We start from the raw sequence: 54,724 nt of genomic DNA, 5'->3' as shown, positions 1-54,724 counted from the left end.
GGAGGAGCCCGTGCCCACCCGCGTCGACCACGAGCAGCGCCGTCGGCAGATCGCCGAGGCGCTGCTGCGGATCGCTGCCACCCGCGGCCTGCAGGCGGCCAGCATGCGGGAGGTGGCGGCCGAGGCCGGAGTCTCGCTGCGCCTGGTCCAGTACTACTTCTCCACCAAGGACGAACTGCTCCTCGGCTCGCTCCCCTACCTCGGCGAACGGCTGACGGCACGCGTGCAAGCGCGACTCGAGGGGCTGGGGAAGCCGCCGTCCCCGCGTCAGGTGATCGAGGCAGTCCTGTTCGGAGTGCTGCCGACCGACGAGGAGAGCCGGGCGATCCGGACGACCTACGACGCGTTCTACGCCCTCGTGCTCACCGATCCCGGCCTCGCCGCGCGGCACGAGGCGCACGACCCGGCTGCGCTGGAACGCCTGCTCGCCCGGCAGGTCGAGTTGTCGCAGCAGGCCGGGGAGATCGCCGCCGGCGAGGACGCCGGGTACGTGGCCGCTGTCCTGCTCGCGCTCACCAATGGTCTGGGCGCCAGCGTCATCGGCGGTCAGCGGGGTGGGGACGCCGCATCCGCCGTCCTCCGCCACCACCTCGACCAGCTCTTCGACGGCCGATGACCGACACCGGGACCCCCGTCGACACCTCGCTGCGGGCGGTCTTCGCCGGCCGCCGCGGGCGGCTGCTGTTCGCCCTGCTGCTGGCCGAGTTCGCCGCCGCCGTGCAGGGGATCGCCTACGCCACCGTCCTCCCGCTCGCGGCGCGGGAACTGGACGGCAGCCGGCTCTACGGCGCGACCCTCGCGGCCGGCACGCTGGTCTCCGTGCTGGTGCTCGCCACCGGCTCCGGGCTGACCGCCCGGCTCAGTCCACGGACCACGCTGCTGGTGGCGACCCTGCTCTACGTCGTCGGCGTCATCATGTCGGCCACCGCACCGGCGATGGGCTGGCTGCTGGCCGGCAGCGCCGTCCGCGGGCTGGCCGCCGGACTGCTGGCCGCGTTCGGGCTCAGCGCCCTCGGCGGCCTGTTCGACGACGCGCTGCGACCCCGGGTCATGGGGCTGTTCTCGCTGGTCTGGCTGCTGCCCTCGCTGGTGGGCCCACCGCTGAACGCGGCGATCGCCGTCTGGACCGACTGGCGCTGGGCGATGGCCTGGCCGGCGGCGGTCGTCATCGTCGCCCGCGCGCTGATGGGCCGGGACGTCGACCTCATCCCGTGGCGCACCGGACGCCGCACGGTCGCGGTCGGCGTCGGGCTGCTCGTCGTCGCCGGCCTGGTGCTGGCCACCCTGGCCAGTGGGAGCGGCCGCTGGGGCATCCCACTGCTGGCCGGTGGCCTCCTGCTGGCCGCCGCCGGGAGCATCCGGGTGTTCGACCAGGCGACCGCTGGTGAGCGCCCACGCACCTGGGTGCTGATCTGCTTCACCGGCCTGGTGGTCGCCTTCTTCACCGCCGACGGGCTGGTACCGCTCGCCGTCGTCGAGGGGCTGGACCGGAGTGTGGTCGCGGGAGCCGTGGCGATCGCGGCCGGGCTGGTCACCTGGTCCGTGGCCGGTGCACGACCACCGCGCCCGGGACGCCGTCCGGACCCGGCCACCCTCGGGATCGCCGTCCTCTGCCCAGCACTGGCCGCCGTCGGCCTCACCCAGAGCGGACTGCTCTCCCCCGCCGCTGCGCTGGCCCTGCTCATCGCTGCCTGGGCAGTGGGGGGCCTCGGCATGGGGCTGGCCTACCCGCGGTTGACCGCGCAGGCCTTCGACGACCTGGCGCCCGACCGGGTGGCCGCGGTCGCCACCGCAGTCGCCTTCGCCGAGACCACCGCCGTGGTGATGGGTTCGCTGCTCGGTGCGGGCACCTACTCGCTGGGCACCAGCCTGGGTGCTGGGGTGCGGCCGTCGATCGGGGCGGCGCTGGCGCTGGCGGTCGTCGTCGCGGTGCTCACCCTGGCCGCGTCCCGGCGGCGCTCCGCCCGGACCTGAGCCGCAGCGGGGCGCGTCCCCCGATCGGGAGAACGCGGGCACGGGCGAGCAGGACGCGCCGCCGTGTCGTGGCCCGCCACGGCCGGTTCACTCGGTCCTCGCCTGCCGGTCGCCGACCCGTGGTCCGGCCGCCTCCTCGACGGCCCACGGTTCCACCACCAGCGCGGAACCCAGGGGGCCACCGATGTCCGATCAGCCACGCACCTCGCCCGGTCCACCTCCGGCACGACCGCTCTCCCGACGGCAGCTGATGCAGGCCGCCGCCGTCGTCGGCGGTGCTGCCGGCGCCGGCGCCCTGCTCGGTCCGGCACCGCGGGCGTTCGCCGCGCCGGCTCAGCGGTTCGACCGGCCCGCCACGTCGTGGGGTGTGCAGAGCGGCGACGTCACCGCGACGTCCGGGATCATCTGGTCGAAGACCGACCGGCCGGCCCGGATGCTGGTCGAGGTCGCCGGGACCGAGGACTTCCGCGGCCGGCGCGGCCGCTGGCGGGTCGACGTCGGCCCGGACACCGACTTCACCGGCAAGGTGGCGCTCAGTGGCCTGCCGGCCGGCACCGAGCTGTTCTACCGCGTCCGGTTCGTCGGGGAGCACGGCCCGGCCTGCGAGCCGCTGCTGGGCACGCTGCGCACCGCCCCGGCCGACCGCCGGGACGTCAGCTTCTCGTGGTCCGGCGACGTCGCCGGGCAGGGCTGGGGCATCAACCCCGACCTCGGGGGCATGACCGGCTTCGAGTCCGTCCGCCTCCTCGACCCGGACTTCTTCATCCACTCCGGCGACAGCGTCTACGCCGACGGGCCGCTGGAGGAGCGGGTCGAGCTCCCCGACGGCACGGTGTGGCGCAACGTGGTCACCCCGGCGAAGAGCAAGGTCGCCGAGACCCTGGACGAGTACCGCGGTCAGTACCGCTACAACCTGATCGACGACAACGTGCGCCGGTTCGCCGCCCAGGTGCCGCAGTTCGTCCAGTGGGACGACCACGAGGTGACCAACAACTGGTACCCCGGCGAGGTCCTCGGGACGACGGGCCCCGACGCGAGGTACACGGTCAAGGACGTCGACACCCTCGCCGCCCGCGCCCGCCAGGCGTTCGGCGAGTACATGCCGCTCTCCGGCAGCCGGATCGACCGGGTCCTCCCCTACGGCCCGCTGGTCGACGTCTTCGCGCTCGACCTGCGTTCGTTCCGCGGACCCAACTCCGCCAACCTGGCGACGGAGGGGCCGGAGACCCGGATCTTCGGCGCCGACCAGCTCACCCGGCTCGCCGACCAGCTGGCCGCCTCCTGCGCGTTGTGGAAGGTGGTGGCCTCCGACATGCCGCTGGGCGTGGTGGTGCCCGACGGCGAGGTCGCGCAGGAGGCCATCGCCAACCACGCTCCCGGCGGGCCCGCCGGACGGGAGCTCGAGGTGGCGTGGTTGCTGTCGGAGCTCAAGCGCCGCGGGGTCCGCAACGTGGTGTGGCTGACCGCCGACGTCCACTACACCGCAGCCCACTTCTACGACCCGGAGAAGGCCTCGTTCTCCGACTTCGACCCGTTCTGGGAGTTCGTCAGCGGCCCACTGCACGCCGGCACGTTCGGACCCAACGACCTCGACGGCACCTTCGGCCCCCAGGTGGTCTGGTCCCGCGCCGCGGACACCCCGAACCAGCCGCCGAGCGCCGGCCTCCAGTTCCTCGGCCACGTACGGATCGACGGGCACAGCGGGGTCATGACGGTCCAGTTGCGTGACGTCGCCGGAGCGGTGCTGCACTCGACCGACCTGACGCCGGCCTGACGGAGGACCCCCGTCCCGAGGCTCACCCCGCGCGAGCTGGGGGCGAGCCTCGGGACGGGGCCGTCAGGCGGCGCCGAGCGCGTCGGCGACCCGGTGGTGGACGGCGGCGTCGGCACCGCGGCTCTGCCGCTCCAGGGTCCGGGCCAGCGCGCGGCGGGCCCACCCGTTGGCCGGGGCCAGCTCCACGAGCCGGGCCAGCGCCTCCTCCGCGCGGCCCAACTGGGCCGAACCGAACAGGCTCCGAGCCAGCAGCTCCAGGGCGGCCTGGTTGTCCGGCTCGGCGGCGAGCACCCCGTCCAGGACGCGGGCGGCCTCCGCGGGCTGGCCCATCGCGAAGAAGAGGTCCGCGCGCAGGTACTCCGAGTGCAGGTCGATCTCGTACGGCTGGGTCATGACGCTCCTTCCACCGGCCCGTAACAGCGCCGTCCCCACGGCTCTTCCCGGCGTGTCGTGCACAGGGCGCATCCGTCCGAGCCGTCACCGACGAAGCCCCGGTGTCTGGTCATCCACACGACGGAGGCAACCCATGGGCGTGCGCGAGAACCTGCGAGACCGTCGGCCGAACCGGTCGGACGATGCGAACCAGACCGACGAGGGCGGCGGGTCGGTGGTCTACACGGTGCAGCGCGTCGGCGCGGTGGTCGTGGCCCTGGTCCTGCTCGCCTTCGGCATCCTCGGCTTCGCCGACGGGCTGGCCTACTTCTCCACCGACGGCGGCGAGGTGGCCGGCCTCTCCTCCAACGGCCTGCTCTCCACGATCTCTGTGGTCACCGCGCTGGTGCTGGTGGTCACCGCGTTCCTCGGGCCCCGCCCGGCCTCGAACACGATGCTGGTGATCGGCACGCTCTTCCTCGTCTCGGCGCTGGCCAACCTGGCCGTCCTGGAGAGCGACCTCAACCTGCTGGCGTTCTCGATGGCCAACGTCATCTTCTCCATCGGCGCCGGGCTGGTGCTGCTGATCCTGGGCGCCTACGGCCGGGTGAGCGGCAACCTGCCGGCCGACAGCCCCTACCGGGAGGACACCGGCCCAGAGGTGTCCTCCGAGGACACCGACCCGCAGCTGCCGCAGACCCCGGCGGAGGAGGCGGCCGAGCGGGACATGCGACAGGCCGAGCTCGCCGTCGTCGAGCACCGCGCCACCGCCGAGCAGCAGCAGCGGGTCGACGCCATGGCGAAGGTGCGCACCCGGGCCGACCGGCGGCGGGTCTGGATGTCCTTCGACCGGACGTCGCTGACCTGATCCAGCAGGACCGGTCCGATGGCCCCGGTGCACCGGGGCCATCGGGAAGTAGCCTCGCGAGCGCCATGTCCTCATCCGGTGCCTCCGTCTCCCCTCCGCGCGACCGCGCCGACGCCTGCCCCGGCGCCCTGCAGACCCACGCCGCCGCCGACGGCGGGTTGGCCCGGGTCCGGGTGCCGGGCGGGGCGATCAGCGCGGCGCAGCTGCAGGCGCTGGCGGCGGCTGCCCGGGAGCTCGGCGACGGGCACCTGGAGCTGACCAGCCGGGGCAACCTGCAGCTGCGCGGCCTCCCGTCCGGCGCGGAGGTCGAGCTGGGCGACCGGCTGGCCGCCGTGGGGCTGCTGCCCAGCGCCACGCACGAGCGGGTGCGCAACGTGCTGGCCAGCACGCTCTCCGGGCGCACCGAGGACGGGCACGTCGACGTCCGGCCGTGGATCGCCGCCTTCGACGCCGGCCTCTGCGCCGACCCGGCCCTCGCCGAACTGCCCGGCCGCTTCCTGCTCACCCTGGACGACGGCCGGGGCGACGTCGTCGGCCTCGGTGGGGACGTCGGCCTGCTGGCCCTCTCCGCCGACTCGGTGGCCCTGCTCCTCGGCGGCGTCGACTCCGGCCTGCGCTGCTCCCCGGCCGACGCGGTGCCGCTCGCCCTCGACGCCGCCCGCGCCTTCCTCGCCGAGCGCACGGCCCAGGGCTCGACCGCCTGGCGCCTGACCGAGCTCGCCGACGGCCCCACCCGCGTCGCCACCCGCCTCGACCATCCCGACCACCCCGACCACCAAAATGGCCATTTTGGTGGTCCGGTGGAGGTGCCGGGGGCGGCGGTGGTGGGGCCGGTCGGGGCCGCGACGCAGGTCGACGGCCGGACGGCGCTGATCGGCGTCGTCCCGCTGGGCCGGCTCACCGCCGACCAGGCCGACCTGCTCGCCCGGCTGGCCGACGAGGTGCAGCTGACCCCCTGGCGCAGCGTCGTCGTGCCCGACCTGGCCGAGGACGCCGTGGACGACGCCGCCGTCGACCTGTTCCGCACCGGCATGGTGTTCGACGAGGCGAGCCCCTGGCTGCAGGTGACCACCTGCGCCGGCCGCCCGGGCTGCGCCAAGTCGCTGGCCGACGTCCGCGCCGACGCGGTCACCGCCGTCTCCACCCGGACGCTGCCCGCCGGCGGCGCCCGACAGCACTGGGCCGGCTGCGAGCGCCGCTGCGGCCGACCGCAGGGTGGGGTCGTCGACGTCGTCGCGACGCCGTCCGGCTACGAACTCCGGATCGATGAGGACTGATGTACTCCTACGAGCACGACGGCGCCGAGATCTACCGGCAGTCCTTCGCCACCATCCGCGCCGAGGCCGACCTGTCGGGCCTGCCCGAGGACGTCGCCCAGGTCGCCGTCCGGATGATCCACGCCTGCGGGCAGGTCGACCTGGTGGCCGACGTGGCCTTCTCCCCCGACGTCGTCCTGGCCGGCCGCAAGGCGCTGGAGTCCGGCGCCCCGGTGCTGTGCGACGCCCAGATGGTCGCCTCCGGCGTGACCCGCAAGCGGCTGCCGGCGTTCAACGAGGTCGTCTGCACCCTCAACGACCCGCGCACCCCCGACCTGGCCCGGGAGATGGGCACCACCCGCACCGCGGCGGCGATGCACCTGTGGGGCGACCGGCTGGACGGCGCCGTCGTCGCGATCGGCAACGCCCCCACCGCGCTGTTCCACCTGCTGGAGATGGTCCGCGACGGGGCCCCGCGCCCGGCCGCGGTCATCGGCATCCCGGTGGGCTTCATCGGTGCGGTCGAGTCCAAGGAGGCGCTGGCCGCCTCGGACCTGGAGTTCCTTGCCGTCCGCGGCCGGCGCGGCGGCAGCGCCATCACCGCCGCCGCCGTCAACGCGATCGCGAGCACCGCCGAATGACCACCAAAATGGCCATTGTGGTGGACGGGGGGCACCGGTGACCGGGCGGCTGTACGGGGTCGGGCTGGGGCCGGGCGACCCGGAGCTGGTGACCGTCAAGGCCGCCCGGCTGATCGGCGCGGCGGACGTCGTCGCCTTCCACGCCGCCCAGCACGGCCGCTCGGTCGCCCGGGCCCTGGCCGCGCCGTACCTGCGCGAGGGGCAGGTCGAGGAGCTACTGGTCTACCCGGTGACCACCGAGACCACCGCGCACCCCGGCGGCTACCAGGGCGCGATCGACGAGTTCTACGAGGCCGCCGCCGCCCGGCTGGCCGCGCACCTGGACGCCGGCCGGGACGTCGTCGTCCTCGCCGAGGGCGACCCGTTCTTCTACGGCTCGTACATGCACATGCACAAGCGGCTGGCGCACCGCTACCCGACCGAGGTGGTCCCGGGGGTCACCAGCGTCAGCGGCGCGGCCGCGGTGCTCGGCCGGCCACTGGTGGAGCGGGACGAGGTGCTCACCGTGCTGCCCGGCACGCTGCCGTCCGACGAGCTCGCCGAGTGGCTGTCGACCACCGACTCCGCCGCGGTGATGAAGCTCGGCCGCACGTTCCGCAACGTCCGCGACGCCTTCGAGGCCGCCGGGGTGCTCGACCGCGCCTACTACGTGGAGCGGGCGACGACCGCCCAGCAACGCACCATGCCGCTGGCCGAGGTGGACCCCGACACCGTCCCCTACTTCTCGCTCGCGCTGCTGCCCAGCGAGCTGACCGGGCCGGTCCCGGGCCCGGAACAGGCCAGTGAGGCCGAGGTGCGCACCGGCGAGGTGGTGGTGGTCGGCCTCGGCCCCGGGCAGCGCAGCTGGACGACGCCCGAGGCCGCCGAGGCGCTGGCCCGCGCCGACGACCTGGTCGGCTACGGCCCCTACCTGGACCGGGTGCCGGCCAACCCGCGGCAGACCCGGCACCCCAGCGACAACCGGGTGGAGGCCGAGCGCGCGGCGCACGCCCTGGAGCTGGCCCGGTCCGGACGGCGCGTGGCCGTCGTCTCCAGCGGCGACCCCGGTGTGTTCGCGATGGCCGCCGCCGTGCTCGAGGTGGCGGCGGAGGACTTCCCCGACGTGGAGGTCCGGGTGCTGCCCGGGCTCACCGCGGCGCAGGCGGTCGCGTCGCGGGTGGGGGCGCCGCTCGGCCACGACTTCGCGATCATCTCGCTGTCCGACGTCCTCAAGCCCTGGGACGTCGTGCTCGACCGGCTGCGCCACGCGGCCGCCGCCGACCTGGTGATCGCGCTGTACAACCCGCGCTCCAAGGCCCGGCCGCACCAGCTGGGCGAGGCACACCAGGCGCTGCTGGAGGTCCGGAAGCCGGAGACCGTGGTCGTCATCGGCCGGGACGTCGGCGGCGCGGCGGAGTCGGTCACCGTGACCACCCTCGGTGAGTTCGACCCCGAGTCCGTCGACATGCGCTGCCTGGTGATGATCGGCTCCACCCAGACCCGGGTGACGCCGTCCGGCCAGGTCTTCACCAGCCGCCACTACCCCGGCTGACGGAGGACCGACGAGTTCCGCCCGCTGGGGAGGTCCTCACGGCATGGACGATCAACGCGACGTGCACGAGGTCCGGGACGACTCGATCCGGCTGAGCTCGGTCACCCTCGACTGCCCGGACGCCGGCGCACTGGCCGCGTTCTACGCCGAGATCACCGGCGGTGCGGTGGTCGTGCGGCACGAGGGGTGGGCGCGGGTCGACGGTCCGGGCGGACGGATCGACTTCCAGACCGTGCCCGCGCACACCCCGCCGACCTGGCCGACCGGTCCGGTGCCGATGCAGTCGCACCTGGACCTCCTGGTCACGGACCGGGACGCGGCCGAGGTCCGGGTGCTGGCGGCCGGTGCGACGAAGTACGAGTTCCAGCCCAACGACGACCACTGCTCCGTGTACGCCGACCCGGCCGGTCACCCGTTCTGCCTGACCACCTGGGACAGCCCGACGTGACGGGTCGGCCCGCCACCCCGGACGGCGAGCGTGTCGCGTGACGATGGAGGGGCCGAAGTCGCGACTCCGGCCCCTCCGTGGAACAGCAGGGCTTCGTTGGTGCTTGCATCGGTTCGTGCCCCGTCGTGAGCTCAGCCGGCCCGCCGCCTTCTGGTCGGTGGCCGTGCTGCTGACCCTGATGCTCGCCGCCTCCGGGGTGCCCTCGCCGCTGTACCGGGTCTACGCGGAGGAGTTCGGCTTCGGCTCCGGCCTGATCACCGTCGTCTTCGGCGTCTACGCCTTCGCGCTGCTGCTGTCGCTGCTGGTGGTCGGGGCGCTCTCGGACCACGTGGGCCGCCGCCCGGTGCTCGCCGTCGCGCTGCTGCTCGAGGCCGTCTCGATGGTGCTGTTCCTGACCGCCGACGGGGTGGAGTGGCTGCTGCTGGCCCGCATCGTCCAGGGGCTGGCCACCGGGGCCCTGACCGGCGCGTTCGGTGCCGCGCTGCTGGACCTGCAGCGCCCGGACCGCCCGCTGGGCGCGCTGGTCAACTCGGCGTCCCCCGCGGTGGGGCTCTCGGTCGGTGCGGTGAGCGCCGGGCTGGCGGTCGAGTTCCTGCCCGCGCCGACAAGCTGGGTGTTCGGCGCCCTCACCGTGCTCTGCCTGGCCGCCGCCGCCGGGGTGTGGGTCTTCCTGCCCGAGTCCTCCCCCCGCCTGCCCGGCGCCGTACGGTCGCTGCGGCCGAGCGTGCAGGTGCCCGCCTCGCAGCGCCGGGCGTTCGTCGTCGTCCTGCCCTGCCTGGTCGCCACCTGGGCGCTGGGCGGGCTGTACGCCTCGCTCGGCCCGTCGCTGGTGGCCGGCGTCTTCGAGGTGCAGGACCACGTCGTGGGCAGCCTGGTCATCCTCGCGCTCAACGGCACCGGCCTGATCGGCTCGCTCTCCATGCGCACCGTGGCGCCGGCCCGGTCGATGGTCGTCGGTGCCCTGGTCTTCGCCGTCGGGGTGGCCGGCACCGTGGCCGCGCTGACCACCGGCTCGCTCCCGCTGTTCTTCGTCGCCGCGGTGGTCTCCGGCTTCGGCTTCGGGGCGGCGTTCCTCGGCGCGATGGCGACCGTCACCCAGGGCGTCGCCCCGGGGCAGCGGGCCGCCCTGCTGTCCGCGGTCTTCACCGCCAGCTACCTGGCCTTCAGCGTGCCGGCGATCGCCGCGGGGGTGGCGGCCGGGCGCATCGGCCTGGAGCGGACGGCGCAGGTGTACGGCGTCGTCGTCATCGTGCTGGCCCTGCTGGCCGTGGGCGGCCTGGCCCTGCACGCCCGGCGGCCGGCCACCCCGGTCGTGGAGCCCGCGCACCGGGCTCCCGCCGCCGCCCTCGACTAGCTGCCGGCGCGGGTCACCGCCGCGCAGAACCGGGTGTGGTCCTCGCGGGCCTCGGTGAGCGGCTCGACCACCTCCGTGTCGGCCACCTCACCGACCCGGTCCAGCAACCGCCGCCGCACCTGTCTGGCCCGTCTCCGGGCGCCGACGTGCACCAGTGGCCGGGTCAGCAGCGCCAGCAGCAACCCGGCGAGCAGCCCCCCGGCCAGCAGCAACGTCGGCAATGGGATGCCCTCGACCCGGGGCAACGGGACGACGTCGTCCAGCTGGAGCAACCCCAGGCCCACCAGGCCGAGCAGCCACAGCGCGCCGACCAGCGCGGTCAGCACGAGCAGCCACTGCAGCCCGCCGACGGCCCGCTGCCACAGCGGCGTCCGGTCCGGGCCGAGGTCGGTGCCGGCGACGGCGCGGTCCAGCCGGTCGGCGAGGCGGTCCTCGGAGAACTCGGCGGTGCGGCGCAGCTCGTCCCGCCAGGCCTGCGGCAGCCCGTGGCCGGCGGAGTCCCGCGCCCGGCGCAGCGCCGCCCCCACCCCGGCCTGCTGCACGGCCCCGGCCTGGGGCAGTGAGCTGCGGGCCGCCTCGTTGCCCAGGTGCAGCCGGCCCAGCGGGTCGGCCCGGAGCTTGCCCGTCCAGCGCAGCACCGGCCACCCGGTGTGCGCGGCGCCGCGACGGCGGGCCGAGCGCTCCACCGCGGTGACCACGGCCGGCACCCCGGCGGCGTCGGCGAGCGCCTCGGTCAGCCCTGCCCACTCGTCGGAGTCACGGCTGCGGTCCGGGCCGGCGTCGGGTGCGCAGTGCTCGGCGAGCGCACCGGCAGCGGCCCGGGCGTCGGCGGCCAGCCGGTCGGTGGCCGCCCGGCGGGCGGCGACCCGGCGGGCCAGCTCGGTGCGCAGCTCCGGCAGCCCCGCGCCGGTGCGGGCCGCGGTGGGCAGCACCGGGGTCGCCCCGAGACCCTCCCGGTCCAGCAGCCCGCGCAGGTCGGCCAGGCAGGCGCGGGCGGCCGGCTCGTCCAGCCGGTCGACCTGGTTGAGGACGACGACCAGCACCCCTGCGTGCCCGGCCAGCGGCGCTAGGTACTGCGAGTGCACCGCGGCGTCGGCGTACTTCTGCGGGTCGAGCACCCACACCAGCACGTCCACCAGCTCCACCAGCCGGTCGACCTCCAGCCGGTTCTCCAGCCGGACGCTGTCGTGGTCGGGCAGGTCGAGCAGCACCAGCCCGTCCAGCGCCGGGTCACCCGACTCGACCCGGTGCCGACGGGGCACCTGGAGCCAGTCCAGCAGCCGGTCGGACCCGTGCTCCCCCCACACGCTGGCGTGGGCGACGCCGGTGGTCGGCCGGCGCACGCCCGGCGTGCTCACCTCGCTGCCGCTGAGCGCGTTGAACAGGGTGGACTTCCCGCTCCCGGTCGCCCCGGCCAGCGCGACCACGGTGGCGTCGCCGAGCGCCTCCCGCGCACCGGCCTTGGCCAGCAGGGCACGGGCGCTGGCGACCTCCGGCACCTCCAGCCGCCCCTCGGCGACCTCCACCGCCTCGCGCAGGGCGGCCAGCCGGTCGGTCAGGGACAGCTCGCCGCGCCGTCCGAGCCTCACGCGCGGGCCCCGTGGGCAGCAGCCAGCGCCTGCGCCGCCGACCGCAGCTCGACGTCCGCGCCCGGCGCCGGGGCGACGTCCTCCAGCAGCACGTCGAAGCGGTGCTGCTCGGCGCGCAGCAGCCGCGCGGCGCGGGCGTCCAGGTCGGCCCGCGCCCGGGTGGCCAGCTCGCGCACCGCGGCGTCCCCGAACACCGCCTCCAGCACCCGCTGACCCACCGCGGTGGTGCCGCCGGCGATGGCCACCTCGGCGCCGGACAGCCCGGCGGTGGAGGCGAAGACGGCGACCATCACCACCGCACCCGCGCCGTTGACCCCCCAGGACATCAGCCGGGCCCGCGACCGCTTGCCCGCGCCCTCGCTGCGCACCAGCTCCAGCACCGTGCCCTGCCAGTCCCGCACCTCGTCGGCGGAGGCGCCGGCGAACGACGGCGAGACGCCGTCCAGCTCGGTCTCCCGGCCGTCGAGCAGGGAGATCCCGCCGGGGAGGGTCCGCCAGCTGGTGACGGTCTTCTCCGCGGCCCGGTCGGCCTCGGCCCGCAGCAGCAGCTCGACCCCGGACTCCAGGGCACCGGCCAGGTCGTCGGCAGGGTTGCTGCGGCCGGTGAACGCGGCGGTGACCCGATCCCGCAACCGGCCGACATGGCCCTGCAGGCTGCGCATCCACTCGCCGGTGCCGACGAACTCCTGCCAGCGGGCGAGCACCTCCCCGCGCAGCAGGCTGCCGTTGCCGACGCCCTCGTCGATCGCCGCCCGTGCCCGGGCGTACGCGGCGTCCGCGGCGGTCTGCAGCGCCTCGGCGGCGGCCGCCTGCTCGGCGACGCCGGCGACGACGACGTCGACCCGGTCGTGCAGGCTGCCCAGCGCCCCGGCCAGGGTCTGCCGGACGACGGCGGCACGCTGCTCCTGGTCGGCGGCCAGCGCGTGCAGCCAGCCCCGCAGCGGGGCGACCTGCTCGTCGGGCAGGAAGCCGTCGACCAGCGGCCGCTCCTCGATCACGAACAGCCGGGCGCTGTCCAGCTGTGCTCGGCGCAGCATCCCGGCCAGGTCGTCGGCCACCTCCGCCACCGCCTCGGGCGGCACCCGGTCCAGCACGACGGCCAGCGCGGTCCCCCGTTCCTGGGCCGTGCGCAGCAGGTCCCACGGGACGGCGTCGGCGTAGCGGGCCGCCGTCGTCACGAACACCCACAGATCGGCGGCGGCCAGCAGCTGACCGGCCAGGTCGCGGTTGGCCTCGACCACCGAGTCGACGTCCGGGGCGTCGATGAGCGCGAGCCCGGGCGGCAACGCATCGGTGGCCACGAGCTTGATGCCGCTGGTGGCGTCTCCCTCGCCGGTGGTGCGGGCGAGCCCGGGCAGCACCCGTTCGCCGGCGAACGCGGCCCGGTCGGCGGGAGCGCAGACCAGCACCGGGGCGCGGGTCGTCGGGCGGAGCACGCCCGGAGTGGTGACCCGGGCGCCGAGCACGCTGTTGACCAACGTGGACTTGCCGGCGCCGGTCGAGCCGCCGACCACGGTGAGCAGGGGTGCGTCCAGGTCGCGCAGCCGGGGCAGCAGGTAGTCGTCGACCTGGTCGACGACCGAGCGGGCGGTGCGGGCGGCGGTGTCCCGGCCGGGGGTGGCCAGGCCGAGCGGTGCCGAGGCGACCCGATCGCGCAGTTGCTGCAGGGCGTCGGGCAGCCCGGACGGGGTGGTCATGCCCGGATCTTGCCCGGGACGCCGACCGCGAACCCCTCGCCTGCCCCCGGACCCCCGCTCAGGCGGTGCGCAGCTCCCCCGGGTCGGCGCTGCGGTGCAGGATCGGCAGGGCGATCAGCGTGAGGGCGGCGGTGGCCAGCGTCGTCCCGCCGACGATGACCGCCAGCGCCGTCCAGGGCACGGGCACGGCGGTCTCCACCACCTGGAGCACCCGCCCGGTGGCGGAGTACGTGCTCTCCTGCACGGTGGTGCCCATCACCCCACGGGCGGCGAGGATGCCGGCGGCGGTGGCCAGCAACGTGGCCGGCACGACCGGCACCAGCACCTCCAGCAGCAGCGCCCGCCCGAGCACGGCCCGCGGCACCCCGGCGGCGACGAGCGCGGCCGCCGCCCGCCGGCGGCTCAGCACGCCCTCGATGGTGCCGACCAGCAGGCCGGCCACGGCGATGGCGCCGGCGACGACCAGGGCCAGGTCCACCGTGTCCAGGGCCCGGGCGTAGAACTCGTTGCCGCTCTGCCGCTGGGACAGCAGGGTGTGCGACCGGAAGCCCTGGATGGCCGCGGCGAGCAGGACGACGACCAGCAGGGCCGCGTGGCTCCGGCTGGCGGCGAAGGGCGCGGCGACCAACCGCCGCCCGGCGATGAGCAGTGCGGGTCGCCCGGTACGCCGGGCCAGGAACTCCCCCACCCGCGCCGAGACGGCCGCCGTCCCGAGCACGATGCCGATCGCGGTGCAGAGGAACAGCAGCAGGAACACCACGGCAGGTACCCGGCCCACACCCCCGTCGATGCCGGCCACCCGGACCAGCCCTGCGAACAGCGCCATGCCCCCGGCCCCGAGGACGAACAGGGCCGCCGGGACCACCTGGACCGGCCGCACCCGCTGGCTGCGCACCACCCCGAACGGCGTCGTGGTCACCCGGCGCAGCGCGGCAAGCGCGAAGACCGTGGCCGCGACCGGCACGGCGAGGACCAGGAGGGCGATCAGCCAGACCGGCGGGAGGACGTCGGTCGGCAGCCGCAGTGCCGGGCCGGTGACGTCCTCGATGAGGTAGCCGTTCGACGAGATCTCGGTGCTGCGCTCGTAGGTGGCCGTCACCGGGTTCCCCAGCAGCACCCGTCCGACCAGGTACACCCCCAGGCCGATCAGTGACCCCAGGGCCGCCGCCAACCCGGTCTCGACGGCGGCCACCCGGGCGACGTCCGAGGGGGTCGCGCCGGTGAGCCGGAGGGCGGCCAGCCGCCGGTCGCGCGCCGGCGCACCGATCCGGGCGCACTGGCCGGTGAACGCCAGCACCGGCACGCAGAGCAGCACCAGGGCGATCACGATGCCGATGTGCAGCCCGGTCTCGTTGAGCAGTTGGCTGGTGTAGGGCCCGTCGCCCTCGCCGGTGGCCGCGACCGTGGCGGCGGCGAGCAGCGCCAGCACCCCCGCGGCGGCGCCGACCGCGGTCAGCGCGATCCGGGTGCGGTCGGCCCGGCCACCGGCGGTGGCCAGCCACAGCAGGGTCGACCAGCGCATCGCCCCGGCGTCCGCCGAGCTGCTCATCGGGCGCCTGCCCGGCCCAGCGCGCCCCGCAGGGCCGAGGTCGGGGCGCCCTCGTCGGCCATGCCGTCCCGGATGACGATCTCCCGGTCGGCGTACGCGGCGACCTTCGCGTCATGAGTGACCATCAGCACGGTCGTGCCGGCCTGCCGGGTGACCCGGACCAGCTCGGTGAGCACCTGCTCCCCGGCCAGGGTGTCCAGCGCGCCGGTCGGCTCGTCGGCGAACAGCACCTCGGGCTCGGTCACCAGCGCACGGGCCATCGCCACCCGCTGGGCCTGGCCGCCGGACATCTCGGTCGGCCGGTGCGTCGCCAGGTCGGCCACCCCGAAGCGCTCGAGCCAGGTGCCGGCGGCGGTCAGGGTGGGACGTCGCTTGACGCCGCCCAGCAGCAGCGGCATCGCCACGTTCTCCGCCGCCGTCAGCTCGGGCACCAGCTGGCCGAACTGGAAGAGCACGCCGAACCGGGTGCGCCGCAGCCGGGACCGCTCGGCCTCGCTGTCGGTGTCGATCCGGCGCCCGTCGAACCAGACCTCGCCGGCGTCCGGGCGCAGGATGCCCGCCAGGCACAGCAGCAGCGTCGACTTGCCCGACCCGGACGGGCCGGTGATCGCCAGGATCTCCCCGCGTGCGGTGCCCACGCTGATCCCGCGCAGCGCCGGGGAGTGGCCGTAGGAGCGCACCAGCGCACGGCCGGCGAGCAGCAGGCCCTCGTCGGTGCTGGTGTCCTCGGGTGTGGAGGTCATGGTCGGAGCTCCTCGGAGAGGGAGGCGACGCGGGCCAGGGCGGTGTCGATCCACCGCAGGTCGGCATCGAGGTGGTTGAGGGCGTAGTCGGCCGCGAGCACACCGGCCAGGGAGGTGTCGGGGTCGGTCTTGACGCGGGTGTACTCGCGCATCCGCTCCCGGTGGGCAGCGCGCTGCCGTTGCAGGTAGTCGGCCGCGGCGTCGTCCCCGGCGACCAGCAGCGCGAGGGTCACCTTCACCGCCAGCGGGTTGCTGACGAAGGGGGTCGGCGCCTCGACCTCGGCCAGCCAGGCGTCGAGCTCCTGCCGCCCGGCCGGGGTCATCTCGTACGACGTGCGGTCGGGCCCGCCGCCCCGGTCGGTGCTCCCGGGGGCGACCAGTCCGTCCCGCAGCAGCCGCTCCAACGTGGCGTACACCTGCGCGGGAGCGATCGGCTTGGCCATCGGGAACCGTGCGTCGTACTGCCGCTTGAGGTCGTATCCGTGCCGTCCACCCCGCGCGAGGAGGCCGAGGAGGACGTGCCCGAGCGCCATGGGCAGACTATGCACTCAGTTACTAGTCGCTGTCCAGACGTCGTGACGCGCGTGTCTGCCTCAGTCGCGCCGCGGCCAGGCCACGACCGGGCCGCCCGACGCCCCGGCGCCGTCGTCGTGCTCGTGACTGCCGGCCGCATGGGCCACCGCGGCCAGCAGCAGGACCAGCTCGTCGCGGTCCAGCCCCGCGGTCAGGTCGGCCAGGTCGACCGGCTGCCCCTCGGCCAGGCTCGCTGCCGCCCGCAACAGCCGCAGCTGCCCGCCGCTGCCGCCGATCACCCCGGTGCGGAGCGCGCCGTCCAGGTCGGCCCACTGGACCGCGGCCCACGGCCCGCCGTCGATCGCGTCGGCGTCGAGTGCGATGGCGATCAGCCCGGCGGCCTGCAGCCGGGGCAGCCAGTGGCCGGACTCGGCCAGCAGCAGCACCGCCGCCTCGGCCGCGTAGTCACCGACCGCCGCCCGCAGCAGGGCGCTCTCCAGGCTCAGTGGGTCGAGATCGACCGCCTGCGGTTCTCCCAGCACTGCGCACCACCTCCATCGCTCCCACTGTGCACCGCGGGTACGACAGTCCGCGGCGGGCGACGCCCGGAGCGCACCACCCGTCAGCCCGGGGCGCCGCCGTGGCCACGGGCCGGGGCCACCAGCCGGAGGGCCACCGCCTGCACGACCAGGGCGAGCACGGCGACCCCCACCACGACGACGTAGAAGACCCACCTCGGCTGCCCGTGCCCGAGCACCAGGGTGCCGGAGACCAGCGCTGCCGCGATGGCGACGCTGGACCACCGGCGGTACCCCTCCGGCAGTGCCGCCGAGGCCTCGCCCAGCCGGAGCGGCCGCCCCGCCGCGCTCGTCGCCCGGTGCGCCTGGTGCACCGCGACCGCCATGCCGACCAGCACGAGCACACACCCGAGGAGGACCGCCATGCGCGGACCGTAGCCCCGCCACCGGGGCTCCGGTACCCCACCGGAAACGGGGTCGATCGCCCTTCGTGCTCACCCCGGGGACGAGCCGGCTCCTGGCGTTCCTTCGACCCTCGGTCACTGGTGCAGGTCCGCCAGCCAGGCCAGCGTCCTCGACCGTCGGCACCAGCACGACGCCGTCCGGAGGCCGGGGACGACGACGGCCGGCGCCCCGCGAGGGGACGCCGGCCGCCGGACGGTGGTGCGGGATCGGTCAGGGGATGAGCAGCCGGACCTCCTGGGTGGTGCCGGCGGTGGCCAGCGACCACGTGCCGTCGTCGCCCGGGACGAGCGTCCAGGTGCTGCACTCGCCCGCCTTGCCCGCCTTGCCCGCCGGGAGCAGGCGCAGCCGGGCCGGGGCACTGCCGGTGGTGCAGGACGTCGAGGCCAGCACCGAGCCGGTGGCGGCGTTGGTGACCGTGTAGCCGGCGCCGCCGGTGGAGGTCACCGTCCAGGTCTGGCAGGAGCCGGCGACCCGGGTCTCCATCCGCACCTTGTTGCCGTTGCCCTTGGCCGCCGTGCACCCGGCCACACCCAGGGTCCGGGTCTGGTCGGTGGCGCTCCCCAGCAGGACCTCACCGACCGGCTGGAACCGGAACTGCTGGTCCGCCGCACCTGTCGGCGTCGCCACGCCGAGGTTGGCGCCCGGCGTCCGCCCCTCAGCGGTCCACACGAGGTTGCGCCCCGCGATGGAGGAGATCGTCGTGTAGCCGTCGGGCGCCGGCGAGAACAGCCAGCGCTGGCAGACGTTGTAGAAGAAGTTGCCCAGCCAGTCGAACTGGCCGACGTTGCCGCTGCTCTGCGCCTCCGCGCAGCCGGGGAAGTCGGCGGCCATGTTGCTCTTCCGGTTCTGGAACCGCGAACCCGTCTCGCTGCCGTCGGTGACCTGCGCGGCGTCCCGGGCGTCGATCTGCCACTGCTGGCAGGGGTGGGTCGGCGAGGCGGCGGCCAGGGCCAGGTTGGCCCCGGCGTAGCCGCAGGTCGCGTTGGACACGACCGCGGCACCGTCGCGCGGGACGACCTGCACGTAGGCCGAGCCGTGACCGGCCGAGCGGCTGGGGTTGGCCGGGTCACTGACCGTCGGCCAGCCGTCGGACCAGGACAGGGTGCGGACGTTGAGCCGCGGCGTGCCGTCGGACAGCGCGTCGTAGTAGTGGTTGACGAAGTAGTCGACCCCGCCGGCGGAGTACACGTCCGGGTGGCCGGTGCCCTGGAACTCGTTGTAGCCGCGCAGCACCTCGGTGCCGCCGCCCTCCAGCAGGGAGACGCCGTCCCGGTCCAGGTACGGACCGGCGATGGACGTCGACCGGCCGACGACCACCCGGTAGTCGCTCTCCTCGCCACGGCAGCAGTAGTCGAAGGACGCGAACAGGTAGTAGTGGTCGCCGTTGCGGATGATCGAGGGCCCCTCGACGGGGTTGTACTGGATCTGCCGGTCGACGAGCGGGAGCACCGGGGCGCCGTCGGCGAGCTTCCCGGTCGCCGGGTCGAGCGCGACGATCTTCAGGCCGCCGAAGAAGGAGCCGAAGGTCAGCCACTCGCCGCCCTCGGCGTCGGTGACGTGGTTGGCGTCGATCGCGTTGTAGTCGGTGCTGCCGGCCTCGCTCTCCAGCACCGGGCCGCGGTCGACCCAGCCGTATTCCGGGCTGGCCGGGTCCAGCGACCCCGTCGTCGCCAGCGCCGTCACGGAGTTGGTCGTGCCGAAGCGGGAGGCCGAGTAGTAGAGCCGCCACTCGCTGCCGGTCCAGCTGAGGTCCGGGGCCCAGGCGTCCTGCGGGGCGTCGGCCGGGGTCGCGCCGATGGCGGCCAGGACACCGGCGGGCAGTTCGGTGAAGACCGGCGGCAGCTCCTCCCAGGTGCGGAGGTCCTTCGACCGCTTCATCGGGATGTAGTCGCTGCCGGTGGCGGCGTCGCCGGTGATGGCGAGGTAGAACCAGTCCCCCTCCTGGACCAGCGTCGGGTCGTGCGCGACCGGGTCTGCGGGCCGGTCGGCTCCGGCGACGAGTGGTGGGGCGGCGGGTGCCGGTGCGGCGGCGGCCGGGGCGGTGAGCGCTGCTGAGCCGACCAGCAGGGCCGCCGTGAGCGCGGGCACCCACGCCCGGCGGAGGAGGGAACGGGTCATGGGGCGACTCTCTTCAGGCGGGCGTCCACCCCGTCGGGGACGCTGGGGCACCGGGGCTGCGCGGTGCGAGAGTGAGTCTGGTCACTCTTTTACAACGATGCAAGTCGCTGTCCGTGCCACGCCGATCGCCCTTCGTGCCCTGGGACGAGGCGACTCCTGGCGTTCCCTCGACCCTCGGTCACCGGCGCAGGTCCGCCAGCCAGGCCAGCGCGTCCTCGACCGTCGGCACCAGCACGACGCCGTCCGGCAGCGGCGGCCGGCGGACGAGCACGACCGGCACCCCCAGTTCCCGGGCGGCGATCAGCTTCGCCTCGGTCATGTGCCCGCCGGAGTCCTTGGTGACCACGACGTCCACCGCGTGCTCACGGAGCAACGCCAGCTCGTCGGCGAGGCTGAACGGCCCGCGGTCCAGCAGCAGGGTCGCCCCGGCCGGCAGCGGCTCGTCGGGCGGGTCGACCGAACGCACCAGCACCCGCCCCGGCACCGACGCGAAGGCACCGACGCCCTGCCGGCCGGTGGTGAGGAAGACGCTGCGGTACCCGGCCACCACCTCGGCCGCCGCGGCCAGCGAGTCGACATGTCGCCAGGTGTCCCCCGGCTGCGGCGTCCAGCCGGGGCGCTGCAACCGCAGCAGCGGCGTGCCCTGCGCGGCCGCGGCGGTGGCCGCCGCGGCGGTGATCTGCGCGGCGAAGGGATGGGTGGCGTCGACGACCGCCTGCGGCCGGTGCTCGGCCAGCCACGCGGCCAGCCCGTCGGCGCCGCCGAAGCCGCCGATCCGCACCTCCCCCGCGGGCAGCACCGGGTCGGCCACCCGCCCGGCCAGCGAGGAGAGGACGTCGACGCCCGCGGCGACCAGCTCGGCAGCCAGCCGCCGGGCCTCCCCGGTGCCGCCGAGCACCAGCACCTGACCGGTCATCCCGCGCCTCCCGGGTCCTCGAGTGCCGGGTCGTCCACGTCTCCCGGCCGGTGAGGCGTCGACAGCCCGCCACTCGATGTGATCGAGGTCCGCACCGGCGTTCGGCCCGGGCCAGGCACGATGGTCCCGTGAGCAGGGACGGCAGCGGCGGGCTGCGACACGGCTGGACGACGGGCGCCTGCGCGACCGCGGCCACCACCGCCGCCTACACCGCGCTGCTGACCGGCGAGTTCCCCGACCCGGTCTCGATCGACCTGCCCAGCGACAAGCACCCGTCCTTCGCCCTGGCGCGTGAGTCCCTGGACCGGGACGGCGCCTCGGCGGGCATCGTCAAGGACGCCGGCGACGACCCCGACGTCACCCACGGCGCGCTGGTCTCCGCCCGCGTGACCCGCGGCGACCCGGGCAGCGGTGTGGTCTTCCGCGCCGGCGAGGGCGTGGGCACGGTGACCAAGCCCGGCCTGCCGCTCGCGGTGGGCGAGCCGGCGATCAACCCGGTGCCGCGCCGGCTGATGACCGAGCACGTGACCGCCGTCGCCCAGCGGCACGGCGGCAGCGGGGACGTCGTCGTCGAGGTGTCCGTGGCCGGTGGCGCGGAGCTGGCCCGGAAGACCTGGAACCCGCGGCTGGGCATCCTCGGCGGCCTGTCGATCCTCGGGACGACGGGCGTCGTCGTCCCCTACTCGTGCTCCTCCTGGATCGACTCGATCCGCCGCGGCATCGACGTGGCCCGCGCCGCCGGGCGGGAGCACGTCGCCGGGTGCACCGGCTCGACCAGCGAGCGGGTGGCCCAGGAGCTGTACGGCCTGCCCGAGGACGCGCTGCTGGACATGGGCGACTTCGCCGGCGCGGTGCTCAAGTACCTGCGCCGGCACCCGGTGCCGCGACTGACGGTGGCCGGCGGCATCGGCAAGCTGGCCAAGCTCGCCGAGGGGCACCTGGACCTGCACTCGGCCCGCTCGCAGGTGTCGTTCGCCGCGCTCGCCCAGCTCGTGGCCGAGGCCGGCGGCGCCCCGGCACTGGTCGAGGGCGTGCGGCAGGCGAACACCGCGCTGGACGCCCTGCAGCAGTGCGCCGCCGCCGGCCTCCCGCTGGGCGACCTGGTCGCCGCCGGCGCCCGCCGCACCGCCGAGGGGGTGCTGCTCGGCGCCCCGGTCGAGGTCGACGTCGTGGTGATCGACCGCGCCGGCACCATCGTCGGCCGCGCCTAGCGGCATCAGCGTCGGCGCGTCGTCGAGTAGAGGTGGCTGTCCAGGAACTGCTCGGCGGCCAGCACCCGGCCGACGACCACCACCGCCGTCCGGCGCACCCCGGCGTCGGCCACCTGCGCGGCGATGTCGGCGAGCGTGCCGCGCAGCACCAGCTCGTCGTCCCGGCTGGCCTTGGCGACCACCGCCACCGGGCAGTCGGCGCCGTAGTGCGCGGCCAGCTCCGGGGCGAGGGCGTCCATCCGCTGCACGGCCAGGTGCAGCACCAGCGTCGCGCCGGTCGCCGCGTAGGCGGCGAGCGTCTCCCCCGGCGGCATCGGCGTCGACCGCGCCGACGTGCGGGTCAGGACGACGGTCTGCGCCACCCCCGGCACGGTCAGCTCGCGCTTCAGCGACGCGGCCGCCGCGGCGAACGCGGGCACCCCGGGGACGACGTCGTAGGGCACGCCCGCCGCGTCCAGCCGGCGCATCTGCTCGGCCATCGCGCTGTAGACCGACGGGTCACCGGAGTGCAGCCGGGCGACGTCCAGCCCGGCCTCGTGCGCGGCGACCAGCTCCGCGGTGATCTGGTCCAGATCGAGGTCGGCGGTGTCCACCAGCCGGGCGCCCGCCGGCGCGGTGTCCAGCAGCTCGCGGGGCACCAGCGCACCGGCGTAGAGGCAGACCGGGGACGACGCGATCAGCCGCGCGGCCCGCACGGTGACCAGGTCGGCGGCCCCCGGCCCTGCCCCGATGAAGTGGACGGTCATCGGGTCACGCTCCAGATCGTCACGGGCATGGCGGGCTTCCAGCCGGTGAAGCCGCCGACCGGCTGGGCCTGCGCGACCGACAGCCGGGTCAGCGAGCCGCCGCAGCGGCCGTGCCACTCGGCGAGCACCGCCTCGCTCTCCACCGTCACCGCGTTGACCACCAGCCGGCCGCCCGGGGCGAGCACCTCCCAGACGGTGTCCAGCAGCAGCGGCGTCGTCGCGCCGCCCCCGACGAAGACGGCGTCCGGCTGGGGCAGCCCGAGCAGCGCGGCTGGCGCCTCTCCCTCGACCACCTGCAGGTCGGGGACGCCGAGCCGCTCGGCGTTCCGGCCGATCCGCTGGGCGCGGACCGGGTCGGACTCCACCGCGACCGCCCGGCACGAGGGGTGCACCCGCATCCACTCGATGCCGATCGAGCCGGCCCCCGCCCCGACGTCCCAGAGCAGCTGGCCGGGCAGCGGGGCGAGCCGGGAGAGCGTCACCGCCCGGACGTCGCGCTTGGTCAGCTGCCCGTCGGAGGAGTAGGCGTCGTCCGGCAGGCCCGGGACGGTCGGCAGCGGCACGGCGCCCGGGTCGGCGACCACCTCGACGGCGGTGAGCACCAGCGGGTCGGTCTCCGGGTGCGGCCACCCGGCGGCGGTGCCGGTGAACCGGCGCTGGGCGGGGCCGCCGAGCTGGGCCAGCGCGGTGAGCCGGCTGGCGCCGGAGCCCGACCCGGCGAGCAGGGCGGCGAGCTCCGCCGGCGTCCGGGTGTCCGAACCCAGCACCAGCAGCCGCCGGCCAGGAGTGGCGTGCGGCAGGACCAGCGAGACCGGCCGGCCGACGACGGAGACCACCGTCGTCTCCTCCACCGCCCAGCCCAGCCGGGCGCAGGCCAGCGTCACCGACGACGGGTGCGGCACCACCTCGACGGCGTCGGCGCCGAACAGCCGGACCAGCGAGGTGCCGACACCGGAGAGCATCGGGTCACCGCTGGCGAGCACGACGACGCGGCGCTCCGGGTGGGCCGCGGGCAGGTCGGCCAGGGCGGGACCCATCGGCGAGGGCCAGGGCACCCGCTCGGCGACGACGTCCGGAGGCACCAGCCCCAGCTGCCGGGCGCTCCCCCGCAGCACCGCCGCCCCCGAGATCGCCTGTCGGGCGGCCGGGGAGAGCCCGTCCCAGCCGTCTGCCCCCACGCCGACGACGGTGACGGAGAAACCGCTCATGCGGGCAGGTCACCCTCGGGACCGGCGGCCTCGGCCAGCAGCCGCTCGCGCAGGTCGGCGGGCAGCCGGTCGACGTAGACGGTGCCGTCGAGGTGGTCGACCTCGTGCTGGAGGCAGCGCGCGGCCATGCCGGTCGCCTCGATCGCGGTCGGCTGACCGTGCACGTCGACACCGTCGACCCGGGCGCGGAAGGCACGCTCCAGTTCGGCGTACGGGCCCGGCACCGAGAGGCAGCCCTCCTCGGTCAGCTCGACCGGCGGCTCGTCCCCGACCGGGTCGAGCACGGTGAGCACCGGGTTGACGACGTAGCCGATGACGTCCTCGCCGTCGGCGTCCGGGCAGTCGATGACGAACACCCGCGCGTCGACGCCGATCTGGTTGGCCGCCAGCCCGACCCCGTCGGCGGCGGTCATGCTGGCGAACATGTCCAGGACCAGGTGCCGCAGCCCCCGGTCGAACTCGGTCACCGGGGCACACGGCCGGTGCAGCACCGGGTTGCTGCCGTAGGTGACGATCGGCCGGGCGACGCCGTCGTAACGGCCGGGCAGGCGCATGACCGTCGATCCTAGGGAGTGCCCCCGCTGCCTACAGTGACCGCGATGCGCACCCGGCCCGCTCCGATCGCCGCCGGGCTCGCCCTCGGCGCCCTCGCCGACCTGCTGCTCGCCGACCCGCGCCGCGGGCACCCGGTGGCCGGTTTCGGCCGGGCGGCCGCCGCGCTGGAGCGCCGGGTCTGGCGCGACTCGCGCGCCGCAGGGGCCGGCTACACCACCGTCTGCGTCGGGACGGCGACCGCGCTGGGCGCCGTGCTGCACCGGGCGACCGCCGACCGGCCGGTCGCCCGGACCCTGGTGACCGCCGGAGCCACCTGGGCCGTGCTCGGCGGCACCTCGCTGGGCCGGGCGGCGGACACCATGGCGGGGCACCTGGCCACCGGGGACCTGCCGGCCGCCCGGGCGCACCTGTCCACCCTGGCCGGCCGCGACCCCCGCGGTCTCGGCGAGGCGGAGCTGGTGCGGGCCACCGTGGAGTCGGTCGCGGAGAACACCTCGGACGCCGCCGTCGCCCCGCTCTTCTGGGGTGCGGTCGCCGGCCTGCCCGGGCTGCTCGGCTACCGCGCGGCCAACACCCTGGACGCGATGGTCGGGTACCGGTCGGCGCGGTACGCCCGCTTCGGCTGGGCCGCGGCGCGCTTCGACGACGTCCTGAACTGGCTGCCGGCCCGGCTGACCGCCCTGCTGACCGTGGCCGTCGCGCCGCTGGTCGGGGGGTCGCCCGCCGGCGCCTGGCGGGCCTGGCACCGGGACGGCGCCGCCCACCCGAGCCCGAACGCCGGCCGGTGCGAGGCCGCGCTGGCCGGCGCCCTGGGGCTGCGACTGGGCGGCCGCAACGTCTACGGCACCCGGGTGGAGGAGCGGCCCACGCTGGGCGACGGTCAGCCCCCCGTGCGCGGGGACATCCGCCGGGCCGTCCGGCTCTCTCGAGCGGTGTGGACGGCGGCTGCCATCCTCGCGGGGCTGAGCCGAGCGCGCCGTCGGGGCCGCTCCGCCTGACGGGGCACCCCCGGGCGGCGATGCAGCGCACCCCGGGGCTCGGAGGGCGTGGGGAAGCCAGCCGGGTCGGTGCGCGCGTGACTGGCCGGCGGGTCGGCCGGGCCCAGGCCGCCGCGCAGGGTCACCAGCAGCGTGGCGCCGGCCAGGACACCCAGCGCCACGAGCAGGCCGATCAGGACGACGAGACCAGTTCCGGGGTTCATGCCGCGACACTGGCATCGGTCAAGGTCCCGTAAAGCGGGCCAATCCGGCACAGTGGTCCCATGCCAGTCGACGCCCAGCAGGCCAGTTCGACGCACGAGGTCGCGGCGCTCATCGGGCCGGTCGCGGCCCTGCCGGGTCCCCGGTACGCCGGGCTGGCCCGGCGGGTCCGCGAGCTGGTGCTGACCGGCCAGCTGCCCGCGGGCACCCGGCTGCCTGCCGAGCGCGACCTCGCCGCGGCCCTGGACACCAGCCGGGTCACCATCGCCTCGGCCTACCGGGTGCTGCGGGAGGACGGCTGGGCGCGCACCCGGCAGGGCTCGGGCACGGTCGTCGAGGTGCCCAGCGGCGCCTCCCCCTCGGCAGGCTGGCTGCCCCGGGACGTCCCCGGACTGGTCGACCTGGCGCACGCTGCACCATCGGCCGCACCCCAGCTGGAGCCGGCCTACCAGCAGGCGTTGCGCCGGCTCCCGGCCTTCACCGCCGGCCACGGGTACGCCCCCGGTGGCCTGCCGGAGCTGCGCGCCGCGATCGCCGACCGGTTCACCGCGCGCGGCCTGCCGACCGACCCCGACCAGGTCGTCGTCACCTCCGGCGTCGGCGACGCCTCCGCGGTGGTCGCCGAGGCCCTGCTCGAGCCGGGCGACCGGGTGCTGGTGGAACACCCCAGCTACCCCGGCGCCCTGCGTCTGGTGGAGAGCGTGGGCGCGCGGCTGGTGCCGGTGCCGGTCGACGAGCGCCGTCCCGACGACCTCGTGGAGGCGGCGCACCTCGCCGCCCGGCAGAGCGGCCCACGGATGGCCGTGCTCATCCCCGACTTCACCAACCCGACCGGCGCCCGGCTGACCGCCGCCGGGCGCCGCCGGCTGGCCGCGACCCTCTGGCAGCAGGGCGTGCTGACGCTGGTGGACGAGTCGTGCGCCGAGCTGTACCTGGACGAGGGCCCGGACGGCGGCCCGCTGCCGCCGTACGCCGCCGGGCTGCCCGACACCGCGACGGTGACCGTCGGCGGGCTGGCCAAGCCGGTCTGGGGCGGGTTGCGGATCGGCTGGCTGCGCGCCGACGCCGCGCTGGCCGCTCGGCTGAGCGCGGTGCTGGGGCGGCGTCAGCTCTCCGTCGGCCTGCTGGACCAGCTCGCGGCGACGACCCTCGTGCAGGACCTGGACGCCGTGCTGACCTGGCGGCGCGACCAGCTGCGCACCCAGCGGGACGCCCTGCTGGCCGCGCTGGCCGCCCGGCTGCCCCAGTGGCGGGTGCACCCGCCGTCGGGCGGGCTCTCCCTGTGGTGCGCCCTGCCGCCGGGGCTGAGCTCGGCCGCGCTCACCGCGGGAGCGGCCCCGCGGGGCGTCCTGCTGGCCGAGGGGCGGGTCTTCGGCACCGGGCACGCCTTCGACGACCACCTACGGCTCCCGTTCACCCGGCCGGCCGACGAGCTGTGCGCCGCGGTCGACGTGCTCGCGTCCCTCGCCGGGACCCTGAGCCTGGCAGGCCGTCACCCGACGACTCCGGCGCCCACCGTCATCTGAGTGATCGGGCCGTCACCCCAGGTCAGACCCGCCCGTGGCTCTTTCGATGGGCTGGGGCAGGAGTGCGCGGCGTGCACACGAGCGGTAACTTCTCGGGCACTGGAGCGGTCGGGCCTGCGGGCTCGATGGGTCGCCCGGGTCAAGCCAACGGCTCGACGACCTCCACCGGAGCAACCGGTGCGCCAGCAGAGAAACCGGCTGATGCCATGTCGCCCTCCGCCCTCCACCGCCACCCCGCAGCCCCGACCCCGAGCGGGGCGACCGGCCCGGTCCACCGCGCGCTCCACGCGGTCGACTCCGACGTCGCCCGACTGACCGGCCGCTTCCATGGTGACCTGGCCACCGAGCAGTGGTGGTGGTCCCCGGAGCTGCACGCCCTCTACGGCATGCCGGACGGCTCGACCCTGCCCGGTGCCCAGCTCCTCCTCGCCCACGTGCACCCGGCCGACCGCCCCGGCGTCCAGGAGGCCCTCGCCGTCGCCTGCACCACCGGCGCCGCCGTCACCCGCGAGCACCGCGTGGTGCGCGCCGACGGCGAGCAGCGGACGGTCGTGCTCGCCTGCGAGCCGGAGACCGACGCGTCCGGCGCGGTGGTCGCCCTGGCCGGCCTCGTCGTCGACATCACCGAGGGCCGCCCGCCCCAGCCCGCCGACGAGCACGTGCACCAACTGGAGACCGAGGTCGAGCAGCTGCGCAGCGCGATGGCCAGCCGAGCGGCCATCGAGCAGGCCAAGGGCGTCCTGATGCTGCTCATGAGCTGCGGTGACCAGGTCGCGTTCGACCTGCTGGCGCACATCTCCAGCCACACCCACCGCAAGGTGCGCGACGTGGCCGTCGCGATCGTCGACTCGGCCAGCGGCCGCCACCCGCTGCCCGACGACGTCCGCGAGATCCTGCACGACGCGTCCCCGCCCGGCCGCTCCGTCTGAGCGCACCCGCTCGTCCCCGGCCGGCGGTCGTCGGAGAAGATGCCGGGACCCGCGTCACGCAGGCCGGGACGAGGAAGGGGGACTGCGGCGTGTTCTACCTGCTCGTCCGGTTCGTGCTCCGGCCGCTGTTCGTCCTCGCCTTCCGGCCCAAGGTCACCGGCCGGGCCAACGTCCCCCTCACCGGCCCGGTCATCCTGGCCAGCAACCACCTCTCCTTCATCGACAGCTTCGCCATCCCGTTGATGGCGCCGCGCAAGGTCGGCTACCTGGCCAAGTCCGAGTACTGGCACGGCCCGGGCATCGGTGGCTGGCTCACGCGCACGCTGTTCACCGCACTGGGCGCGCTGCCGGTCGAGCGACAGGAGGCCCGGGCCGCCCAGGCGACGCTGGACACCGCGCTCGGGGTGCTGCAGGCCGGGGAGGGGTTCGGCGTCTACCCCGAGGGCACCCGGTCCCGCGACGGCCGGCTCGGCCGCGGCAAGACCGGCGTGGCCTGGCTGGCGCTGACCGCCGACTGCCCCGTGGTGCCGGTGGCGGTGCACGGCACCGACAAGGTCCAGCCGATCGGCGCGAAGTGGCCGCGCCCGCACCGGGTGCGGGTCACCTTCGGGGAGCCGCTGACCTTCCCCGAGCACCGGGGCCTGGCGGGCAAGGGCAAGGCGCGGCGCGAGGTCACCGACCGCGTGATGGAGGCGATCGCGGACCTCTCCGGCCAGGAGAAGGCCGGCTGGTGAGCCCCCACCGCACCACCCCCGTGATGATCATCGGCATCCGGCGCCCCACCGGCGTGTCGGCGACCGTTCGCCGATGATCGACGCGAGCCATCCGTGACGGTCGGCCGGGACGGCTGGTCGCGGAGCGACCCCATGGGTGGTGCGCTGCTCGTCGCGGGCACGACCTCCGACGCCGGCAAGTCCGTGGTCACCGCCGGCATCTGCCGCTGGCTGGTGCGCCAGGGCGTGTCGGTCGCGCCGTTCAAGGCGCAGAACATGAGCAACAACTCGATGGTCACCGCCGACGGCTCCGAGATCGGCCGCGCCCAGGTGATGCAGGCCGCCGCCGCCCGGGTGGAACCCGAGGCCGCGATGAACCCGGTGCTGCTCAAGCCGGGCGGGGAGAACGCCAGCCAGGTCGTCGTCCTCGGCAAGCCCGTCGCCGACGTGACCGCGCTGTCCTACCGGCCGATGAAGGCAGCGTTGCTGGAGCAGGCGCTGGCCTGCCTGGCCGACCTGCGCTCCCGGTTCGACGTGGTGGTCTGCGAGGGCGCCGGCTCCCCCACCGAGATCAACCTGCGCGCCGACGACATCGCCAACATGGGCCTGGCCACCGCCGCCGGGCTGCCCGTGGTGGTGGTCGGCGACATCGACCGGGGCGGGGTGTTCGCCGCCCTCTACGGCACCGTGGCGCTGATGCCCCCGGCCGACCAGGCGCTGGTCGCCGGGTTCCTGGTCAACAAGTTCCGCGGCGACGTCCGGCTGCTGGCCCCGGGTCTGGACCAGCTCGCCGCGCTCACCGGCCGGCCGACGCTGGGGGTGCTCCCCTGGCGCAGCGGCCTGGAGATGGACGTCGAGGACTCCCTGGGCGTCGACGCCGTCCGCGCCCCCGCCGGCCCGCCGCACGGGGAGGACGTGCTGCGGGTGTCGGTCGCCCGGCTGCCCCGGCTGTCCAACTTCACCGACCTGGATGCGCTGGCCACCGAGCCCGGCGTGCTGCTGCGCTACGCCACCCGCCCCGAGGAGCTCGCCGACGCCGACCTGGTGGTGCTGCCCGGGACCCGGTCCACCGTCGCCGACCTGCAGTGGCTGCGGGAGACCGGGCTGGCCGACGCCGTCGCCCGGCGGGCCGCCGAGGGCCGCCCGGTGCTCGGCATCTGCGGCGGCCACCAGATGCTGGCCCGCACGATCAGCGACGACGTCGAGTCCCGGGCCGGCGTCGTCCCCGGGCTCGGGCTGCTGCCGGCCGACGTGACCTTCGCCCGGGAGAAGACCCTGGGCCGGCCGACCGGTTCCGCCCTGGGTGAGCCGGTCCGCGGGTACGAGATCCACCACGGCGTGGTGCGCCTGGACGACGGCGCCGAGCCGTTCCTGGACGGCGCCCGCGCCGGCTCGGTCTTCGGGACGACGTGGCACGGGGCCCTGGAGTCCGACGGCTTCCGCCGAGCCTTCCTCACCGAGGTCGCCCGGATCGCCGGCCGGCGGTTCACCGTGGCCCCCGACACGGACTTCGCGCACCAACGCGAGGCCCGGCTCGACGCACTCGGCGACCTGATCGCCGAGCACGCGGACACCGACGCGCTGTGGCGGTTGGTCGAGTCCGGGCCACCGGCGGGGCTCCCGGTGCTGGCCAGCGGGCTCAGCCCGCGCTGACCCGGGCCCGCACCTCGTCGGGCCACGGCACCGGCCGACCGTCGGTGGTCGCCACGTACGTGGTCTGCACGGTGCAGCAGACCCGCTCGCCCACCCGCACGGTGAGCAGGAGCGTCAGGCTGGTGCGGCCCAGCTTCGTCAGCTCGGCGTCGACCGCGACCGTGTCGCCGTACCGGGCCGAGGAGCTCCAATCCAGCGCGGTGGCCTTGACGAGGTACTCGACGCCCGAGGCGTCCAGCGCCCCGTGCGGGACCCCGACCGTTCCCCACCAGGCGGTGACCGCCTCGTCGGCCCAGGTCAGGTAGTGGGCGTTGAAGACGACGCCCTGCTGGTCGCACTCGACGAACCGGACCGGAGCACTCCACACCGCAGGCACGAGGGGGCAGGTTACCGACCACCTCCGGCGGCCCGGCCGTTACCGTCGGGGCCGTGACTGCCGCCCCCGACACCACCGCTGCCGACCTCGAGGTGCTGGCCGGCTACCGGACCCCGTCCCAGCTGGTGCTCGACAAGGTCATCGACCGGGTCGACGAGCACTGCCGGGCCTTCATCAGCCGGTCGCCGTTCGCCACGCTGGCGACCGCCGACGCCGAGGGGTGGCCGGACGTCTCCCCGCGCGGCGGTGAGCCTGGCTTCGTGCACGTGCTCGACGAGCACCGCCTGGCGCTGCCCGACCGGCAGGGCAACAACCGGGTCGACGGCCTGCGCAACCTGGCCGCCAACCCGCGGGCGGCGCTGCTGTTCTTCGTGCCCGGCTGCGAGGAGACGCTGAAGGTCTACGGGACGACGTCGCTGGCCGGCGCCGGCGACCTGGGCATCGACTTCACCGAGTTCGGCCGCGAGCCCCGCTCCGTGCTGGTCGTGCAGGTGGAGCGGGCCTACTTCCAGTGCGGCAAGGCCGTGATGCGCTCGCGGCTGTGGGACCCCTCGGCCCAGGTCGACCGCTCGACGATGACGCCGTTCGGCCAGGTGCTGAAGGACCACTGCGCGCTGGAGACCCCGCTGCCCGACGACGCGACGATCCGCGCGGACCTCGCCCGGGAGCTCTAGCTCCTGTCGGTGGCCGGGTGCAGCATGCCCGGCATGGCACACACCTTCCAGGTCACCGTCGACTCGGTCGCGCCCCACCCGCTCGCCGACTGGTGGGCCGAGGCCCTGGGCTGGGATCGAGAACCCACCGACGAGGCCTTCATCCGCCGCATGGTCGACGCCGGCCTCGCGACCGAGGCCGACACCATGCAGCACGACGGCCAGCTCGTCTGGACGGCCGGCGCGGCGATCAACCACCCCACGGGCGGGGCGCCGCGGGTGCTGTTCCAGCTGGTCCCCGAACCGAAGACGGTGAAGAACCGGGTGCACCTGGACGTGGCTGTGGGCGCGGAGGCCGTGGACGCCGAGGTGGCGCGGCTGACCGCGCGTGGGGCCACCGTGCTGCACGAGGGGCAGCAGGGTCCGCACCGCTGGGTGACGATCGCCGACCCGGAGGGCAACGAGTTCTGCCTCACTTGACCGCGGGCCCCTGCTGAGCCCGCGGAACCGGGAGCACGGGGTCGTCCGTCAGTCGGTGCGGTGTTCCCGCTCGGCCTTGCGGTCGGCCACGGCGCGCTGGGCCAGCAGGCGCCGCCGCTCGTTGCGGCGCTGTCGGTCCGGCGTCCGGTAACGGGCGTCCTCGACCAGCTGCCAGGCGGCGAGGGCGCTCGCGCGCACCGCCGGTGGCACGAGCATCTCCGCCGGGTGCACCGGCTCGACCATGGCCATCTCTCGACCCTCTTCCCCCATGGCGACCGGATCGTGTCGCCGTCAGGAGTGTGACCCGGCAGCCCGCGAGTGAAGCGTTGTCGTGACCACTTCGCAGCATTCTCGGCACCATCTGTCACAGAAGTCACACGCGTGTCGTCTGCACGGCGGTGCGCGCGGCCGAACCGCCGACGGGCTCCGGCGTGTCCTCGCCCGGCGCGTCGCGGTGGCCATCGCCTACCGTGCCGAGGGTGGCGGGCAGCAACTGGCGGAGAACACTCGAGCGACTGGTGGGCGTCGTCGTCCAGGAGGGTGCGCGGAGTCTCCGGCGGGGCGACCGGGCGCGCAGGCGTCCCGACGACCACTCCCCGGCTCGCCCCGAGTGGGCCACACCGGGCGCCGAGCTCCCCGCCCGGGCACCGCTCCCCCCGGCGGGGCCGCCCCGGCGCGTGCACCTGGCGACCGACTACACCGGACCGCTGGAACTGGACTACGCGCCGCGGGCCGACGGCCGTCCCGACCCGGGCGAGGTCATCTGGACCTGGGTGCCCTTCGACGAGGGCGACGGCCGCGGCAAGGACCGGCCGGTGCTGGTCGTCGGTCGCGACGGCGACGCGCTCCTGGGTCTCATGCTGACCAGCAAGGACCACGACCGGGACGCCGCCGACGAGGCCCGGCACGGCCGGCACTGGGTCGACGTGGGCAGCGGCGCGTGGGACCGGCAGGGCCGGCCCAGCGAGGCGCGGATCGACCGGGTCCTGCGGATCGACCCCAGCGACGTCCGGCGCGAGGGCGCGGCGCTGGGCCGTGCCCAGTTCGACCAGGTCGCCGTCGCGGTGCGCCGGCTGCGCGGCTGACGGCGGGACCCGTCAGCCGGCGTCGTCGTCCGGCTGGGTGCGGGACCGCAGGTGGTAGACCCCTGCGGAGTCGGTCAGCGACCGCAGGTCGTACCGGTGCACCACCTTCGGCCCGCCGTGCAGGTGGGTGTGGGTGATCGTCGGCAGCGGCTCACCGTGCCGGGCCTCGCGGACCTCGACCCGACCGTCGAGCGGGCCGCCGACGAACAGCAGCACGGCGCCCTCGTCCTCGGGGGTGCCGGTCGCGGCCGTGTCGTTCTCGGACAGCGCGGTCCTCCTCGCTCGGTGCCAGTGCCCCGCCGGGTGGCGGCCCCGACCAGGGTAGGCACCGAGGAGCCGCTCGTCCCGTAGCGCTGGCGGTCAACCGCCGGCGATCGGGCGTGATCCGTGCCGCGTCCAGACCTCGTGACCGGCCGCCGACGCCGCCGCGACCAGGGGCACGAACAACAGCGCGCCCGCCAGTCCCCACAGCAGTCCACCGGCCGTCACCGCGATCAGGACCATGGCCGCGTTGATCGGCAGCCGGCTCTTCATCACGTAGGGCTCGACGACGTCGTTGCCGAGCTGCTGGACGAGCACGACCAGGCCCAGCACGAGCGCGGCGGTGCCGAGGCCCTCGGCGCCGTAGGCGACCAGGACGGCCACCGCCCCGGCGACGAAGGCGCCGATGGTGGGGATGTAGGAGGCGACGAACTGCAGCGCGGCCAGGGTGAGCGCCAGCGGGATGCCGAGCAGCAGCAGACCGAGCCCGATGCCGACCGCGTCGAACAGGGCCACGATGGTCAGCCCCCGCACGTAGGCACCCACCGTGCCCCACGCCGCCCGGCCGCCCGCGTCGACGTCCTCCCGGACCCGGCCGCCGAACTTGCCGAGCAGCCACTGCCACATGCCCGGGCCGCTGGTCAGGAACAGGAACGCCAGTGCCAGGGCGAGGAAGACGCCGAGGAGGGCCTCGAGGAGCGTCTGCGCCGGCCCGACCAGCGCGCCGACGGCGGAGCCGCCCTGCCCTCCGCCGCCCACCAGGTCACCGATCGAGGGCATCGACATGCCGAAGCGTTCCGAGAACTGGGTGGACACCCGGTCCAGGGCGTCGCGGAGCTGGGGCAGCTGCGAGGCGACCCGGGCGCTGAGGCCGAGCAGCGCGCCGACCAGCACCACCAGGAGCAGCAGCACGGCCGCACCGGCGGAGACCCACCGCGGCACGCCTCGCCTGCTGGCCCACTGCACCGCAGGTGCGGCCACCCCGGCGAGCAGCAGCGCGGTCAGCACGGCGACGAGCACCAGGGTGAGCTTCACGGCCAGCCCGGCGAGCAGCCAGACCAGGACCGCGAGCACGAGCAGCCGCCCGCCCACGGCGGCTGTGCGCACCAGCCAGGCGGGGGCGGCCCGGTCATCGAGGTCGGATCGGGGTTCCTCAGCTGCCATGCACCAGGACATGCCACGTCTGCGCCGCCTGACACATGGCGACCGCGGATCGTTGCCGAGCAGCGGCTACCCCGGTCGCTGTCCCCGACCCAGCCAGCGAGCGAGCAGCGGTGCGGAGAAGAGCATCACGAACAACCGCAGCACCTGGACCGCGAGCACGAACGTCGCGTCGGCACCGCTGCCGGTCGCCGTGGCGAGCACCGCGTAGAGCCCGCCCGGCGTGGTGGCCAGGTACCCGTCGAGCGCACTCACCCCGGCGGTGCGGGACAGCACCACCCCCAGCCCGGCACAGGCGACGACCGCGCCGACGATGAGCACGATCGCCAGGGGCAGCGTCCGGCGGACCAGCCGCAGGCTCGCCCGGGTGAACCCCAGGCCCACCTGCAGTCCGATCGCCAGGAAGCCGGCCGCCTCCACCAGCGGCGGCACGGTGGCCCCCTGCGACAGCCCGGTCACGTCGAGGACGGCGGCCACCGTCAGCGGACCCAGCAGTGCACCCACCGGCAACCGGCTCACCCGGCCGAGCAGCACCCCGACGACCACGCAGACCACGGTGAACAGCAGCCCGGCGGGCCAGCCGGGGCCCTCGTCGGCCCTCGTCGCCGCACCGCCCGAGGCGCCGTAGACCGTGGTGGCCACGATCGGCATCGCGGTCACGATCAGCAGCACCCGCAGGTACTGCAGGACGGCGACCACCTGCGCGTCGGCGCCCAGGTCCCGGGCCATCGCGGTGATCCCGGAGGCGCCGCCGGCGATCATCGCGAACGCGCCGGTGACCGGGCTGATGCCGGGCTGCAGCCGCATCAGCTGCCCGGCGACCAGGCTGACGGCGAGCGTGGCGACGGTGATCAGCAGCACCGGCAGCCAGTGGTCGGCGACCGTGCGCAGCGTGTCGGCCTGGATCAGCGCGCCGATCGAGACCCCGATGACCGCCTGCGCGCCGGTGCCGGCCGGCCGCGGGAGCGCCAGCGGTGTCGAGCCGAGCAGCGCCCGCCCCAGCCCGGCCACCAGGCCGCCGAACAACGCGGCGGAGGGCACGGCGAGGAGGTCGAGTGCCAGGGTGGCGCCGATCCCGACGAGGAGGACCACGGTCCAGTCGAGCACCCGCCGCCATCGCCCCCGTGCCACGCCGGGCACTCTGCCCGACCCCCTCGGCTCCCTTTCCGGGACCCGCCCTGAGCTGGCGAAGGGCAGAGGGAAGGCGGTCTTTCTTCAGACGCCGGCGATGCGGCGGAGTTCGGCGACGTGGGCGTCGAACGCCGCCCGGCCCGCCTTGGTGAGCGCCAGGCTGGTGCGCTGGCGGGAGGCGATGGTCGCCTTGCGCACCTGCACGTAGCCCGCCTCCTCCAGCTGTTTGACGTGCTTGGAGAGCACCGAGTCGCTGACCTGCACCGCGTCCCGGACGGCGGCGAACTCCATCGTGTCGACGGCGGCCAGCAGCCCGCAGATCTGCAGCCGGGGCGGTGCGTGGACGACGGCGTCGAACCGCGGCTCGACGGCGGTCACCGCCCGGCCCGCAGGCCTGCGACGTAGATCCGGGTCACCCAGCGCGAGCTCAGGGCGACCCCGATGCCGAGCGCCACGCCGGCGACGACCATCGCGCCGCGTACGTCGAGCAGGAACTCAGCAGCGGCGCCGATGGCCATGGCACCGAGGCAGCCGACCAGCCACCAGCGTGTCGCCCGGCGGACCCGGTTTTGGACCGGGCCGACCTCGCGCGCGTCCCACCAGACCCCGGTGATCCGCCGGTACGTGGCCTCTAGAGCGCGCACCCCGGCCAGGAAGACCAGCAGCGCCGCGCCGATCACCAAGCCGCTGTGGGTGGAGTAGCTGCTGATGAACCCCGCGAAGAGGAGTCCCAGTGCGCCGTCCCACCACCACGGCTGGACGATCCGCTCGGCGAGCGCCACTTGGTCGGCCTCGAGCGCGGCGAGCTGGGCCGTGGCGGCGTCCCGCTCGGTGGCCGACGGGATGGGGTCCGCCCGGGCGCGGTCCTCACCCATCACAGCTCGCCCCGGAGCTCGGCGATGTAGATCCGGGACCACCACCGGCTGATGAACGCGATGCCGACCCCGAGGACCACGCCGGCCACCGCCATCGCGCCGCGGACGTCCAGGAGCAGCTCCAGCACCATGGCCGGCGCCAGGACCGCCAGGCTGCAGACGATCCACACCCGCCACGCACGCCGGGTCGGACCGGGCCGGTCGCCGCTGACCCACGTGCCGGTGAGGCGCCGGTACACCGACATCAGCCAGCGCGTGCCCGCGCCGAAGAGGGGGATGGCCACCAGCGGACCCCAGGGGAACCACAGCGAGTAGGACGCGAAGAAGGCGAAGGTCATCAGCCCCAGCAGCGCGTCGTACCACCAGGGCTGCATCGCCCGGTCGGCCAGCGCAGCCCGGTCCGACTGCAGCGCCGCGAGCTGCGCGGCCGCCGCCTCTGGGCCGGTCACCGGCCCATCCGCCTGGGACTCGCCGCCGTTCACAGCTCGCCCCGGAGCTCGGCGATCCAGCGACGGGTCCACCAGCGGCTCAGCAGGGCGAGCGCGAGGCCGAGGACGGCGCCGGCGACGGGCATGGCCCACAGCTGGCCGTGGTCCTCCGCCAGCACCATCGCCGGTACCGACACGACCAGGGCCAGCGGCACCCAGGTGAGCCAGGCCTTGCTGTCCGGGTACACCCAGACGCCGGTGCGCCGCTGGTAGCTCCACGCCAACGCGCAGAGGCCCAGCGCGAAGACGAGCACCGCCATCGCGCGCACCCAGGAGGTCTCGATCACGTAGGAGGCGAGGAAGCCGAAGAGCAACAGCCCCGACGCCACGTCGTGCCACCAGGGCTGCATCACGCGATCAGCCAGCGCCGCCCGGTCGGCCTGCAGGGCGACCAGCTGGGCGGCGGCGTCCCCCCGGTCGATCCCGTCTCTTTCCATGCCGGAAAGACTGCCGCATCACTTTCCACTTCGTCAAGAGACACGCCCCTGTCCTCACCCGGGGTGCGCGTGGTCGAATGACGCTCCAACTGCGACGGCAGTGGAGGAAGCCCGGTGCGACCCCGGCGCGGTCCCGCCACTGTGACCCGGTCCCGACCGGGGAGTCAGGAACTCCCGCCGTCGCTTCCTGCCACCTCCGGGCGTGGACACCCGGGGAGAGGACCTGTGGTCTGCTGATGACCTATCCCTTCGGCGCCGTCGTCGGCATGGACGACATGCGACTGGCGCTGCTGCTCAACGCCGTCTCCCCCGCCGTGGGTGGAGTGCTGGTGCGCGGCGAGAAGGGCACGGCGAAGTCCACGACGGTGCGCGCCCTGGCCGCCGTCCTGCCCCCGGTCGACGTCGTCGCCGGCTGCCGCTTCGCCTGCGACCCCGCCGCCCCCGACCCGGAGTGCCCGGACGGCCCGCACTCCGCCGACGACCGCCCCGTCACCCGCCCGGCCCGCCTCGTCGAGCTGCCGGTCGGCGCCTCGGAGGACCGGCTGGTCGGCTCGCTGGACCTGGAGCGTGCGCTCACCGAGGGCGTGAAGTCCTTCGAGCCTGGGCTGCTGGCCGGCGCGCACCGCGGCGTCCTGTACGTCGACGAGGTCAACCTGCTGCACGACCACCTGGTCGACCTGCTGCTGGACGCCGCCGCCCTGGGCCGGGCCTACGTCGAGCGCGAGGGCGTCTCGGTGCGGCACGCCGCCCGCTTCCTGCTGGTCGGCACCATGAACCCGGAGGAGGGCGAGCTCCGCCCCCAGCTGCTGGACCGGTTCGGGCTCACCGTCGAGGTGGCCGCCCCCCGGGACGCCGACCTGCGCGCCGAGGTGGTCCGCCGCCGGTTCGGCTACGACGCCGACCCGGCCGCCTTCGCCGCCGCCTGGGCCGTCTCCGAGCGTGAGCTGGCGGCCCAGATCGCCGCGGCCCGCGCCCTGCTGCCCAGCGTGGTGCTGAGCGACGCCGCGCTCCGCCAGGTCACCAGCGTCTGCGCCGCCTTCGACGTCGACGGCCTGCGCGCCGACCTAGTCACCGCCCGCGCCGCGATCGCGCACGCCGCCTGGTGCGGCCGCACCGACGTCACCGAGGACGACGTCCGGGTCGCCGCCCGGCTCGCCCTCCCGCACCGCCGCCGGCGCAACCCCTTCGACGCCCCCGGCCTCGACGACGACACCCTGGACCAGGCCCTCGCCGACTCCCGCCCCGACGACGACCCGGACGACGACCCCACCCCACCCGAGGGCACCGACCCCACCGACGGACCAGACGACGGCAGCCCTCCCCCGGGCGACGGCTCCCCCGACCACCAGGATGGCCATTCCGGTGGTGCTGAGGGTGAGTCGGCGCCGGCTCCGGAGGACGGCGGGGCGGCGGACGAGCAGCCGCCGACGACGGCGCCGCGGGGTGAGGGCGGCGGGCACACCGACGCCGCGCCCGCCCCGGAGAAGGCCGCCGTCGCCCCGGACGCCGCGTTCCGGGTGCAGCGGCTGGAGGTCCCCGGCATCGGTGCGGGCGCGGCGGGCCGGCGATCGAAGGCGCGCAGCGAGCGCGGCCGGGTGGTCGGCTCCCGCCGTCCCGAGGGCAGCGTCACCAAGTTGCACCTGGTCGACACCGTGCTGGCCGCGGCACCGCACCAGCGGGCCCGCGGCCGCACCGGCGCCGGGCTGCGCCTGCAGCACGAGGACCTGCGCCAGGCGACGCTGGAGGGCCGGGAGGGCAACCTCGTTCTCTTCGTGGTCGACGCCAGCGGCTCGATGGGCGCCCGCTCCCGGATGGCCGCGGTGAAGGGCGCCGTCCTCTCGCTGCTGATGGACGCCTACCAGCGCCGGGACAAGGTCGGGCTGATCACCTTCCGCGGCGGGGACGCCGAGCTGACCCTGCCGCCGACCTGGTCGGTGGAGGCCGCGGCCGCCCGGCTGACCAGCCTGCCCACCGGCGGGCGCACGCCGCTCGCCGCGGGGCTGTTGCGGGCGCACGAGACGCTGCGTCTGGAGCGGGTCCGCGACCCGCAGCGCCGTCCGCTGCTCGTCGTCGTGACCGACGGCCGGGCGACCGGTCCGCGCGGCGGTGACCACCTCTCCGACGCCCGACGGGCCGCCGGCCTGCTGGCCGCGGCCGGGACGGCGAGCGTCGTCGTCGACTGCGAGTCCGGGCCGGTGCGGCTGGGACTGGCCGCGTCGCTGGGCACGGCGCTGGGCGCACAGACGATGCGGCTCGAGGAGCTCGGCGCGGAGTCGCTGGTCCGCACGGTGCGAGAGGCCGCCTGATGCCGCAGGGGCAGGTGACCGCGGTCCCGGTCGACGGGCTGACCACCCGGCAGCGCCGCAACCGGCCGCTGCTCGCGGTGCACACGGGCGAGATGAAGGGCAAGTCCACCGCCGCCTTCGGGATGGCGATGCGGGCGTGGAACCAGGGCTGGTCGATCGCGGTCTACCAGTTCGTCAAGAGCGCCAAGTGGAAGGTCGGCGAGGAGAACGCGCTGACCGCACTGGGCCGGGTGCACGAGACCACCGGCGAGGGCGGCCCGGTGGTCTGGCACAAGATGGGCTCGGGCTGGTCCTGGTCCCGCAAGCACGGCGACGAGACCGACCACGCCGGTGACGCCGCCGAGGGCTGGGCGCAGATCAAGCGCGACCTGGCCGCCGAGGCGCACCGCTTCTACGTGCTCGACGAGTTCACCTACCCACTGAAGTGGGGCTGGGTCGACATCGAGGACGTCGTCGAGACCCTGACGAACCGGCCGGGCAGCCAGCACGTCGTCATCACCGGGCGGAACGCCCCGCCGGCGCTGATCGAGGCCGCCGACCTGGTCGTGGAGATGACCAAGGTCAAGCACCCGATGGACGCCGGCCAGAAGGGCCAACGGGGGATCGAGTGGTGACCCGCCCGTCCTGTCCGACAGAAATGGCCATTTCTGTCGCTCCTTGTCGACCGTCACGTCCCCACCCGGGGACAGAAATGGCCATTTCTGTCGCGGTGGGGGTCGGGCGATGACCACCATCCCGCGGATCGTGGTGGCGGCGCCGTCGTCGAACGCCGGCAAGACGTCGATCACGACCGGGCTGATCGCTGCGCTCACCAACCGTGGGCTCTCCGTGAGCCCGCACAAGGTCGGCCCCGACTACATCGACCCGGGCTACCACGGTCTCGCCGCCGGCCGCCCGGGTCGCAACCTGGACAAGTGGCTGGTCGGCGACGACCGGATCACCCCGCTGTTCCTGCACGGCTCGCGGGGCGCCGACGTCGCGGTGGTCGAGGGCGTGATGGGGCTGTTCGACGGCGCCGCACACGCCAGCGTCGAGCCCGGCTACGGCTCCACCGCCCAGGTCGCCGCGCACCTGCAGGCCCCGGTGGTGCTGGTCGTCGACGCGGCGTCCCAGGCCCGCAGCGTGGCCGCGCTGGTGCACGGGTTCGCCACCTTCGACCCGACGGTGCGGATCGGCGGCGTCGTCCTCAACCGGGTCGGCAGCGACCGGCACGAGGCGATCCTGCGCGAGGCGCTGGGCACGGCCGGGGTGCCGGTGCTCGGTGCGGTCCGCCGGATCGCGGAGCTGCAGACGCCGTCCCGGCACCTGGGCCTGGTGCCGGCCGCCGAGCGGTCGGCGGAGGCGGTGCGCACCGTGCGCGCGCTGGGCGCGGTCGTCGAGTCCAGCATCGACCTGGACGCCGTCCTGCGGCTGGCCCGCACCGCGCCGGACCTCACCGGCGAGCCGTGGGACCCGGCCGCCGAGGTGACCCCGGTCGAGGGCCGCCCGGTCGTTGCGGTGGCCGGCGGCCCGGCGTTCACCTTCGGCTACGCCGAGACCGCCGAGCTGCTCACCGCGGCCGGCGCCGAGGTGGTGACCGTCGACCCGCTGCGGGACGGCGCACTCCCCGCGGGCACCCGGGCGCTGGTCGTCGGCGGCGGCTTCCCCGAGGTGCACGCCAGCGCGCTCAGCGCCAACGTCGGCCTGCGGACGGCGATCGCCGACCTCGCCGCCCGCGGCGGCCCGATCGCCGCGGAGTGCGCCGGGCTGCTGTACCTCTCCCAGGAGCTGGACGGCGAGCCGATGTGCGGTGTACTGCCGACGACGACGGCGATGCACCCCCGGCTCACGCTGGGCTACCGCGCGGCGGTGGCGCTCACCGACAGCGTGCTGGCCCCGGCCGGCACTCGGGTGCGCGGCCACGAGTTCCACCGCACCACCGCCGGTCCGGCCGCCGGGGCGACCCCCGCCTGGCAGTGGAACGCCGACGGGCCGGAGGGCTTCGTGACCGGCAACGTGCACGCCTCCTACCTGCACCTGAACTGGGCCGGCTCCCCCGGGATGGCCACCCGCTTCGTCGCCGCCGCCGCGCGGGTCCCCCAGGAGGTCGGGCATGCACATCGCTGAGGGGTTCCTGCCACCCGCGCACGCCATCGGCTGGACGATCGCCGCCGCCCCGTTCGTCGTGCACGGTGCCCGGGCCGTGGTCAAGGAGGTGCGCGAGAACCCGGAGTCGACCCTGCTGCTCGGCGCCGCCGGGGCGTTCACCTTCGTGCTCAGCGCGATCAAGCTGCCCTCGATCACCGGCAGCTCCAGCCACCCGACCGGCACCGGGCTGGGCGCCGTCCTGTTCCGACCACCGGTGATGGCCCTGCTCGGCACGGTGGTGCTGCTGTTCCAGGCACTGTTGCTGGCGCACGGCGGACTGACCACCCTGGGCGCCAACGCGTTCTCGATGGCGGTGGTCGGTCCCTGGGCCGGCTACGCCGTCTACCGGCTGGTCCGGCGCAGCGGGGGCGGGCTGCTCCCCGGGGTCTTCGCCGCCATGGCCGTGGCCGACCTGGCCACCTACGTGACGACGGCGCTGCAGCTGGCCTGGGCGCACCCCGACGCAGCCAGTGGCTTCGCCGGGGCGGCGGCGAAGTTCCTCTCCGTCTTCGCGTTCACCCAGGTGCCGCTGGCGATCGGCGAGGGCCTGCTCGGCGTCCTGCTGTTCCGGGTGCTGGTGGTCAACGCCCGCCCCGAGCTGGAGCGCCTCGGCGTCCTCCGCCGCACGCCGGAACCCGATCAGGCCCCGGTGGCCGAGGCCACCCCGGGTGGTGAGCGATGAGGCGGCACCTGGTCACCGCACTGCTGGTGCTGGCCGTGATCGCCCTGTTCGCCACCCCGCTGCTGCTCGACGGCGGCAGCGAGTACGCCGGCACGGACAGCCAGGCCACCGAGCTGATCGAGGACTCCGACGCCGGCTACGAGCCGTGGTTCGAGTCGGTCTTCTCCCCCGGGTCCTCCGAGATCGAGTCCGGCCTGTTCGCGATGCAGGCGGCGCTGGGCGGCGGCGTGCTGGGCTACGTGCTCGGCCGGCTGAAGGGCCGGCGGACGGCGGAGCGACAGCGCCCGACGGCGGAGGTAGCCACGCCCCCCGCGGCGCCGTGACCGGGCTGGCGATCGACGACGCCGCCTGGGCCAGTGCCTGGCGGCTGCGCTCCCCCGCCGACAAGCTGCTGCTCAGCGGAGGGCTGGTGCTCGCCGCGCTGGTGCTGCCGGCCTGGCCGGGGAGCCTGCTGGTCGGGCTGGCCGCCCTCGTCCTGGCGCTGGGCCCGGCCCGGGTGCCGGCGCGCACGTTCGGCCGCGCGGTCCGGCTGCCGCTGGCGTTCATCCTGATCGGGGCGGTGACCGCCGTCGTCCAGGTCGGGGACGGCGGCCTCGGCTGGGCACCGGACGCCGCCGCCCGGGCGGGCGGGCTGGTCGGGCACGCGGTGGCCGGCAGCGCGGCGGTGCTGCTGCTGGCGACGACGACACCGATGTCGGACCTGCTGCCGGCGCTGCACCGGATGCGGGTGCCCGACGCCGTGGTCGAGGTGGCCTCGGTGACCTACCGGATGCTGTTCGTGCTGCTCACCAGCCTGTCCACCATCCGCGAGGCGCAGGCCGCCCGGATGGGGCACGCGGGCATCCGGAACTCCTACCGCTCCTCGGGGATGCTGGCCGCCGCGGTGCTGACCCGCTCCTGGGACCGGGCCCGCCGGCTGTCCGACGGGCTGGCCGGACGCGGCATGGAGACCGGGTTGCGGGTGCTGCCGGAGGTGCTGCCCTCCTCCCGCCGGTTCGTCGCGAGCACCGTCGTCGGGCTGGCCGCCCTGGTCACCGTGAGCGTGCTGGCATGAGCCACCTGACGCTGGCGGCCGAGGGCCTGGTCGCCGGGTACGAGCGCGGCGCCCGGGTGCTGGCCGGGGCCTCGCTGACCGTGCCGCCCGGCCGCCGGCTCGCGTTGCTGGGCGCGAACGGGTCGGGCAAGACGACGCTGCTGCGCTGCCTGTCCGGGGCGCTGGCACCGGTGCGCGGCCGCATCACCCTGGACGGCGCCGAACTGCACGCCACCCGGAAGGGCCTGCGGGCGCACCGGCAGGCGGTGCAGCTGGTGCTGCAGGATCCCGACGACCAGCTGTTCAGCGCCTCGGTCGCCCAGGACGTCTCCTTCGGGCCGGTGAACCTCGGCCTGCCCGAGGACGAGGTGCGGGCGCGGGTCACCGAGGCCCTGGAGCTGCTCGCCGTGGCGCACCTGGCCGGCCGCCCGACGCACCAGCTCTCCTACGGCGAGCGGAAGCGGGTCGCCATCGCCGGCGCGGTCGCCATGCGGCCCTGCGTGCTGATGCTCGACGAGCCGACCGCCGGGCTCGACCCGACCGCGGTCGGCGAGGCACTGGCCGCACTCACCCGGCTGCAGGAGGCCGACTCGACGATCGTGATGAGCACCCACGACGTCGACCTGGCGCTGCGCTGGGCCGACGAGGTCGCCGTGGTGGTGGACGGCGGGGTGGTGCAGGGCGCACCGGACGTCGTCCTCGGCGACGACGCGCTACTGGCCCGCGCCCGGCTGGACCGCCCGTGGGCGCTCAGCGTCGGCGCCCGGCTGCAGGCCCTCGGGCTGCTGCCCGACGGCGCCCTCCCCCGGGACGCCGACGCGCTGATCGCCGCGCTCCCCGACCGCCCCGGGGTGACGGCGTGATCGTGGTGGGCATCGGCGCACGCTCCGGGGCGACCGCCGACGAGCTGCTGGCCGCCGTGGACGCGGTGCTGCCGGCTCCGGAGGGCCCCGTCCGGCTGGCCACGCTGGACAGCCGGGCCGCCGAGCCGGGGCTGCGCGAGGCCGCCGCCCGCCGCGGCTGGCCGCTGACCGGGCACCCGGCGGCCACCCTGGCCGCCGTCCCGGTGCCGGCCCCGTCGGTGCGGGTCGCCGCCGCCGTCGGCACGGCGTCGGTCGCCGAGGCCGCGGCGCTGCTCGAGGGTGGGCGGCTCGTCGTCGGCAAGACGGTGCACGGCCGGGTGACCGTCGCGGTGGCCCTCGACCCCGACCTCCGACATCACGGGGATGCCGAGGTCGGTCCCGGCCTGGTGGACCTGGCGGTGAACGTCCGCGCCGACGCTCCCCCGCCCTGGCTGCGCACCGTGCTGCACGAGGCGGTCGAGGCCAGCGCCGCGTACCCCGACCTGCGCCCCGCCCGCGCCGCCGTCGCCGCCGCGCACCGCCGCGACCCGGCCGAGGTGCTGCTGACCGCGGGGGCGGCCGAGACGTTCACGCTGGTCGCCCGGGCGCTGCGCCCCCGCCGGGCGGTCGTCGTCCACCCGTCCTTCACCGAGCCCGAGGCCGCCCTGCGCGCCGCGGGCCACCCGGTGGAGCGGCTGGTGCTGACCGCGCCGGGGTACCAACTGGACCCGGCGGCGGTCCCGGCCGACGCCGACCTCGTCGTCGTCGGCAACCCGACCAACCCGACCTCGGTGCTGCACCCCGCCGCCGACCTCGCCGCGCTGGCCCGCCCCGGGCGGGTGCTGCTGGTCGACGAGGCGTTCGCCGACACCGTGCCCGGCGAGCCGGAGTCGCTGACCGGCCGCAGCGACCTGCCCGGCCTGCTCGTGGTGCGCAGCCTGACGAAGACCTGGGGCCTGGCCGGGCTGCGGGTCGGCTACGCCCTGGGCCCGGCCGACCTGGTCGCCGCGCTGGCCGCCCAGCAACCGCACTGGCCGGTCTCGACCCCGGCGCTGGCCGCCCTGACCGCCTGCACCACCCCGGCCGCCCGGGCGGAGGCCGAGGAGGTGGCGCACCAGCTGACCGCACACCGGGCCGCGCTGCTGGCGGCGCTGCCAGCCGCGGTCGAGGTGGTCGCCGACCCGCGCTCGTCCTTCGTGCTGCTGCGGGTGCGGGAGGGCGCCCGGGTGCGCGAACGGCTCCGGGAACGGGGCTGGGCGGTGCGCCGGGGCGACACGTTCCCCGGCCTGGGCAGCGACCACCTGCGGATCGCCGTCCGCGACCCGGAGACCTCCCGTGCGTTCGCGTCGGCGCTGGCTGAGACCCTTGACCCGATCATCACGACCGAGGAGGTCCGCTGAGCACCGACCCGACCCCCTTCGCCGGCACGCTGCTGGGCGCGACCATCGCCGCCGTCACCCCACGGGACACCGCCGCCGAGCGGGCCGCCCGGGAGCGGCTGGACCGGATGACCAAGCCCCCCGGCTCCCTCGGGGTGCTCGAGGACGTCGCCGCGCAGCTGGCCGGCACCGCCGGGGCCTGCCCGCCCCCGCTGCCCGAGCCGGCCGTGGTCGCGGTCTTCGCCGGCGACCACGGGGTGCACGCCCAGGGGGTCACCCCGTGGCCGCAGGAGGTCACCGCGCAGATGGTGGCGAACCTCGCCGCCGGCGGTGCGGTGGTCAACGCCTTCGCCGCACAGCTGGGCGCCGACGTCGTCGTGGTCGACGTCGGGGTCGCTTCCCCGGTCGGCCCCGCCGCGGGCCTGCTGGAGCGCAACGTCCGCCGCGGCACCGCCGACCTCTCCCGCGGCCCGGCGATGACCATCACCGAGGCCCGGCAGGCGGTCGAGGTCGGCATCGAGGTGGCGACGACGCTCGCCGCCGACCACGGCTGCCTGGTCACCGGCGACATGGGGATCGGCAACACCACCGCCTCCGCGGCCCTGGTCTGCGTGTTCACCGGCGCCGCCCCGGTCGAGGCGACCGGTCGCGGCACCGGCATCGACGACCCCACGCTGGCCCGCAAGATCGAGGTGGTCACCCGCGCGGTCGCCCGCGTGCCGGCCCGCCCGGCCACCCCCGAGGCGGCGCTCGCCGCGCTGGCCGAGCTCGGCGGGCTCGAGCACGCGGCGCTGGCCGGCTTCGTGCTGGGCGCCGCCGCTGCCCGGGTGCCGGTGCTGCTGGACGGCGTGATCGCCGGCTCGGCCGCCCTCGTCGCCGCAGCCCTGTGCCCGGCTGCCCTGGAACACGCGTTCGCCGGTCACACCTCCGCCGAGCCCGGCTCCGGTCAGGCCCTGCGTGCGCTGGGACTGCGCCCGCTGCTCGGGCTCGACCTGCGCCTCGGCGAGGGCACCGGAGCACTGCTGAGCCTGCCCCTGGTGGCCAGCGCGGCCCGCGCGCTGCGCGACGTCGCCACCTTCGACTCGGCAGGGGTCACCGAGAAGTGAGCGCCTCTCCCGATCCGGGCACCGTCTACCCGGTGGGTCTGCGGCTGGCCGGTCGCCGCGTCGTCGTCGTCGGCGGGGGCCAGGTCGCGCACCGCCGGGTCGCCGGCCTGCTCGAGGCCCGCGCGCAGGTCACCGTGGTCAGCCCCGAGCTCACCCCGGCCCTCGAGGCGCTGGTCGCGCCCGGTTCGGTCACCTGGCACCCGCGGCGCTGGGTCCAGGGCGACCTGTCCGGCGCCTGGTACGCCGTGGCCGCCACCGACGACCCAGCCGTGAACGCCGCCGTCGCCGCCGAGGCCGAGCGCGACCGGGTGTTCTGCGCCCGCGCCGACGACCGCGGCGCCTCCAGCGTCTGGACCCCGGCGGTCGGCCGGCAGGGCGACCTCGTCATCGGCGTGCACGGCGGCGGAGACCCGCAGCGGGCCATCGGCGTCCGGGACGCGGTGCTGACCGGGCTCACCGACGGCTCCATCGCCGACCGCGCCTCCCGCACGCCCTCGGTGGCCGCCGGCAGCGTCGTCCTGGTGGGTGGCGGGCCGGGCGACCCCGGACTGGTGACGGTGCGCGGCCGGCAGGCGGTCGCCACGGCAGACGTCGTCGTCGCCGACCACCTGGCGCCGCAGGGGCTGCTGGCCTCCCTGCCGGCCGACGTCCTGGTCATCGACGCCTCCAAGCTGCCGCGCGGTCGCTCGATGGCGCAGGAGCAGATCAACGAGCTGCTGGTCTCGCACGCGCTGGCCGGCCGCCGGGTGGTGCGGCTCAAGGGCGGCGACCCGTTCGTCTTCGGCCGGGGCTACGAGGAGCTGGAGGCATGCGCGGCCGCCGGCGTGCCGGTCGAGGTCGTGCCGGGCGTGACCAGTGCCATCGCCGTCCCCGGCCTGGCCGGCGTCCCGGTCACCCACCGGGGGCTGACGCACGAGTTCGTCGTCGTCTCCGGGCACGTGCCGCCGGGGCACCCGGCGTCGCTGGTCGACTGGGCGGCGCTGGGCCGGCTGCGCGGCACCGTCGTGGTGCTGATGGGGGTGGACACCGCCCCGGCGATCTCCGCCGCCCTGGTCGAGCACGGCCGGGCCCCGGAGACGCCGGTCGCCGTGGTCAGCGACGGCGCCACCCCGGCGCAGCGGACCCTGCGCACCACCCTCGCCGGGCTGGGGAAGACCATCGCCGACGAGGGCGTCCGCCCGCCCGCCGTGTGGGTGGTCGGCGACGTGGTGGCCCTCGGCGCCGGCTGATCGCCGAGCGGGCGGCACGCGGCCGACATACCGTTCCTCGGTGTCCTACGTCGTCTCCTTCGATGCCACCGTCCTGACCCTGCAGATCCAGGGCCCGGACGACGGCCCGGTCGTCGTGCTCGTCAACGGCCTGGGCATGACCACCGACTCCTGGGGCCGCGTACCCGAGCTGCTCGCCGACCGACACCGCGTGGTCCGGTACGACCTGCGGGGACACGGTCGCAGCGGCAACGCCCCCGCCGACGAGTACAGCCTCGAGGCGCACGCCCAGGACCTGGCCACCGTGCTCGCCGAGGTGGTGCCCGATGGTCAGCAGGCGGTCGTGGTCGGCAACAGCCTCGGCGGCGGCATCATCATCGTGCACGCCCGCGACCTCGGGCTGGACCGCATCGCCGGGGTGGTGTTCGCCGGGTCGGGCGGCTCGGGGGTGACGTTCGCCGGGTTCCCGGCCGACGGGCTGCCGCCGATGGCGCGCCGGATCGTGCGTCGCAGCTGGTTGAAGGCGCTGCGCCTGGTGGCGGTCGTCGCGAACCGGGTGCGGCCCTTCGAGCCGCTGGCCGACCGGCTGGTGCGGAAGTTCGCCTTCGAGCCGGGTGCACCGGAGGCCGCGGTCGCCCAGGTCCGGGAGGACTTCATGGGCAGCCGGCGGGTGCCGCTGGCCCGGACGACGCTGGCCAGCGTCAGCACCAACGGCGTCCGGTACGCCTCGGCGCTGACCGTCCCCACCCTGGTGCTGCACGGAGAGCACGACCCGGAGGTGCCGCAGCAGGAGATCGACGAGCTGATGCCGGAGCTCGCCGACGGCGAGCTGGTCCAGCTGCCCGGCGCCGGGCACATGGTGGCCCTGACCCGCACCGAGGAGACCGCCGAGCAGATCGCCCGCTGGGTCCGCCGGGTGCGGGCCGGCTGACGGGACGACGACCGGCGAGCAGAGTACTGGTGCTCTGGATGTAGCAGTCCTACTATCACGGCCGTCAGCTCCTCCCTGTCCCAGGAGTGGTGTGCCATGGCCGCAGTCCCCGAGTCCCCTGACTCCGCCGAGCCTCCTCAGCTGGGTCCGCCGGGCACCCGACCCGCCGTCCGGGTCCGGGGCCTGCGGATGGCCTACGGGAACCACGAGGTGCTGAGCGGGGTCGACTTCGACGTCCGCCAGGGCGAGGTGGTCTGCCTGCTGGGCCCCAACGGCGCGGGGAAGACCACCACGATCGAGGTGCTGGAGGGCTTCCGGCTGCCCTCGGCCGGCACCGTGGAGGTGCTCGGCGCCGACCCGGCCCGCGGCGACGACGCCTGGCGCGCCCGGATCGGGGTGGTCCTGCAGTCCTGGCGCGACCACCCACGCTGGACGCCCCGCCGGCTGCTCGGCTACCTGGGCGGCTACTACGAGCCCTACTCGACGGCCGAGCGCACGCGCCCCTGGGAGGTCGAGGACCTGCTGTCCACGGTCGGGCTGACCGAGGAGGCCGACCGGAAGATCGCCACCCTCTCCGGCGGGCGCCGCCGACGGCTGGACGTCGCCGTCGGGCTGATCGGGCGGCCGGAGCTGCTGTTCCTGGACGAGCCGACCGCCGGGTTCGACCCGCAGGCGCGCCGCGACTTCCACGACCTGGTGCACCGGCTCTCCGACCTCGAGGGCACCTCCATCCTGCTCACCACCCATGACCTGGGTGAGGCCGAACGGCTCGCCGACCGGATCCTCATCCTCACCGACGGGCGGATCGTCGCCGACGGCAGCGCGGCGGCGCTCACCCGGCAGGTGGCCGGCACCAGCGAGGTCCGGTGGGTCCGGGACGGCGAGCAGTTCGTGCACGCCACCGACGAGATCGTCCCCTTCGTCCGCCGGCTGCTCGACCAGCACGGCGACGAGCTCACCGACCTGGAGGTGCGGCGGGCCGACCTGGAGGACACGTACATCGCCATGGTCCAGCGCTTCGAGTCCCGGCCGCAGCGGCACCTCGCGGAGGTGGCCCGGTGAGCGCCTCCCGCCAGGCCGTGCGTCAGGGCCTGCGCCGCGGCTGGACGGAGTTCGCGCAGAGCCTGCGCAGCGCGCAGGACCAGGGCTTCTACCTCTTCATCGGCGTGGTCACCCTCGCCGTCCTGTGGTTCAACCGGGACAACGAGGTGGGCGAGACCGGCCTGCTCTACCCGACGTTCGCGCTGCCCAGCATCCTGGGCGGGCTGCTCACCTTCGGCCTCGTGATCGGGCCGGGCTACTCGCTGGCGATGGAGCGGGAGGACGGCACGCTGCTGCGGCACAAGGCGCTGCCGCACGGGATGGAGGGCTACGTCACCGGGCAGCTGACGCTGCAGTCGCTGACCCTGCTGCCCAGCCTGCTCGTCGTCCTCGTCCCGAGCCTGCTGCTCTTCGACGACGTGATGCCCGGCGGCGTGGGCAGCTGGCTCGCCGTCCTGGGCCTGATCGTGCTCGGAGTGCTGGCCACGATGCCCTGGGGCATGGTGCTGGGCTCGGTGGTGCCCGGCGTCCAGAAGATGGGCACCTGGGGGATGGTGCCGGTCCTGCTGATCACCGCGATCTCCGGCATCTTCGTCCCGATCCAGGCGATGTGGGGCTGGGTGCAGGCCGTCGCCCAGGTCTTCCCGGTCTACTGGATCGGGCTCGGGCTGCGCTCGGCCTTCCTCCCCCCGGAGGCGGTCGTCGGCGAGCTGGGAGACTCCTGGCGGACCGGCCCGATGCTGCTGATCCTCGGCGCCTGGACGGTGGCCGGCCTGGTGGTCGCACCTCGGGTGCTGCGCCGGATGGCCCGGCGGCAGTCGGGGTCGACGGTCGAGGCGGCACGGGAGACGGCTCTGCAGTGGGTGCGGTGAGCGGGTGAACGAGGGCGTCTTCAACCGGATCGCCCTGCTCCGGGCCGAGCAGGGGGTCAGCCGGCGCGAGCTCGCCGACGCCCTCGGCGTGCACTACCAGACGATCGGCTACCTGGAGCGGGGCGAGTACAACCCCAGCCTGAACCTGGCGCTGCGCATCGCCGAGTTCTTCCAGCTGCCGGTCGAGACGGTCTTCTCCACCACGCCCTTCCCCCGGATCAGCGACACCACCGCCCCCCGGTCCGCCTCGGGCTGACCGGGGGCCGTCGTCGGTTCAGGTCCCGGGCGTCGTCGGCGCCGACGGCCGGGAGGCCGGCGCCGCGGGCTCCGCGCCGGCCGGCACCGGGTCGACGTCGGCCGTGTCGGCCGGCGGGCGGTCCTCGCCCAGCCGGACCAGCACGATCCCCACCAGGACGACGACCCCGCCGACCAGCTGCACGACGCCCGGCTGCTGCCCCAGCGCCAGCCAGGCCGCCACCACCGCGAACAGCACCTCGCCGAGACCGACGAACGAGGCGAGCCGCGAGCCCAGCCGCCGGACGGCCGCGATCCCGGTGGCGTAGGCGAGCGCCGCCGACACCAGCGCCACGCCGAGCACCGGGACCAGCCAGCTGGTCGACCGGCCGGCCAGCTCGACGTCCACGGCGGCGGTGCGCCACGGGAGGACGCCGACCAGGGCGGCTGTCCCGAGCAGCAGGGCACCCACCGCGAGCCCGGCCCAGGCGCTGACCAGCGGCGGCAGCGCGTCGTCGGAGTGTGCGGAGAGGACGAAGTAGGACGCGAGCCCCACCGCTGCGATCAGCCCCCACATCACGCCCACCGGGTCGATCCGGGCGCCGCTGAGGACGTCGAGGACCAGCACCAGGCCGCCGACGGCCACCACGACCCCGGCGCCGGTGACCCGGCTGGGCCGCTGCCCGAGCCGCGCCCAGGTCCACAGCACGACCAGCAGCACCCCGGAGTACTCCAGCAGCAGCGCCACGCCCACCGACAGCCGGGAGACGGCGTAGAAGTAGGCCAGCTGGGGCAGCGCGACGGCGAGCGCGCCGAAGGCCAGGACGGCGCCGGCGTTGGCCCGCAGCAGCGACCACCTGCCGCGCAGCTGGACCAGGGCCGGGACGGCGAGCGCCAGCGAGGCCACCCCGATCCGCACGGTCACGGCGGAGCCGGCGGTCCAGCCGGCGTCCAGCAGCGCGGTGGCGAACACCCCCGAGGTGCCGAAAGCGGCCGCGGAGACCACGGCCAGCAGCAGTCCGATCAGCCCGGTCCGGCGGTCCAGCACGGCAGACACCCCCTCGTCAGGAGCCAACCGACATACGCTCCTGTACAGCGGACGCTAACAGAGGAGTACAGGAGTCACATGCTCTTTGCCCATGACACGGAGATGGGGCTCGCCAGCGCCGCCGCGCTGGTGAACACCACCGGGGACGGCGAGGAGCGGCTGCCCGACCCGGCGGCGCTGGCCACGTTCCTGGACGACTGGCAGTTCACCGGCAGCCGGGCCGGCGACGCCGCCGAGCTGGCCGCGGTGCACGAGCTGCGGTCGGTGCTGGCCCGGGTCTGGGACGCCGACGAGGACGGCGTGGTGACCATCGTCAACCGGCTGCTGCGCGAGGGGAACGCCCTGCCGCAGCTGGTCCGGCACGACGACTGGGGCTACCACGTGCACGCCACCGAGTCGGCGGCCCCGGTCGCCGACCGGTGGGGCGTGGAGGCCGCCATGGCGCTGGCCGACGTGGTGCGCGCCGGCGCGCTCGACCGGTTGCGCCGGTGTGCTGCCTCCGGCTGCGACGACGTCCTGGTCGACCTCACCAAGAACGCCGGCCGACGGTTCTGCGACAGCACGTGCGCCAATCGCGAGCACGTGGCCGCCTACCGGGCCCGCCGCGCGGCCGACCCGCCCATGTGATCGACAACACGCACGGCTAGCGTCCGGTCACCGTCAACGACGACGTCCCCGGAGGTCCCCATGCACCGCCCCACCCGACTGCTGCTCGCGCCGATGGCACTGGCCCTGGTCAGCACCGTGCTCGCCGGCCCGGCCGCGGCCCAGCCGACGCACCAGCCCGCCCCCCAGTACCCGCAGTCGCCCGAGGTCGAGTACGTCGTCGACGAGGCGGCGCTGCCGTTCGAGGCGCTGCCGGGCACCACCACCACCCGCAGCTGGGGCGTGCTCAAGGGCGCCGGCTACCGGATCGAGGTGCCGGCCGACTGGAACGGCGACCTGGTGATGTGGGCGCACGGGTACCGCGGCACCGGCCCCACCCTGACCGTCGACTCCCCACCCGACGGGCTCCGGCAGCACCTGGTCGACGAGGGCTACGCCTGGGCCGCCTCCAGCTACACCGAGAACGGGTACGACGTCGTCTCCGGGGTGAAGAGCACCCACCGGCTGCTCACGTACTTCGAGAAGACCGTGGGCAAGGCCGACCTCACCTACCTGTCCGGGGTCTCGATGGGCGGGCACGTCACCGGGGTGAGCATCGAGCAGTACCCGAACGCCTACGACGGCGCGCTGCCGGCCTGCGGTGTCATGGGCGACCGGCGGCTGTTCGACACGTTCCTGGACTACAACGCCGCCGCCCAGGCGCTCACCGACACCCCGCCGGTCTACCCGGCGCCGGCCGACTACCTGACCACCACCGTGCCGGAGATGAAGGCCGAGCTGGGCACCCCCTACCCGTACGTGCTCACCGAGGCCGGCGAGGACCTGCGCGCCCTGACCGAGCAGCGGACCGGTGGGGACCGGCCGCTGTTCGAGCTGGGCTTCAGCGCCTTCGCCGACTTCCTGTTCACCGTGTACCCGGTCTTCCCGGGCCTCGGCGAGGAGCGCGGCGCCGTCGGCGGCAACGCCGACACCGGCTACCAGCTGGACGGCGACCCGCAGCTGACGGCCGAGGAGCGGGCGCTCAACGAGGAGGTCCTGCGGGTGCGGGCCGACCGCGGCAGCAACGGCCTGTCCGGGGTGCCCACCATCGACGGGCGCTTCGACGTGCCGGTCCTGTCGCTGCACGGCCTGGGCGACCTGTTCGTGCCGTTCAGCATGGAGCAGGAGTACGCCCGCGACGCCGCGGCCCGGGGGAACAGCGACCTGCTCGTGCAGCGGGCCATCCGCTCCGTCGCGCACTGCGACTTCAGCGCGCAGGAGTACCAGCAGGCGTTCACCGACCTGGTCGCCTGGGTCGAGGACGGCGTGCGGCCGGCCGGTGACGACGTGCTCGACGCCGAGGTGGTCGCCGACCCGCAGTACGGCTGCCGCTTCACGGTGCCGCTGCGGGCCTACGACGTCGGCGCCTGCTGATCGTCGGCACGGGGGCGCCGCGTGGCGCCCCCGTGCCGGTCACATCCGTTCGGCGAGGTCCTCGAGCAGCACCTGACGCTCCCCCGGGTCCCGGCGCGGGCACGAGGTGCAGAGCACCTCGTGCGGCACCCGGTAGAGCAGGCAGCAGGAGGCACGCCGGGTGAACCGGGCCGTGCTGCCGTCGGGCCGGCCGACGTCGACGTAGCGCGGCACCGGCAGCGGCGCCCCGATCGCGGCGGCCAGCGGCCCGGCCAGCGCGGTCACCGCGGCGACGTCGCCGACCGCGCGGCCCAGGGCGAGCAGCCGGTTGGCCAGCGAGTCGGTCGCGATCGCCCACAGCGGCCGCTCCCGGGCCCCGCCGGCCTCGGCCACCGCGGCCACGACCGCGCCGATCGTCGTCCGCAGGTCCCCGGCCAGGTCCGGGTCACGGACCCCGCGGGTGGTCGCCGCGACCGGCACCCCACCGGCGAGCGCGTGCACCGTGGTGTCCGCCAGCCGCGCCGACAGCCCCACCCCGGTCACCAGCCCGGCCAGCACGGGGGTGAGGAGCACGCTGGACAGCGAGTACCACCACACGGTGGCCAGCACCCGCCGGTCATCGGTCCGCTGCCGGACGGCGCGGGCGGTGAGCAGCTGCGCCGTCCATGCCGGGTCGGCCAGCAGCGGCCCCGGGACGACGGCCGCCGACGGCGGGGCGAGCAGCCCGAGGGCGGCGGCCCCGGGCAGCCGGGACACCACCAGCGCCTGGGCACCGTCGTCGCTCACCCGCCCAGTCTGCCCACCTCGTGCCGACCGCGTGCGGCATTGACCTGACGACAGGGTGACGGGGGCCATAGGTTGTGCACTGAGGCAGCGCCGCTGAGTCCAGGCGGCGCCCGACCAC

58 protein-coding genes and 1 riboswitch are annotated in these 54,724 nt (G+C 75.5%); of the genes, 34 read left to right on the top strand and 24 right to left on the bottom strand.

Annotated features, from left to right (window positions below; all coding sequences use genetic code 11):
- Positions 1–10 precede the first annotated feature (10 nt).
- The 3 genes from O2W15_RS19440 (at position 11) to O2W15_RS19430 (ending at position 3,748) form a co-directional block, all read left to right on the top strand.
- Positions 11–616, top strand: coding sequence for a TetR/AcrR family transcriptional regulator (locus O2W15_RS19440; RefSeq protein ID WP_269161391.1), 606 nt, complete (start codon positions 11–13; stop codon positions 614–616).
- Positions 613–1,974, top strand: a complete 1,362-nt coding sequence (locus O2W15_RS19435) for an MFS transporter (RefSeq protein ID WP_269180580.1) — start codon at positions 613–615, stop codon at positions 1,972–1,974. Before O2W15_RS19440 ends, O2W15_RS19435 begins: the two co-directional genes overlap by 4 nt.
- 184 nt (positions 1,975–2,158) lie before the next feature.
- Positions 2,159–3,748, top strand: a complete 1,590-nt coding sequence (locus O2W15_RS19430) for an alkaline phosphatase D family protein (protein WP_269180579.1) — start codon at positions 2,159–2,161, stop codon at positions 3,746–3,748.
- Between the two features lie 63 nt (positions 3,749–3,811).
- Here the strand turns inward: O2W15_RS19430 and O2W15_RS19425 are convergent, their stop codons facing one another.
- Positions 3,812–4,141 (bottom strand): tetratricopeptide repeat protein, encoded by a 330-nt coding sequence (locus O2W15_RS19425; RefSeq protein ID WP_269180578.1) that lies wholly within the window; start codon positions 4,139–4,141, stop codon positions 3,812–3,814.
- Between the two features lie 133 nt (positions 4,142–4,274).
- On the opposite strand from O2W15_RS19425, the gene O2W15_RS19420 reads away from it, so the two are divergent.
- The 6 genes from O2W15_RS19420 (at position 4,275) to O2W15_RS19395 (ending at position 10,218) form a co-directional block, all read left to right on the top strand.
- Positions 4,275–4,988, top strand: a complete 714-nt coding sequence (locus O2W15_RS19420; protein ID WP_269161387.1) for a DUF4383 domain-containing protein — start codon at positions 4,275–4,277, stop codon at positions 4,986–4,988.
- Positions 4,989–5,053: 65 nt separating this feature from the next.
- Entirely contained in the window at positions 5,054–6,265 is a 1,212-nt protein-coding gene (cobG, locus tag O2W15_RS19415; RefSeq protein WP_269180577.1) for a precorrin-3B synthase, read from the top strand.
- Complete coding sequence (locus tag O2W15_RS19410; RefSeq protein WP_036333987.1) at positions 6,265–6,885, top strand: precorrin-8X methylmutase; 621 nt, start codon at positions 6,265–6,267, stop codon at positions 6,883–6,885. Before cobG ends, O2W15_RS19410 begins: the two co-directional genes overlap by 1 nt.
- A gap of 37 nt (positions 6,886–6,922) precedes the next feature.
- Positions 6,923–8,416, top strand: coding sequence for a precorrin-2 C(20)-methyltransferase (locus O2W15_RS19405; RefSeq protein WP_269180576.1), 1,494 nt, complete (start codon positions 6,923–6,925; stop codon positions 8,414–8,416).
- A 43-nt stretch (positions 8,417–8,459) separates the two neighbouring features.
- Positions 8,460–8,864 carry a VOC family protein gene (locus O2W15_RS19400; RefSeq protein WP_269180575.1) on the top strand — a complete coding sequence of 135 codons (405 nt, stop codon included), beginning with the start codon at positions 8,460–8,462 and terminating at the stop codon, positions 8,862–8,864.
- A 115-nt stretch (positions 8,865–8,979) separates the two neighbouring features.
- Entirely contained in the window at positions 8,980–10,218 is a 1,239-nt protein-coding gene (locus tag O2W15_RS19395; RefSeq protein ID WP_269180574.1) for an MFS transporter, read from the top strand.
- On the opposite strand, the gene O2W15_RS19390 is transcribed toward O2W15_RS19395, so the two are convergent.
- The 9 genes from O2W15_RS19390 to O2W15_RS19350 form a co-directional block, all read right to left on the bottom strand.
- A complete protein-coding gene (locus O2W15_RS19390) occupies positions 10,215–11,807 on the bottom strand; it encodes a YfjP family GTPase (protein ID WP_269180573.1) in 1,593 nt (530 codons plus the stop codon). The genes O2W15_RS19395 and O2W15_RS19390 overlap by 4 nt on opposite strands.
- Complete coding sequence (locus O2W15_RS19385; protein WP_269180572.1) at positions 11,804–13,504, bottom strand: ABC transporter; 1,701 nt, start codon at positions 13,502–13,504, stop codon at positions 11,804–11,806. The genes O2W15_RS19390 and O2W15_RS19385 overlap by 4 nt, the downstream gene beginning before the upstream one ends.
- Before the next feature lie 58 nt (positions 13,505–13,562).
- Positions 13,563–15,053: an FtsX-like permease family protein gene (locus tag O2W15_RS19380; RefSeq protein ID WP_269180571.1), complete on the bottom strand. Its 1,491-nt coding sequence runs from the start codon at positions 15,051–15,053 to the stop codon at positions 13,563–13,565.
- A complete protein-coding gene (locus O2W15_RS19375; RefSeq protein WP_269180570.1) occupies positions 15,050–15,796 on the bottom strand; it encodes an ABC transporter ATP-binding protein in 747 nt (248 codons plus the stop codon). The genes O2W15_RS19380 and O2W15_RS19375 overlap by 4 nt, the downstream gene beginning before the upstream one ends.
- Positions 15,793–16,329, bottom strand: coding sequence for a PadR family transcriptional regulator (locus O2W15_RS19370; protein WP_269161378.1), 537 nt, complete (start codon positions 16,327–16,329; stop codon positions 15,793–15,795). Before O2W15_RS19370 ends, O2W15_RS19375 begins: the two co-directional genes overlap by 4 nt.
- A gap of 60 nt (positions 16,330–16,389) precedes the next feature.
- Positions 16,390–16,851 (bottom strand): hypothetical protein, encoded by a 462-nt coding sequence (locus O2W15_RS19365; protein WP_269161377.1) that lies wholly within the window; start codon positions 16,849–16,851, stop codon positions 16,390–16,392.
- 80 nt (positions 16,852–16,931) lie between these two features.
- Positions 16,932–17,252, bottom strand: coding sequence for a hypothetical protein (locus O2W15_RS19360; protein WP_269180569.1), 321 nt, complete (start codon positions 17,250–17,252; stop codon positions 16,932–16,934).
- Positions 17,253–17,502: 250 nt separating this feature from the next.
- Positions 17,503–19,410 carry a family 43 glycosylhydrolase gene (locus O2W15_RS19355; RefSeq protein ID WP_269180568.1) on the bottom strand — a complete coding sequence of 636 codons (1,908 nt, stop codon included), beginning with the start codon at positions 19,408–19,410 and terminating at the stop codon, positions 17,503–17,505.
- Positions 19,411–19,588: 178 nt separating this feature from the next.
- Complete coding sequence (locus O2W15_RS19350) at positions 19,589–20,326, bottom strand: cobalt-precorrin-6A reductase (RefSeq protein WP_269180567.1); 738 nt, start codon at positions 20,324–20,326, stop codon at positions 19,589–19,591.
- A gap of 128 nt (positions 20,327–20,454) precedes the next feature.
- Here O2W15_RS19350 and O2W15_RS19345 point away from each other — a divergent pair, with 128 nt between their 5' ends.
- Positions 20,455–21,537 (top strand): cobalt-precorrin-5B (C(1))-methyltransferase, encoded by a 1,083-nt coding sequence (locus O2W15_RS19345; RefSeq protein ID WP_269180566.1) that lies wholly within the window; start codon positions 20,455–20,457, stop codon positions 21,535–21,537.
- A gap of 5 nt (positions 21,538–21,542) precedes the next feature.
- On the opposite strand, the gene cobM is transcribed toward O2W15_RS19345, so the two are convergent.
- Genes cobM through def form a run of 3 tightly spaced genes read right to left on the bottom strand, consistent with a single transcriptional unit; the run spans position 21,543 to position 24,045 of the window.
- Entirely contained in the window at positions 21,543–22,283 is a 741-nt protein-coding gene (gene cobM, locus O2W15_RS19340) for a precorrin-4 C(11)-methyltransferase (protein ID WP_269180565.1), read from the bottom strand.
- Positions 22,280–23,491, bottom strand: coding sequence for a precorrin-6y C5,15-methyltransferase (decarboxylating) subunit CbiE (gene cbiE, locus O2W15_RS19335; RefSeq protein WP_269180564.1), 1,212 nt, complete (start codon positions 23,489–23,491; stop codon positions 22,280–22,282). Before cbiE ends, cobM begins: the two co-directional genes overlap by 4 nt.
- Positions 23,488–24,045, bottom strand: coding sequence for a peptide deformylase (gene def / locus O2W15_RS19330; protein ID WP_269161370.1), 558 nt, complete (start codon positions 24,043–24,045; stop codon positions 23,488–23,490). Before def ends, cbiE begins: the two co-directional genes overlap by 4 nt.
- Positions 24,046–24,090: 45 nt before the next feature.
- Here def and O2W15_RS19325 point away from each other — a divergent pair, with 45 nt between their 5' ends.
- The 5 genes from O2W15_RS19325 (at position 24,091) to O2W15_RS19305 (ending at position 30,066) form a co-directional block, all read left to right on the top strand.
- Complete coding sequence (locus O2W15_RS19325; RefSeq protein WP_269180563.1) at positions 24,091–25,044, top strand: cobalamin biosynthesis protein; 954 nt, start codon at positions 24,091–24,093, stop codon at positions 25,042–25,044.
- 263 nt (positions 25,045–25,307) lie between these two features.
- A complete protein-coding gene (gene yczR / locus O2W15_RS19320; RefSeq protein ID WP_269180562.1) occupies positions 25,308–26,771 on the top strand; it encodes a MocR-like transcription factor YczR in 1,464 nt (487 codons plus the stop codon).
- A gap of 206 nt (positions 26,772–26,977) precedes the next feature.
- The gene (locus O2W15_RS19315; protein ID WP_269180561.1) at positions 26,978–27,700 is read left to right on the top strand and encodes a PAS and ANTAR domain-containing protein; all 723 of its coding nucleotides are present in this window, start codon (positions 26,978–26,980) and stop codon (positions 27,698–27,700) included.
- An 89-nt stretch (positions 27,701–27,789) separates the two neighbouring features.
- A complete protein-coding gene (locus O2W15_RS19310; RefSeq protein ID WP_269180560.1) occupies positions 27,790–28,434 on the top strand; it encodes a lysophospholipid acyltransferase family protein in 645 nt (214 codons plus the stop codon).
- A 132-nt stretch (positions 28,435–28,566) separates the two neighbouring features.
- Complete coding sequence (locus O2W15_RS19305) at positions 28,567–30,066, top strand: cobyric acid synthase (protein WP_269180559.1); 1,500 nt, start codon at positions 28,567–28,569, stop codon at positions 30,064–30,066.
- On the opposite strand, the gene O2W15_RS19300 is transcribed toward O2W15_RS19305, so the two are convergent.
- Positions 30,053–30,442 (bottom strand): acyl-CoA thioesterase, encoded by a 390-nt coding sequence (locus tag O2W15_RS19300; protein ID WP_269180558.1) that lies wholly within the window; start codon positions 30,440–30,442, stop codon positions 30,053–30,055. The two genes, O2W15_RS19305 and O2W15_RS19300, sit on opposite strands and share 14 nt — an antisense overlap.
- 53 nt (positions 30,443–30,495) lie before the next feature.
- Between O2W15_RS19300 and O2W15_RS19295 the strand changes: the two genes are divergently transcribed.
- Together O2W15_RS19295 and O2W15_RS19290 are read left to right on the top strand one after the other, a co-directional pair.
- Positions 30,496–31,116 (top strand): MSMEG_1061 family FMN-dependent PPOX-type flavoprotein, encoded by a 621-nt coding sequence (locus tag O2W15_RS19295; RefSeq protein ID WP_269180557.1) that lies wholly within the window; start codon positions 30,496–30,498, stop codon positions 31,114–31,116.
- 33 nt (positions 31,117–31,149) lie between these two features.
- Positions 31,150–31,575, top strand: coding sequence for a VOC family protein (locus tag O2W15_RS19290; RefSeq protein WP_269180556.1), 426 nt, complete (start codon positions 31,150–31,152; stop codon positions 31,573–31,575).
- Between the two features lie 48 nt (positions 31,576–31,623).
- On the opposite strand, the gene O2W15_RS19285 is transcribed toward O2W15_RS19290, so the two are convergent.
- Positions 31,624–31,824 carry a hypothetical protein gene (locus O2W15_RS19285; protein ID WP_052090506.1) on the bottom strand — a complete coding sequence of 67 codons (201 nt, stop codon included), beginning with the start codon at positions 31,822–31,824 and terminating at the stop codon, positions 31,624–31,626.
- 230 nt (positions 31,825–32,054) lie between these two features.
- Between O2W15_RS19285 and O2W15_RS19280 the strand changes: the two genes are divergently transcribed.
- Positions 32,055–32,660: a type II toxin-antitoxin system PemK/MazF family toxin gene (locus O2W15_RS19280; RefSeq protein ID WP_269161361.1), complete on the top strand. Its 606-nt coding sequence runs from the start codon at positions 32,055–32,057 to the stop codon at positions 32,658–32,660.
- Between the two features lie 12 nt (positions 32,661–32,672).
- Here the strand turns inward: O2W15_RS19280 and O2W15_RS19275 are convergent, their stop codons facing one another.
- The 7 genes from O2W15_RS19275 to O2W15_RS19245 form a co-directional block, all read right to left on the bottom strand.
- Positions 32,673–32,876, bottom strand: coding sequence for a hypothetical protein (locus tag O2W15_RS19275; RefSeq protein WP_269161360.1), 204 nt, complete (start codon positions 32,874–32,876; stop codon positions 32,673–32,675).
- Positions 32,877–33,020: 144 nt separating this feature from the next.
- Positions 33,021–34,085 carry an AI-2E family transporter gene (locus O2W15_RS19270; RefSeq protein ID WP_269180555.1) on the bottom strand — a complete coding sequence of 355 codons (1,065 nt, stop codon included), beginning with the start codon at positions 34,083–34,085 and terminating at the stop codon, positions 33,021–33,023.
- 66 nt (positions 34,086–34,151) lie between these two features.
- Positions 34,152–35,213, bottom strand: coding sequence for an AbrB family transcriptional regulator (locus O2W15_RS19265; RefSeq protein ID WP_269180554.1), 1,062 nt, complete (start codon positions 35,211–35,213; stop codon positions 34,152–34,154).
- 84 nt (positions 35,214–35,297) lie between these two features.
- Positions 35,298–35,591 (bottom strand): transcriptional regulator, encoded by a 294-nt coding sequence (locus O2W15_RS19260; protein WP_269161357.1) that lies wholly within the window; start codon positions 35,589–35,591, stop codon positions 35,298–35,300.
- Positions 35,588–36,088 carry a hypothetical protein gene (locus tag O2W15_RS19255; RefSeq protein WP_269180553.1) on the bottom strand — a complete coding sequence of 167 codons (501 nt, stop codon included), beginning with the start codon at positions 36,086–36,088 and terminating at the stop codon, positions 35,588–35,590. Before O2W15_RS19255 ends, O2W15_RS19260 begins: the two co-directional genes overlap by 4 nt.
- Complete coding sequence (locus O2W15_RS19250) at positions 36,088–36,537, bottom strand: hypothetical protein (protein ID WP_269180552.1); 450 nt, start codon at positions 36,535–36,537, stop codon at positions 36,088–36,090. Before O2W15_RS19250 ends, O2W15_RS19255 begins: the two co-directional genes overlap by 1 nt.
- A 29-nt stretch (positions 36,538–36,566) precedes the next feature.
- Entirely contained in the window at positions 36,567–37,013 is a 447-nt protein-coding gene (locus tag O2W15_RS19245) for a hypothetical protein (protein ID WP_269161354.1), read from the bottom strand.
- Between the two features lie 103 nt (positions 37,014–37,116).
- Positions 37,117–37,187, top strand: a riboswitch (cobalamin riboswitch).
- 62 nt (positions 37,188–37,249) lie between these two features.
- On the opposite strand from O2W15_RS19245, the gene O2W15_RS19240 reads away from it, so the two are divergent.
- The 14 genes from O2W15_RS19240 (at position 37,250) to O2W15_RS19175 (ending at position 50,796) form a co-directional block, all read left to right on the top strand.
- Positions 37,250–39,319, top strand: a complete 2,070-nt coding sequence (locus O2W15_RS19240; RefSeq protein ID WP_269180551.1) for a putative cobaltochelatase — start codon at positions 37,250–37,252, stop codon at positions 39,317–39,319.
- Complete coding sequence (gene cobO / locus O2W15_RS19235; protein ID WP_036332849.1) at positions 39,319–39,933, top strand: cob(I)yrinic acid a,c-diamide adenosyltransferase; 615 nt, start codon at positions 39,319–39,321, stop codon at positions 39,931–39,933. Before O2W15_RS19240 ends, cobO begins: the two co-directional genes overlap by 1 nt.
- Positions 39,934–40,042: 109 nt before the next feature.
- Entirely contained in the window at positions 40,043–41,425 is a 1,383-nt protein-coding gene (locus tag O2W15_RS19230) for a cobyrinate a,c-diamide synthase (protein ID WP_269180550.1), read from the top strand.
- A complete protein-coding gene (locus O2W15_RS19225; RefSeq protein WP_269180549.1) occupies positions 41,412–42,128 on the top strand; it encodes an energy-coupling factor ABC transporter permease in 717 nt (238 codons plus the stop codon). The genes O2W15_RS19230 and O2W15_RS19225 overlap by 14 nt, the downstream gene beginning before the upstream one ends.
- Positions 42,125–42,451, top strand: a complete 327-nt coding sequence (locus tag O2W15_RS19220; protein ID WP_269180548.1) for an energy-coupling factor ABC transporter substrate-binding protein — start codon at positions 42,125–42,127, stop codon at positions 42,449–42,451. The genes O2W15_RS19225 and O2W15_RS19220 overlap by 4 nt, the downstream gene beginning before the upstream one ends.
- Positions 42,448–43,182, top strand: a complete 735-nt coding sequence (gene cbiQ / locus O2W15_RS19215) for a cobalt ECF transporter T component CbiQ (protein WP_269180547.1) — start codon at positions 42,448–42,450, stop codon at positions 43,180–43,182. Before O2W15_RS19220 ends, cbiQ begins: the two co-directional genes overlap by 4 nt.
- Positions 43,179–44,024 carry an energy-coupling factor ABC transporter ATP-binding protein gene (locus O2W15_RS19210; protein WP_269180546.1) on the top strand — a complete coding sequence of 282 codons (846 nt, stop codon included), beginning with the start codon at positions 43,179–43,181 and terminating at the stop codon, positions 44,022–44,024. The genes cbiQ and O2W15_RS19210 overlap by 4 nt, the downstream gene beginning before the upstream one ends.
- Positions 44,021–45,403: an Rv2231c family pyridoxal phosphate-dependent protein CobC gene (cobC, locus tag O2W15_RS19205; protein WP_269180545.1), complete on the top strand. Its 1,383-nt coding sequence runs from the start codon at positions 44,021–44,023 to the stop codon at positions 45,401–45,403. Before O2W15_RS19210 ends, cobC begins: the two co-directional genes overlap by 4 nt.
- On the top strand, positions 45,400–46,488 hold the full coding sequence (gene cobT / locus O2W15_RS19200; RefSeq protein ID WP_269180609.1) for a nicotinate-nucleotide--dimethylbenzimidazole phosphoribosyltransferase: 1,089 nt from the start codon (positions 45,400–45,402) through the stop codon (positions 46,486–46,488). The genes cobC and cobT overlap by 4 nt, the downstream gene beginning before the upstream one ends.
- On the top strand, positions 46,485–47,717 hold the full coding sequence (gene cobA, locus O2W15_RS19195; RefSeq protein ID WP_269180544.1) for a uroporphyrinogen-III C-methyltransferase: 1,233 nt from the start codon (positions 46,485–46,487) through the stop codon (positions 47,715–47,717). Before cobT ends, cobA begins: the two co-directional genes overlap by 4 nt.
- A 40-nt stretch (positions 47,718–47,757) precedes the next feature.
- A complete protein-coding gene (locus tag O2W15_RS19190) occupies positions 47,758–48,627 on the top strand; it encodes an alpha/beta fold hydrolase (RefSeq protein WP_269180543.1) in 870 nt (289 codons plus the stop codon).
- Between the two features lie 96 nt (positions 48,628–48,723).
- Positions 48,724–49,689, top strand: coding sequence for an ABC transporter ATP-binding protein (locus O2W15_RS19185; protein WP_269180542.1), 966 nt, complete (start codon positions 48,724–48,726; stop codon positions 49,687–49,689).
- A complete protein-coding gene (locus O2W15_RS19180; protein WP_269180541.1) occupies positions 49,686–50,540 on the top strand; it encodes an ABC transporter permease in 855 nt (284 codons plus the stop codon). The genes O2W15_RS19185 and O2W15_RS19180 overlap by 4 nt, the downstream gene beginning before the upstream one ends.
- Positions 50,541–50,544: 4 nt before the next feature.
- Positions 50,545–50,796 (top strand): helix-turn-helix transcriptional regulator, encoded by a 252-nt coding sequence (locus O2W15_RS19175; protein WP_036335176.1) that lies wholly within the window; start codon positions 50,545–50,547, stop codon positions 50,794–50,796.
- Between the two features lie 18 nt (positions 50,797–50,814).
- Here O2W15_RS19175 and O2W15_RS19170 read toward each other — a convergent pair whose 3' ends face one another.
- Positions 50,815–51,822, bottom strand: coding sequence for an EamA family transporter (locus tag O2W15_RS19170; protein ID WP_269180540.1), 1,008 nt, complete (start codon positions 51,820–51,822; stop codon positions 50,815–50,817).
- A gap of 78 nt (positions 51,823–51,900) precedes the next feature.
- On the opposite strand from O2W15_RS19170, the gene O2W15_RS19165 reads away from it, so the two are divergent.
- Together O2W15_RS19165 and O2W15_RS19160 are read left to right on the top strand one after the other, a co-directional pair.
- Positions 51,901–52,449: a CGNR zinc finger domain-containing protein gene (locus O2W15_RS19165; protein WP_269180539.1), complete on the top strand. Its 549-nt coding sequence runs from the start codon at positions 51,901–51,903 to the stop codon at positions 52,447–52,449.
- A 60-nt stretch (positions 52,450–52,509) separates the two neighbouring features.
- Positions 52,510–53,841, top strand: a complete 1,332-nt coding sequence (locus tag O2W15_RS19160; protein ID WP_269180538.1) for an esterase — start codon at positions 52,510–52,512, stop codon at positions 53,839–53,841.
- A gap of 39 nt (positions 53,842–53,880) precedes the next feature.
- Here O2W15_RS19160 and O2W15_RS19155 read toward each other — a convergent pair whose 3' ends face one another.
- A complete protein-coding gene (locus tag O2W15_RS19155; protein WP_269180537.1) occupies positions 53,881–54,606 on the bottom strand; it encodes a (2Fe-2S)-binding protein in 726 nt (241 codons plus the stop codon).
- Positions 54,607–54,724 lie beyond the last annotated feature (118 nt).

It is taken from the genome of Modestobacter sp. VKM Ac-2979 (genome assembly GCF_026967995.1).
GTDB lineage: Bacteria > Actinomycetota > Actinomycetes > Mycobacteriales > Geodermatophilaceae > Modestobacter.
The sequence above is the reverse complement of the archived record's forward strand: the minus strand, read 5'-3'. Positions and strand labels throughout refer to the sequence as shown.

What these genes read in the sequence shown, in the direction of transcription:
- O2W15_RS19435 (WP_269180580.1), top strand. Translation starts at nt 613, where the DNA reads ATGACCGACACCGGGACCCCCGTCGACACCTCGCTGCGGGCGGTCTTC.
- O2W15_RS19430 (WP_269180579.1), top strand. Translation starts at nt 2,159, where the DNA reads ATGTCCGATCAGCCACGCACCTCGCCCGGTCCACCTCCGGCACGACCG.
- O2W15_RS19425 (WP_269180578.1), bottom strand. Translation starts at nt 4,141, where the DNA reads ATGACCCAGCCGTACGAGATCGACCTGCACTCGGAGTACCTGCGCGCG.
- O2W15_RS19420 (WP_269161387.1), top strand. Translation starts at nt 4,275, where the DNA reads ATGGGCGTGCGCGAGAACCTGCGAGACCGTCGGCCGAACCGGTCGGAC.
- cobG (WP_269180577.1), top strand. Translation starts at nt 5,054, where the DNA reads ATGTCCTCATCCGGTGCCTCCGTCTCCCCTCCGCGCGACCGCGCCGAC.
- O2W15_RS19410 (WP_036333987.1), top strand. Translation starts at nt 6,265, where the DNA reads ATGTACTCCTACGAGCACGACGGCGCCGAGATCTACCGGCAGTCCTTC.
- O2W15_RS19400 (WP_269180575.1), top strand. Translation starts at nt 8,460, where the DNA reads ATGGACGATCAACGCGACGTGCACGAGGTCCGGGACGACTCGATCCGG.
- O2W15_RS19385 (WP_269180572.1), bottom strand. Translation starts at nt 13,504, where the DNA reads ATGACCACCCCGTCCGGGCTGCCCGACGCCCTGCAGCAACTGCGCGAT.
- O2W15_RS19380 (WP_269180571.1), bottom strand. Translation starts at nt 15,053, where the DNA reads ATGAGCAGCTCGGCGGACGCCGGGGCGATGCGCTGGTCGACCCTGCTG.
- O2W15_RS19375 (WP_269180570.1), bottom strand. Translation starts at nt 15,796, where the DNA reads ATGACCTCCACACCCGAGGACACCAGCACCGACGAGGGCCTGCTGCTC.
- O2W15_RS19370 (WP_269161378.1), bottom strand. Translation starts at nt 16,329, where the DNA reads ATGGCGCTCGGGCACGTCCTCCTCGGCCTCCTCGCGCGGGGTGGACGG.
- O2W15_RS19360 (WP_269180569.1), bottom strand. Translation starts at nt 17,252, where the DNA reads ATGGCGGTCCTCCTCGGGTGTGTGCTCGTGCTGGTCGGCATGGCGGTC.
- O2W15_RS19355 (WP_269180568.1), bottom strand. Translation starts at nt 19,410, where the DNA reads ATGACCCGTTCCCTCCTCCGCCGGGCGTGGGTGCCCGCGCTCACGGCG.
- O2W15_RS19350 (WP_269180567.1), bottom strand. Translation starts at nt 20,326, where the DNA reads ATGACCGGTCAGGTGCTGGTGCTCGGCGGCACCGGGGAGGCCCGGCGG.
- cobM (WP_269180565.1), bottom strand. Translation starts at nt 22,283, where the DNA reads ATGACCGTCCACTTCATCGGGGCAGGGCCGGGGGCCGCCGACCTGGTC.
- cbiE (WP_269180564.1), bottom strand. Translation starts at nt 23,491, where the DNA reads ATGAGCGGTTTCTCCGTCACCGTCGTCGGCGTGGGGGCAGACGGCTGG.
- def (WP_269161370.1), bottom strand. Translation starts at nt 24,045, where the DNA reads ATGCGCCTGCCCGGCCGTTACGACGGCGTCGCCCGGCCGATCGTCACC.
- O2W15_RS19325 (WP_269180563.1), top strand. Translation starts at nt 24,091, where the DNA reads ATGCGCACCCGGCCCGCTCCGATCGCCGCCGGGCTCGCCCTCGGCGCC.
- yczR (WP_269180562.1), top strand. Translation starts at nt 25,308, where the DNA reads ATGCCAGTCGACGCCCAGCAGGCCAGTTCGACGCACGAGGTCGCGGCG.
- O2W15_RS19315 (WP_269180561.1), top strand. Translation starts at nt 26,978, where the DNA reads ATGTCGCCCTCCGCCCTCCACCGCCACCCCGCAGCCCCGACCCCGAGC.
- O2W15_RS19305 (WP_269180559.1), top strand. Translation starts at nt 28,567, where the DNA reads ATGGGTGGTGCGCTGCTCGTCGCGGGCACGACCTCCGACGCCGGCAAG.
- O2W15_RS19290 (WP_269180556.1), top strand. Translation starts at nt 31,150, where the DNA reads ATGGCACACACCTTCCAGGTCACCGTCGACTCGGTCGCGCCCCACCCG.
- O2W15_RS19285 (WP_052090506.1), bottom strand. Translation starts at nt 31,824, where the DNA reads ATGGCCATGGTCGAGCCGGTGCACCCGGCGGAGATGCTCGTGCCACCG.
- O2W15_RS19270 (WP_269180555.1), bottom strand. Translation starts at nt 34,085, where the DNA reads ATGGCAGCTGAGGAACCCCGATCCGACCTCGATGACCGGGCCGCCCCC.
- O2W15_RS19255 (WP_269180553.1), bottom strand. Translation starts at nt 36,088, where the DNA reads ATGGGTGAGGACCGCGCCCGGGCGGACCCCATCCCGTCGGCCACCGAG.
- O2W15_RS19245 (WP_269161354.1), bottom strand. Translation starts at nt 37,013, where the DNA reads ATGGAAAGAGACGGGATCGACCGGGGGGACGCCGCCGCCCAGCTGGTC.
- O2W15_RS19240 (WP_269180551.1), top strand. Translation starts at nt 37,250, where the DNA reads ATGACCTATCCCTTCGGCGCCGTCGTCGGCATGGACGACATGCGACTG.
- cobO (WP_036332849.1), top strand. Translation starts at nt 39,319, where the DNA reads ATGCCGCAGGGGCAGGTGACCGCGGTCCCGGTCGACGGGCTGACCACC.
- O2W15_RS19230 (WP_269180550.1), top strand. Translation starts at nt 40,043, where the DNA reads ATGACCACCATCCCGCGGATCGTGGTGGCGGCGCCGTCGTCGAACGCC.
- O2W15_RS19225 (WP_269180549.1), top strand. Translation starts at nt 41,412, where the DNA reads ATGCACATCGCTGAGGGGTTCCTGCCACCCGCGCACGCCATCGGCTGG.
- O2W15_RS19220 (WP_269180548.1), top strand. Translation starts at nt 42,125, where the DNA reads ATGAGGCGGCACCTGGTCACCGCACTGCTGGTGCTGGCCGTGATCGCC.
- O2W15_RS19210 (WP_269180546.1), top strand. Translation starts at nt 43,179, where the DNA reads ATGAGCCACCTGACGCTGGCGGCCGAGGGCCTGGTCGCCGGGTACGAG.
- O2W15_RS19185 (WP_269180542.1), top strand. Translation starts at nt 48,724, where the DNA reads ATGGCCGCAGTCCCCGAGTCCCCTGACTCCGCCGAGCCTCCTCAGCTG.
- O2W15_RS19165 (WP_269180539.1), top strand. Translation starts at nt 51,901, where the DNA reads ATGCTCTTTGCCCATGACACGGAGATGGGGCTCGCCAGCGCCGCCGCG.
- O2W15_RS19160 (WP_269180538.1), top strand. Translation starts at nt 52,510, where the DNA reads ATGCACCGCCCCACCCGACTGCTGCTCGCGCCGATGGCACTGGCCCTG.